A 56723-nucleotide genomic window follows, 5' to 3' on the forward strand; every position below is an offset into this window, starting at 1 on the left:
TCGGTGTCCTCGTTGCGGCGGGAGATTTCCAGAAGCTGGTTACGGGTCAAGACCAGCTCGGAGACCATGGTCATGAGGTGCTCGAGGGTGTCGACATTGACCCGGATCGACTGGTTGGCGACCTTGTCGCTCTCGGCGAGGTCGGGCTCGACAGCAGGAGCTGGCTTCTTCACGGCCTTCCTTTCCTTCTGAACTTCTTCAGCGGCGGCGGGCTTCAGCGCCGGTGCGGCTGACGTCACCTCGGTCTCGGTTTCGCGGAAGGCGCGCTCGAGCTCATCGAGCGAGACTTCGCCCGGGCGTAGCGGACGCTCCAGGGTCTGCTCGACCAGCCTGCCCTCGGCTACGGCAGGCTGCAAGGAAGGCGCGGCCACGACCAAAGCGGGCGCTTCCTCGGCCGCGGCCGACGCATCGAAGGGCTGCATGCTGAGTTGCACCAGCGGGTCGATCAGGTCCTCGTCCGACCCTTCGGGCTCGGCTTCGGTCGCTTCAAGGCCAGCCAGGATCTCCTTGATGCGGTCGATCGAGGACAGGATCAGCGTGACGGCCTCGGCCGTCACCGGCATGCCGTCGCGGAATTTGCCCATCAGGGTCTCGCCGGCATGGGCGAGCGCTTCCAGCCGCGGCAGGCCAAGAAAGCCGCAGGTGCCTTTGATCGTGTGGACCAGGCGGAAGATGTTATCAAGGATCTTTGCGTTGTTCGGGTCCTGCTCGAACCGAACCAACTGATTGTCGACCGTGTCCAGGCTCTCGTTGGTTTCCGTCAGGAATTCCCGCAAAAGATCGTCCATCAGAATGCGCCTTCCACCACCAAAAATGGTCCTCCTGCAATCGATAACCTTCCGGGTTTCACGAGGACGTTAATTTCGCGGTCCGTGCAAATACGGACCGGGAAATCTAGAGATTTTCAGAAGGGACAATCAGGGCGTGTATCGGCTGGCATGCAACGCGCACACGCCGGCGCGACGGCCGGCTTCCGATCGGCGGTCAGTTGCAAACAGAGACTTCGGGCGACGCGAACCGGGCTCGAGCGTGATCTGATCGGAAAACCGGTACTTTGCGCCAACGCGGCCCTGCGGGGCCGGATCACGCTTTATGCCGCGCTCAAGCCTGCCCAAACAAAAACGGCGGGGTTTCCCCCGCCGCCTTGATCGTTGATATCGCCGTTTCGCTTAGCGGAGGAGCTGGAGCACGCTCTGCTGGCTCTGGTTGGCGAGCGCCAGCGCGGACACCGCAATCGACTGGCGGGTCGACAGCGCCTGGCTGTTGGCCGCTTCCTCGTTGGTGTCGGCCAGCGTCAGGTTGGACGAGCCGGTCTGCAACACGTTGATCAGGTTCTTCGAGAAGTCCTGGCGGATCTGCACGATCGACAGGTTCGAACCGAAGGCCGAAGCCTGCGAGCGCAGCGTGCTGCTGGCGGCGTTCAGGGACTCCAGGATCTTGTTCGTCGACGAGTTGTCGATGAAGTCGGTGCCCTGGACCAGCGAGGAGAGGCCGAGGCCAGCCGGGTCGAAGTTGACGCCGGTGATGGTCAGGGTCGACTTGCCGGTTTCGTTGAAGGTCAGCTTCAGCGTGTCGCCATTGAGCAGGTTGATGCCGTTGAAGGACGAGTCCTGCGCGGTGGTCCTGATCTGCTCGATGGTCTGGTTGTACTGGGCGACCAGGCTGGCGCGGGTGGCCTGGGAGTCCGGATCGGCAACCGTGTTCACGACCGATACGCCGTTGAAGATGCCACCCGGATCGGTAGCCGTGCCACCGAGCGCACCGATGTTGTACGAAGCGGCCGCGTTGGTGGTGGTCAGGGTGATCTTGCCGGTGGTGTTGATCGAGGCCTGGAGGTTGTTCGCCGCCAGCGCCGCGTTCAGTTCGTTCAGGTCGGAGACCTCGCCGGCACCCGTGCCGAAGGTGATGCTGGTGGCAACACCGCCGCCGGTCGCGCCGATCGTCAGCGTCTTGCCCGAGAGGCCGGCGTTTGCCGGGGTGCTCGCGGGAGTGATGCCGGCGGTCAGGCCGAGCTTGGCCAGGCCCGTGCCGCTGATGTCGAGGGCCGCCGTGGTGCCCGCGTTGAGCGTCACCTTGCCGCCGCTGACAGCCGAGCCCGTGCCGCCGCTATAAGCGTCGATCTGGGCCAGGACGTCGTTCACATCGGCGGTCGCGAGGTCGAAGTAGGTGGTGTTGGGAGCACCGCCGGCAACGCCGCCGAGGGTGGAGTCGAAGAACGCGATGGTCTTGGTGTTGACTACGATCGTGTCGGTGATCGAGAAGTTGCTGGTCAGCGAGTCGGTGCCGACCGGGCCCTTCAGCGTGGTATTGCCCGTGATCTGCGCGGCGGTCGCCGGAGCAGAGGTACGGAACTGCGTGCCTGCGGTCAGGCCAAGCTTGGCCACAGCGCTGCCGCCGATGGTGACGTCAGCGAGGAGACCCGTCGTGATGGTGAATTGGCCGGAGCCGTTCACCGCCAGGCTGCCGCCGCTGGCGGCGTCGAACGTGGTCTTCAACGTGTTGAGCGTGGCGGTCGCGAGGTCGATGTACTTGTTGGTGGCGTCCGTCGGGCCCTGTTGCGGAACGGCATTGCCCGAATCGAAGAAGTGGATCGTCACGCCGTTGACGACGAGCGTGTCCGCGGTCGTGAACTGGTTCGCAGTGTCGAGCGCGTCAGAGGTCGGGCTGGCGGCACCAGCCAAGCTCGTCGAAAGCGTGACCGGAGCCGGGGTCGTGGCGGCGTTGCCGCGAGCATAGGTGTTCGGGGTGAGGCCAAGGTCGGCAGCAGCCGTACCGGTCTGACCGATGACGAGATCGGCGCTGGTGCTGCCGGTGATCTGGATCGCACCGCCGACGAGCGAGACTGAAGCGCCTGCGCCAGCCGCGCCCTGGATCTTGGTCATGACGGAGGTGAGGGTGTCGTCAACCGAGATATGGGTGCCGTCCGACAGACCGCCAGCGCCGGTGATGGTCCAGGTGGTCCCGTTGACGGTGAGGGTGTCGCCGACGCTCGGCGGCGTGGTCAGCGCGCTGAGCTGCGTGGTGCCGTTGATCGCACCCGGGATCGCCGTACCGTTATGGGTCGGGGCAGTGTAGGCGCCGAGGTGGTTGTTGTTGCGCACAGCGCCGGGCGTGCTCGTGGTCGCGGTGTAGCTCTGCGTGACGTTGTTATAGAGCACGGAGCCGTTGACCGAGCTGGTCTGCTGCGGGGTGCCGGCGAGCAGGTTGGCAGCGGTGGCGCTGGAAGCGGCGCTGGTCGCGGTCGACTTGACGTAGCCGACGGGGGTCTGGAGCGCCTGGTTGGCGATCGACTTCGCACTGTCGACCAGCTTCTGGAGCGAGGTGATGCCGGTGTTGGCCGCTTGCAGGACCTGCACGCCGTTGCCGATGCCGTCGAGGAGGTTGTTGATATCGCTGGCGCGGGAATCGAGCGAGGACGCGGTGAAGAAGTTGGTCGGGTTGTCGAGGGCCGAGTTCACCTTCTTGCCGGTGGCAAGGCGGTTCTGCGTGGTTGCGAGCAGGTCGGCGGTGGACTGGAGCGAGAGCAGGTTCTGGCGAACCGATGCGGAGAGCACGATACCGGACATAGTTTCATCCTTCTGGGTTGAAAGCCAATTCTTTGACCTTCGCATCGATACCCGCGAGACTTTAACAAGGTCTCAACGCGCAGGCTCACATTGCACGCAACGGGGTGAGCCCCGTATTCGTACGGTAAAAGGTACGGCGGTTTGCTTAACGATTGGATAAGGCCGCAATCCCTGCGAGCAACAGACAGCGGATTGCACCGGGATCAGGCGTGGACCGGAAATGTCAGGGACGCTGCCCCGCTCAAATCCCGCAAACGCGGTACTCCATCAGCGCCGGGGCCGGCAAAGGAATGCGTCCTTTTGCCGATTTATCCCGTACGTCCCGTATCGTACATATAAGATAAAGAGAGTAGGCTACACCGTTGCGCTCCCCTTTCAGCAGGGAGGCTTCCTTGACACCCGCTCCTCGTCCACCGAACGGATTTCTGGCGTCGCTCTCGGAAGACGATTTCGAGCTGATCCGCCCGTACCTCAAGACCGTCGACCTCACCAATGAACTGGTGCTGGTGGACGTCGATGAAACGCTCAAGCGGGCCTATCTGCCGCACCGGGGCCTGATCTCGATTTTCGTCAGGCTCGCCAGGGGCGAACATGTGCAGATCGCCATGGTCGGACGCGACAGCGTGTTCGGCGTATATTCCGCGCTCGGGGATGCGACGGCGCTCAATGGTGCCGTCGTGCTGGTGCCCGGCATCGCCTCGACCCTCGATATCGAACGGGTGCGGGCGGCGGCCGACCAGAGTGCCACGTTCCGCTCGACGCTGTTGCGCCACGGGCTCGCGGTCTACGCGCAGATCCAGCAGACCGCCGGCTGCAACGTCGCGCATACCGTGGAATCGCGCCTGGCGCGGTGCCTGTTGCAGATGCACGACCTGTCGGGCAGCGACAAGCTGATGCTGACGCAGGAATCGATGGCGCAGATGATCGGCGCCCGGCGCAACAGCGTCTCGCTGGTGGCTTCCACGTTGCAGCAGGCCAACTACATCCACTACAGCCGCGGACACATCGAGATCACCAGCCTGGAAGGTCTCAGCAAGACCGCCTGCGAGTGCTACGCGCAGGTGAAGGCGCAATATAACCGCCTGCTGCGCCCGGCGTGACAATGGCTTCGGCCGCTGGACGTGCCGGCCGGGAGCTTGCTGCGGGCGGCCGTACTTCTACGGTTACGGATTTTCATACACGAATAACGATACGCGGCGATATTCGGCGTGAGCACAGGAGAGCTTGATGTTCACGTTTGAAACAGCGGACCAGAAGGAAGTCCGGCGTTTCCGCATCGCGCAGTTCAACGGCAGGACCGCAACGGCCCGGCCGAACGGAACGGCGGTGACCGGTATCGTCCGGTCGATCGTGGAAAACAAATCCAGCCAGCCGACGAAATGGGTCATCACGCTGATCCCCAGCCAGCCCAAGGCGCCGCCGGTCCGGCTTCGTTCCGCGCCCCATATCGGCGCCTTCGCCGAGGATCTGTACTGAAATCGCCGCCGTTCGCGAGCGCGGCGCCCGCCGCTAGCTCGCGCTGGCTTGCAGCAACAGCGCCTTGCGAACCAGGTCCGCCGTGTTGCGCGCGCCCAGCTTGCGCATGGCCTCGGCGCGATGGCTTTCGAACGTGCGCGGGCTGATGTTCATCCGCAGCGCGCCCTGCTTGTTGGAGCAGCCCTCGCTGATGAGGGCGAGAACCTCGCGCTCGCGCCGGGTCAAGGGTTTCTGCTCGGACTCGGGCGCGACCATCACGGCCGGCACGCGGCCCCCGGTTCGGCCGGCTTGCCCCTCCGCTCTGGCCGCACGCTCGGACGCAGCAAGGGCGGGATGATTCTCCGAAAGCTGCTTCACCAGCGCGTAGACCCGTTCGGTCTGCTGTAGCGCGTTGTCGACGACCTGTTGCAGGTAGATGCGATTGGCCGCCGTCTGCGAACCGCTGTGCCGCTTGATCTCGTTCATATAGAGCATCAGCGCCGTCAATGGGCCGTTGAGCTGATGCGCGATGGCCGCAACAGCTTCCTCCGCCGCCCGGGCACGGACCACCGAAAGCTGAACGATTTCGGAGTCTTCATCTGGCGGCGCGCCGCTTTCGGTCCACTCCGGGAGCTGCGAATCACCTGCGAGATGTTCTTTCTGTGGCATGCAACTGATGTATCGCGTGCACGCCGTTTCGTGGTTAATTTTTTTGCCAGTAGGAATACGGGGGACAGCTTCTGCGGCCTGCCCGATGACCGGTCCCGTAGCGGCGTGATGCCGCGCGGACACGGCCGGACTTGCGTCAGCGCAGCAGCGCCTTCCGCCGGCGCACCCGGCCGATGGATCGTTCGATCGCCGACGGATCCATCGCTTCATCGCGCAACTGCGCTTCGATGGCATCAGCGATACCAGCCATTTCCCGCTCCTGATCGAAGAGATTGTTGCCGATACAGAGCATGTCGATGCCCGCCTTGAGCGATTGCAGGCTGGCCGCTTTGGTGCCGAGCGCCTTCTGCAATCCCTGCATCTGCATGTCGTCGGTGATCAGCAGGGTGTCGGGCAGACGCTCTCGCAACCGCCCGATCGCGACCGGCGACAGCGTCGCCGGCCTCCGCGCGTCCCACTGCCGCACAATGGCATGGCTGACCAGCACGGCATTGCCGAACATGTTTGGCGCCAGTGAATAAAACAGCGCCTCCTGCTCGGGACGAAGCGCATCGGAAATATCCATGAACTCCTGATGCGAATCCACCAGCGCGCCGCCGATGCCGGGAAAATGCTTCAGGCAAAGCCCGATACGCGCCTCGCGTGCGACCTCGTTTATCAGCAGCGCATTGGCCTCGACCTCGGCGATGTCGGCCGAATAGGAGCGCTTGATCCTGCCGATATTCGGATTGTCCGGATTGTAGTCGACATCGATGACAGGCGCGAAATCATAGTGGATGCCGAGCGCCCGCAACTCCGCGAAGCTCGCCGCGAGTATCCTGCGCTTTTCCCCGGCAGCGAGACGATTGAACTCCTTCGCGCTCGGAAGCGGCGCAAACCCCCTGCCCTCCTTGAGCCGCCGCACCAGCCCGCCCTCCTGGTCGATGAACACCATCGGCGATGAAGGCAAGGCTGCGATCTCCGCGCAGAGGCGGCGCACCTGCTCGGGGGATTCGATGTTGTTGTCGTATTGCTGCGTGCGGACGGAGTAATCGAACAGGATCACGCCGCCAAGGCCATAGCGGGCGGCGAACTGCTTCAGCCAGTCGGGGACGGTCTTTCCGAAGAAGCCGAGGATGAACAGCTCGCCAATGGAATTCATCGCAGCCCGGCGCGCCCGGAAATGCGTGACGGTCGAACGGCGAAGAGCGAGAGATCGCCGGGCAGTTTCGGGAGAACAAACGACATGAGGCCTGCATCCGTCTGATCTATTCGTGTGTAACAATACCGTGTCCTGAAGTCGACCATATTGGCGCTCGCTGTCGTGTCAAATGCGTTCGCGATATTCGCGACGGTCCAGCAAATTTGCGTTTGCTACGAACGCGATGCGCGTCGAACGGAACCGGAAAAACAGTGTCGAGTTCCGGCTGCACCTATCGCGATATGTGATCGGCTGCACATTGCCAAACGCGCGCGTGGGTTAGGCTTCTCGTCGCGAGAGATGTTGCGGAGAGACTTAGCCAGCGTCAGCCCCGCACGATCTCGTGGAGATGTGTTTGCCCGACAAGCAGGCGATCTCGACGCCGGTTGAGAAACTTCCGGTTACCAGACGCGGATCAGACGTCTGAAGCACCTTTCTGGCACGAGCAACCAAAGCTGAAAGCGTACAAGCAATGCGACGCTTGCAATATTTGCGATCGATCGGCCCGGTCCCGAACCGATCAGTACGGCCAGGATTTCGTTCCCACGCGATTGCGCGGGCTATCTGGGCAGCCGTGCTGGCCATTTCCTGCTGCTTCGCCGTACTGGCCGATGTCCACACGGTTCTTGCCGGCTCCGCTTCCGATCAGGAAATGGCCAATCGCTACGAGCAGGCGGCGCAGGCGGGCGATGACGACGCCCAGTTCTATCTTGGAGCGCTCCATTCGGCGGGCGTCGGCCGTCCGCGCAACGACGAGGCGGCATTTCACTGGTTCCAGCGCGCGACCGATCAAGGTCATCCGCACGCCATGTTGATCATCGCCGGCCTCCATGCGAGCGGGCGCGGCACAGCAAAGGACAATGCGAAGGCCTATAAGTGGGGCTACATCGTCAACTCCGCGAGCAAGGTCGACGAATACCGCAATGGCGCGCGGCAATTGTTGTCGCTGCTTGAGAAGCGGATGAACAGCGACGAGATCGGTCACGCAGTGCTGGCCGCAAGAGCCTGGCGCGGCGTTCCGGCTGCCGGCGCGGTCAAGCCTTCGAACATCGAAAGAGCTGCCGACAGCTCGTCGAGCCAACCCGAACCGGCGACGCCCGCAACTGCCCCCGCTCCCCCGGCCGTGCAGCCGGCGACCGTAGCTGCACCGGCGCCTGCGCCCGCGAACGTTCAGCCGGCGCCTTCCAACATCACCGTGTTGCCGGCGCCGCCCCAGACCGCGCCGGCGCCTCCAACAAAAAGTGCAAAGCGTGACGATATCCACGATCTGATCGATCAGGTTCCTTCAGGTCTGCGCAAGCGGTTCGGCTTCTGATCCGAAGGGCATGCCATGAAACTGAAATTACAGCATCTTGTCGCAACCGGTGTTCTGGCAGTCGCCCTGACCGGCTCCGGTTTCTACGCCTGGTCCCATTTCCTCCATCCGCCGCTGGTAACCACCGCCATTGCGAGTCTGGCGCCGGTCTCCGAAGCCGTTTACGGAACGGGCACGGTCGAGCCCGAGCGCTGGGCCAAGGTGGTGCCGCTACAGCGCCGCCGCCTGATCGAACTCTGCAATTGCGAGGGACAGGCAGTCAGGGCCGGTCAGGTTCTCGGCCGTCAGGACGACGCCGAAGAGCGCAGCGCGCTTCAGCAGCTTGAAATCAACCGGGGCCAACTCGAACGTGATCTGGCCCGCGCCGAAAAGGATCGCGGCAAGAGCGACGCGGCGCGCACCGAGTATGAGCAGCGCTGGACCAAGCACGAGGAAGCAAAGTCGCGCATCGCCGCGCAGAAGGTGCTGATCGACTCGCTGGTGCTGAAGGCTCCGCTCGACGGCATGGTGCTGCGGCGCGACGGCGAGGTCGGCGAGATCGCTGGCCCCACCGACGTCCTGTTCTGGGTGGGACCGCCCGCTCCGATGCAGGTCGTCGCCGAAATCAATGAAGAGGAGATCAACCGCATCGCGGCCGGACAAAAGGCGCTGCTCCGAAGCGAAGCGTTCCCCGACCGGGCGCTGCGGGCCACCGTCTCCCAGATCACGCCGAAGGGCGATCCGACCCGCAAGACTTTTCGCGTGTACCTGCGGCTGCCACCGGATACGCCGCTCCGGATCGGCATGTCGGTCGACGTCAACATCATCTTCCGCGAAAAGCAGGCGGCGATCGTCGTGCCGGCAGAGTCGCTGGCAGGCGATTTCGTTCAGGTGGCCGACGACGGCCGGGCCAGGCGCGTGCCCGTGACCGTCGGCATCCGCGGCAGCCGCAACGTCGAGGCGATCGGCGACCTGCCGAAGGGAACGCCAGTGCTTTCGCCCGCCCGCACCGAACTCGCCGACGGCGCCCGGATTCGCATCGACAGCAGCGCGACCAGGGCGACGGTCGAACCGGCGGAAGCGAACGAACCGGCGGATCAGCCCGGCGTAACGCCCGACAACGCCACGGTAGCGATGGCGACCGCAACTCCCTCCGATCCGGACGATGCGGTGGTTTCGGCGGCGATCACCGCGCACATCGATTCAGTGATCAATGACGCGCGCCGTCGCAACACCATCAAGAACGGCCGGTAATCGCTGTGAAACTCGTTCTCAACATCGCATGGACCCATGTCAGCACGCGGGTGCGACAGACGCTGGTGGGCATGGCCGGCGTGGCGATGGGCGTCGGATTCACCATCATGATGGCGGGCCTGATGCAGGGCTCGCAAATCGACTTCCTGCGCCAGCTCGTCGACACCATGCCGCATGTCACGGTCGAGGATGAGCGGCGCTCCGTGCCGACGCAACCTGCCGAGCAGGAATATGGCGCGGTGCAGATGTCCGATATCGCCAATGTCGGCCGGCGTGCCGGCATCCGATATCCGGAATCGGTGATGAACTCGCTGCGCGCCTGGATACCCGGAGACGTGGCTCCCTCCGTGAAGACCACCGCGATCATCGATCACGGCGGCGCGCGCATCGGCATCACCTTGACCGGTATCGATCCACGCTTCGAGGTTCGCGTCTCCAAGCTCGCCTCGCAAATGCGCCAGGGAAAGCTGGACGACCTTTCGCGCGCGTCGAACGGCATCATCGTCGGCGAGGCCCTGGCAGAGAAGCTCGGACTGAAGACCGGCAACACCGTGCGCCTGATCGGCGGACAGGGCACCCGGCTGAATTCGACCGTGGTCGGGCTGTTTCGCTCGGGCCTCAAGCGCGTCGACGAGAGCCAGATCTATTCGCTGACCGGGCCGGCGCAGATCATGATGGGGCAAAACGGGGTGATCAACCAGTTGCGGCTGCGGCTGGACGATCCCCTGTCGGCGCAGAAGGTCGCCGCGCAAGTGGAAGCGCAGACCGGCTACCAGTCGGTGTCGTGGCAGGAAGCCAATGCCGATTTGCTGTCAACCTTCACCGTGCGCGATTTCATCGTGCTCACGGTGATGGGCGCGATGCTGCTGACATCATCCTTTGCGACCTACAACATCATATCGACGATCACCCACGAGAAGCGCCAGGACATCGCGATCATGAAATCGCTCGGCATGCGCGAATATGCGGTGCGGCGGATTTTCATCGTCGAGGCCGTCATCATCGGTGTGGTCGGCATCCTCTTTGGATGGATCCTCGGTTACCTGCTCTGCTACGGCTGGTCGCAGATCACGATCTTCAATCCACTGACGGGCACCACCGTCCCGCTGCAGATCTACTACTCGCCCATGCACTATCTGGTCGCCGGCGGCATATCGTTGCTCTGCTGCGCAGGCGCCGCCTATTTTCCGGCGCGCAAGGCCACGCGCGTGCATCCGGTCGAAATTATCCGGGGATCGTCATGACCGATATCGCATTGCAGGCCATCGGGCTGGTTCGCCGCATCGAAGGTGTCGTCGCACACACGCTCGTCAACGGCATCGATCTCGCGGCGAACAAGGGCGAATTCCTCGCCATCACCGGGCCGTCCGGATCGGGCAAATCGTCGCTGCTTTATCTGCTGGGCCTGCTCGATGCGCCCAGCGAAGGCGAGGTCATCATCTGCGGGCAGTCGACCTCGAAGCTGTCGGAATCGGAGCGCGCCGACGTCCGCCTGACCAAATGTGGCTTCGTGTTTCAGTTCCATTTCCTGCTGGCCGAGTTCACCGCGCTCGACAACGTGCTGCTGCCGATGCGCGCCGCGGGCAGGATGACCGAAAGCGAGATGCGCGAGCGCGGCCTTTCCCTGCTGGACTCGCTCGGGCTCAGCGAGCACGCGAACAAGCATCCCAATCAGCTTTCCGGCGGCCAGCGCCAGCGGGTGGCGATCGCCCGCGCGCTTGCCAACCGGCCCGAGATCATCGTGGCGGATGAGCCGACCGGCGCACTCGACACCGCCTCGACCGAACAGGTGTTTTCGATCCTGCGCGACATCGCGGACGAGGGCCAAACCGTGATCGTGGTGACCCACGATCCCGCGCTGGCCGCCCGCGCCGACCGCCGCATCCACATCGTCGACGGCAAGATCGCCGAGACGACCGAGCGGGGCGTCGGCGAATTGATACTTGAAACGGGAAAGTAAAGGCTCACGGAGAGGGAAGATTCTCTGCCAGGCTCCCAAGGACCCCGAAAACTGCAATCCAGGACCACGCATTCCGCGAACAGCCGGCCTTTGCCCTTAACTGACAAGTTTCACGCTCAGGAACCTTTCGGTTGCCATCTCCACCTCCGTGAAGCGGTATGATGGAACGTTCATCTTTGTGCAGGATTGCCAGTCCATTGCAGAGGAAGAGGGATCAGGATTGTGGCTTTTCACGTCAGTCTTGTTGGTCGAACTGACCTCAGTGGCGAGATCTACCGTCAGATCCGGCAGGCCATTATGGACGGGCGCCTTCGGCCCGGAGAACGGCTGCCTCCCACGCGGGAACTGGCCGCCGAACTGACGGTTTCTCGATCGACGGTGACGGTCGCGTATGAAAGCCTTCACGCGGAAGGATTCGCGACATCCCACACGGGCGCCGGGACGTTCGTCAGCCATCAATTCGAGGCAAAGCGTCCGGCGTCGAAAGCCAGGCGATCGACAGCCCGCGCCATTCGGGTGCGTGGCGTTTGGGAGGCAATACCACTTCCGATCGGCTTTGACCGCGCGGCCCGTTTCGACTTCAGAACCGGACTCCCAGACGCTTCGTTATTTCCACATCGAACCTGGCGGCGGGTCGTCGCCCGTACGCTGCGCTCGTGCGAGGTAGCGTCAGGCGTCTACGAGAATCCAGCAGGCAATTGGAACCTGCGCGCGGCGATCGCTCGCCACATCGGCATCTCGCGCAGCGTTTCCGCATCGCCCGACGACGTCATCGTGACCAATGGCACGCAACAGGCATTCGACATCGTCGCTCGCGTACTTCTCGGGCCCTGCGATGTCGTTGCGATGGAGGATCCGGGATATCGGCCTCTCAAGGAGTTGCTCAAGGCGCTGGGCGCGCGTGTGATCGGGGTGCCGGTCGATAGCGAAGGTCTGGTCGTGGAGGCGCTGCCGGCCGGGGCCAGGGTGGTCTACGTGACGCCGTCGCATCAGTTTCCCCTCAGCGTGGTCATGAGCCTGTCGCGTCGACGGGCGCTGCTTGCCTGGGCCGAGCGCAACAATGCGGTTGTCGTCGAGGACGACTATGATAGCGAGTTCCGCTTTGGCGGGCGTCCGCTCGAGCCACTTCAGACCATCGATTCGACCGGTCGCGTCGTGTATGTCGGCACGTTCTCAAAGACGTTGCTCCCGACTCTCCGGTTGGCCTTCATGGTCGTTCCGACACCGCTGCGAGAGACGGCGCACAAGGCGAAGTTCGTCACCGATTGGCATACAGCAACAATGGCGCAGAGCGCGCTGGCGCAGTTCATCGACGAGGGGTCGTTTGCGCGCCACATTCGCAAGGTGGGTCGCATCTATAGCGAACGGCATGCGATGCTGACTGCGGAGATCAAGAGGAATTTTGGCGATTGCCTTGACCTCGTTCCATCGAGCACCGGGCTGCACATAACCGCCTGCGCGCGAGGACCGGCGGCTGATCATGTCGATGCGATCGTATCGCGAGCCCTAGATCTCGGCGTCGCCATCGCTACGATGTCGCGCAACCAGGTGGACAGAAAGCCTCCGGCCGGCATCCTGCTGGGATACGGGGCGATCGAGACGGCGCGGATCGCCGAAGGGCTGAGGCGGCTGCGCAGATGCTTCGATGAGCGCATGCGTCGACGCCCGAAAGCAGCGTGAGCGGTGCCGCCTGAGGTAATGGCAGGAGTCGAATTAAGTAATCGGGCGAGGGCGGGCGCTCAGGTCGATGCGATCACAGCGGGTCCACATGCGCCGCCTGAATTGGACTGATTGATTATCTGCAGATTGGACCTTCCGACATATTGCTTCACTTTCTAATGTTGGACCGCTGACGCGCGCGGCGTCAGATAGCTGCGCCGATATTGACCAGACGGCGAGCTACAGGAGCGCGATGCGATCGTGCGCGGGCACGCCACGACGATGGCCGCGCTCGTTCACAAGCACCTTGACCGCCGATCACGATTCGTCATCGCAACAACACGTGAGAGGTGAGCAAGCTCACACGCCAGCTACGCGGATGCCGATAATTCTATCCGCGCAACGTCCGCGTATCAGGAGGACTTATCATGTCCGTTATTGTCGATTCGCTCACGAGTTGGAAGGAAGCCGCAAACCGAACTGCGGCGTCCAGCCGTCGTCGACCTGGATGGGGATTACGGTTCCTGCACTGGTGTGTCCGGTGTTCGGAGCGATCGCGGCAGCGACAAGCCCTGGCGGAGCTCGATGACCACTTTCTCAAGGACATCGGCAAGACGCGGCCAGAGGCCATGGCCGAAGCAGCCAAGCCGTTCTGGAAATGACGTCGTTCATCGCGCACCTGCTGCCGGCGATGGCGCTGGGCCTGTGCGTCGCCATCCCGTTCGGCCCGATCGGCTTGATGTGCGTGCAGCGGACGCTGACATCCGGAATCTGGTTTGGGGTCGCGAGCGGCATGGGTGCGGCAACAGCCCACGGCATGTTCAGCGGCCTGGCCATCGTGAGCGGGACCGTATTGACACAGATAACGCTCGCTCTGCACACGCCGCTGCGCATCATTGGAGGGATCGCCCTGGTCTTGATGGGCCTCAGAACCATTCTCGTCTCCGCGGGCGCGGCGAACGGCGCGACATGCACAGACGCGACATGCGGTGATTTGCTTTCGGCCTATACTACGACCCTGTTGATCGCCGCCGCCAACCCGATGACGATACTGCCGTACCTCGGCGTCACGTCCGCGCTGGACATCGGCAACCCGCTGATCATGGATCGTGCGCTGGCGACGCCCATCGGGGTGATGTTCGGCAGTGCATCCTGGTATTTCTTCCTCGTCCTCAGCACGAACACCATGCTTCGAAGCTTGCAGAAAGCCGTACTGGATTGGTTCAACAGGCTCACCGGAATCCTCCTGATGGCCTTGGGAGCTTCGTTATGCACCCGCATCGTCTGACGGCGACGGCAGAGAAGGAACTGAAGCGATCGACAGGACACGGGCCATCGAGCGTGCGACTACGTGGATTTGTGCTGAAGACCACCGCGCGGCTTAAGAGCTGCGAATTAACCGTCAACACCTGAGGAGAGCACTATGCCCAACCATCAGCGTGCTGCTGCGAACAGGACAACGCTTGCCCGCCAGCCCGATTTGATCTCGGGCGAAACAAGGCTGCGCGCGGCCGATCAACCGATCGCCACCACGCAGGAGCTTCCTTCCGCCGTCCCGCTAATGGCACTTTCGACCAGCTTCTGGGCTTTCAAGACCCTGGCCACAGCGCACGAGGTGGGCCTGTTCAGTTACCTTGCAGGCGGCGCCGGCACCACGGTTGCTGAGCTGGCGGAAGCGCTCGGTTTGCATCCACGCCCGGCCGAGATGCTGTTGACCGGCTGCGCCGCACTCGGGCTTCTGGAGAAAACGGCCGGCCGTTATCGCAATACGCCGTTGAGCGAAGCCTATCTCGTGCGCGGAAAGCCGTATTACTTCGGTGGCTTCGTGCAGATGGCCGACAAGCGGCTCTACGCAGGCTGGGACAAACTTGCCGAAGCGCTGCGCACGAACCGGCCAACCACGTGGGACCCGGCAGTGCAACCCTCGATGTTCGACGGCGAGGATCCGACGATGCTGGCATTCTTCTGGGAGGCGATGCATTCGCTTTCCACGATGACCGCACGCACGCTCGGCGAAGCTGTGGATCTCAGTCATTTCCGCCGCCTTCTGGACATCGGCGGCGGCTCAGGCGCGTACGACATCGAACTTTGCAAACAGTATGGAGCGCTGCACGCAACCGTATTTGATCTGCCGCATGTGGCCGCGATCGCCGCGGGAAAAATTGCCGCGGCCGGCTTGACCGACCGCATCGAGACCGCCGGCGGCACCTTCTTCGAACAGCTTCCCGAGGATCACGACGTCCATCTGTTGTCGATGATCCTGCACGATTGGGATGAGGCGAAGAACCGCGCCCTGCTGCACCGGTCCTTCGAGGCTTTGCCGTGCGGCGGCGCAGTCGTCATCAGCGAGCTTCTTGTCAATGACGAAAAGACCGGGCCGGCGCCGGCCGCGCTGATGAGCCTGAACATGCTGATCGAGACGGAAGGACGAAACTACACGCCGGCCGAATATTCGGCGTGGCTCGAGGAAGCCGGCTTCCGGCACATCGAGACAGTCTGGTTCGACGCACCCGCCGCGAACGGCGCGGTGATCGGCCGCAAACCATAAGCCAGGGAGACGAATCATGTCGCGGATTTCCGTTCGCCTCGCGTTCGTGGCGGCCGCCTCGGTGATCGCGCTTCCAGCGTTCGCGGCCATGGCCGACGATTCACAGATCACGCGCGGCAAATATCTCGTCACGATCGGCGGCTGCAACGACTGTCACACGCCGGGATACTTCCGGGGGAATCCCGACATGTCACGCTTTCTCGGCGGCTCGGATGTGGGCTTCGAGATTCCGGGTCAAGGTGTCTTTGTGGGCTCAAATATCACACCCGACAAAAAGACCGGCATCGGTAGTTGGACCCCAGAGCAGATCGTGAGGGCGATACAGGTCGGTGAACGGCCGGACGGCCGCATCCTGGCGCCGGTCATGCCCTGGCACGCTTTTGCGTCACTCACAGCGGATGACGCCATGTCGATCGCGGCTTTTCTCCAAAGTCTGAAGCCGGTCAGCAACCAGATTCCCGGCCCGTTCAAACCCGGGGAAAAGGTTTCGACCTTCATCTACCGGATTTTGCCACCAGGCGGCACCGCAGCGGCCGCGGCCAAGTAGTCCGCGTCTGATCCAAACAAACTCCGCGCAACGCGACTGGGCTCGGACCGATCAAGCCGTCGCGTTGACGGAAGTGATCACGCAGCATGCCGGCGGTAGCGGCATCGCGTTCCTGTGGGAGCAGCAGTTGCTCAACACGCCGGTGCCGAGCACCGCTGGTTGATTCGTGCGGAGGGATGCCGAGAATTCTTGAGCAGCGCGTTGCGAAAAGCTGATTGCTTATCGAGCCTCGTCATCCCCTTCTCAATAAGGCCGTCCATGCCTGCTGACGGAGGGAGCGCTTCTCACCTGGCGATCCCCGCGCGGTAACGGTTACTGCGCGGGCAAAAGCGCCGAGGCGCCCTTGTCCTTGATCAAGACCACCAGGAATTTCGCCGGCTGGGTGGCGCTTGCGTTCCGGTCGACGGTATGAACATCACCGGGGCCTTCATAAAAGGTCTGTCCTTGCGTGAGTGTCATCTGTTGTCCGCCCTTCAACTGCATCACGACGGAGCCCTCCAGCACGTAAACGAACGCATGGGCATTGTGCCGGTGGATGGCGCTCGACCCGCCGGGCGCATGCTCGACCGTGATCATCAGGGCTTCCTTGCCGGGACTCTCCGGAAGATCCTTGGACATGAGCGGCGTGACTTTAGGATGCTCCTGAGCCGCCGCGGTGCCCATCATGAGGCACAGGAAAACCAACGCAACTAATCTGATCGTCATAGTCGCCTCTTTCGTTCGCTGCCTGCGACCGCTCGTGACGGACCGGGCGTACCTTCGGATCAGGCTGCTGCCTGCGAGCGGCGGAACCATTCATCGAAGCCGATGCGGCCGAGGCGCGCCTCGCCGAGCGGCACGAGCGAATGCTCGACAACCTGGCTGCCCCAGTATCCGGCCTCGGGGTCGCTCACGACCTCGCGGCGGTCGCCAACCGCCTTGAGATAGCGGGCGATGATGTCGTTGAACGCCGCCCGTTCCGGGCCGGCGATTTCCACGATGCCGTTTCGCGGCACCGCGAGTGCCACATCCGCAACCATCGCGGCAACGTCGTCCGATGCGATCGGCTGGAACAGGATCGGCGGGATCCTGACCTTGTTGCCATCCGCACTTGAATCGGCGATGCCGCGGAGGAATTCCATGAACTGGGTCGAGCGGACGATGGTGTATGGGATGCCGGAGCTCTCGATCAGTTTCTCCTGGGCAACCTTGGCGCGGAAATAGCCATTGTCGGTCCGGTCGATCGCGACGATTGACAGTGCGACATGATGCCGGACGTTCGCTGCGGCTTCCGCCGCGAGCAGGTTGCGGCCCGAGGTCTCGAAGAATTCCAGCACCGCCTTGTCGTCAAACGAGGGCGAATTTGCGAGGTCGATCACCACCTGCGCGCCCGCCATGGCCTGCTTGAGGCCTTCGCCGGTGATGGTGTTGATTCCGCTTTGAGGCGAAGCGGCCACGACCTCGTGACCTCCCTGGCGCAAAATGGCGACGGTCTTCGAGCCGATCAGGCCCGTGCCACCGATCACGACGATCTTCATGGTGATCCTCCGTTGTCGTTAGTCGCGCTTGGATTCCGGGTTGCTTGCAGCCATCGTCATCAGCACCCGATCATCGTCTTACGATCGCTGCTATGACGGGCGAGGAGCCTGTGGACGCAGCATCGCCCGCCGCTCAACGACAATACCACAGGGTGCCGCGTGCCATACTATTCCAAGGTACAGGTCGAACTACGCGCCGAAGCCGTGAAACCTTACAGGTCGTATGGTTCCACCACGGGCGTTTGCCGTCGTTGTTGCGAGCACAGGTGAGGCAACGCCTCGTCGCGATCGCCTGCATCCCCGAAGGGAGGCGCGATGGCGGTAATTTCTTGAGTCTCGTTCGAGGGCTTTCTCGATGCCGTCTTAATATGGCGGAGAGGGAGGGATTCGAACCCCCGATAGGCTTGCACCTATGCCGCATTTCGAGTGCGGTGCATTCAACCACTCTGCCACCTCTCCAGGCGCCAAAAGCGGGTGATTCACCCCGCCTCGCGGTCGGCCGTGTTCTAGGCGAGGATGGCGGGCCACACAAGGCGCGGGCGAATAATTTCGTGCCGGCGGGCGCGCAAAAATGGGAGCAAAAACAATGGAGCATCTGACGGTCCGGGCCAATGGCGCGGCGTTCCATGTGGCGACGATCGGACAAGGCGGGCCGCTGCTCCTGCTGCACGGCTGGCCGGAATTCTGGCTGACCTGGGAGCCGGTGATGGAACGGCTGGCCTCCCGCTTCACCCTTTATGCGCCCGACCTGCGCGGCTTTGGCGACAGCGACAAGCCGGCCGGCCCCTTCGGCCCGGACCAGCAGGCCGCCGACATGCTGGCGCTGATGGACGCGCTTGGCCTCGAGCAGGCCGGCATCGTCGGCCATGACGTCGGCGGCGCGCTGATGCAGCCGCTGGCCCGCAACGCGCCGGAGCGCATCGCCGGACTCTTTTTCTTCGACTTCGTCTATCCCGGCATCGGACCGCGGATGGCGGAGCCGGAGCGGCTCAATAATATCTGGTACCAGTCGTTCCATCAGATGGAGATGGCCCCTGCCCTTGTCGGCGCGACGCGCGAGAGTTGCCGCAGCTATGTCTCGCACTTCCTCAAGCAGTGGTCGCATCGCAAGGATGCGTTCGACGACGTCGTGGAAGCCTTCACCGACAACTTTCTCAAGCCGGGCAATCTTGCCGGCGGCTTTGCGCATTACCGCGCGGCGCATGCCGGCCGCGTGAAGATGATGAAGGGCGAGGCGCCATCGCTTCCGCCGATTTCGGTGCCGACCTGCATCCGCTGGGCCGAGCACGATCCGCTGTTTCCCTATGCATGGACTGATCGGCTGGGCGAGACGTTTACCAATCTCGATCTGGCGATGTTTGCTGGCGTCGGGCATTTCCCGCATCGCGAGGATCCGGATCGCGCGAGCGGCGAGATCGCGGATTTCTTCGAGCGCATCGGCTGGCGTTGACGAGCAATGGTGGGGCCGCCGGACGCGACAAAAACCGGCGGCCCCGTGCCGCTTCATTAAAATCCTGGCCGGGAAGTGCGGCTTCGCCGGTCAGCCGGAGCGACGCGGCGACCGTAGCGGGGCGCGCAGAATCGGCAACGCGAAGTGATTTTTAACCTAACCGGTCAAGGTTACCCGGGGACCTGAGCGCGATAGCGTTTACGCACGCAATCTTGATTGAGACATGGGGATTTCGGGACTGAGAGAACAAGATTGAATCCTTAGTTGGCAGTTCAGACCGATCTGGCTGCTGCGAAGGTGAGGATTCCATGACTGACGAGGCTCGTTCGCTCTCCCGAGATCGCAAGCCCGCAGGCGGCGAGCCGGACGCCAGGCGCCGCACGCTGCTCGGATTGCCGTTTCTCGCACCGCTGGCTTCCTTGCTACCGTTCGGCGCGGCCGCCTTTGTCCCGCTTCGCGCGGCTGCCGGCACACAAGTGTCCAATTCATACACGGAGCCGCTCGGCACGAGCCTGGAGGGCTGGCCGTATCCTGGTCCCGTGCAATTCCTGCCGCTGACCATGCACGGCCAACAGGTCCGGATGGCCTACATGGATTTCAGCCCGACGGCTCCCGCCAACGGCCGCAGCGTCATGCTTCTGCACGGCAAGAACTTTGACAGTTCGTACTGGACCGGCCCGATCGGCTGGCTGCGGGGAAGCGGGTTTCGCGTGGTCGTTCCCGACCAGATCGGCTTCAACAAATCGTCCAAGCCCGATCTGCACTATACGTTCGAGGCGCTCGCCGCCAACACGATGGCGCTCGCTGACGCGCTGTCGCTGAGCAACCTTTCGATCATCGGCCATTCGACGGGCGGCATGCTCGCGGTGCGGCTGGCCAGCATTTATCCGGAACGCATCCGGCAACTCGTGCTCGAGGATCCGATCGGCCTCGTCGACTACCGGGATTTCGTGCCGCCGCAGACCACCGAAACGCTGGAACAGGCGGAGCGCCGCTACACGGCCGAAACATATCGCGCCTTCGTCGCGCGTTATTTCCCGATTCTCCCGCCGGCGGAATACGAGCCGTTCGTGGAATGGCGAATGCGGGTCGCGCTGTCGGGCGAGTATCAACGTTTCGTCCGCGCGACCGCGCTGACCTATCAGATGATCTATCACGGACCGGTGCGCGAGCTGTTCAAAAGTCTCAAGCCGCCCGTCTTGCTGCTTGCCGGCGAGCACGACCGCACCACGCCGCTGTCCGCCTATGCTCCGCCGGAGGTTCGTGAGGCAATACCGACGCTGGTGGCGGCTGCCCGGGAGGTCGCGAAAGAGATCCCGCGCGGCCAGCTCGTGGAATTTCCGGGAGCCGGCCATGTTCCGCATCTGGAAGCAGCCGCGCTCTTTCAAACTGCCGTCCTGAATTTTCTCAGGAGTTGAGAATCCGCTAGTCCTTGCCTTTCTTCGCCTTCTTGCCGTTCTTGTCCTCGCCCTTGTCCTTGCCGTTGTTCTTCCGGTTGGTGAAGCGCGCATTGCCAAGCCCGGTGCCGATGGTCAGCACGCCCCACCGGTCGACGTCCTGCATGAACGGCACTTCCGACAGGCCCTGCACCACGCCGTCATTGTGCATGACGACCGCGGTGTCATGGTCGCCGATTTGCGGAATGCCCTCGATCAGGCTCGCCGGAAGGTTGAATTTGCTGCTCTCCCAATTGCCCGGCAGGTTTTGCGCGCCCTTTTCGATCGAGCCGTCTTCATTGATGACACCGGGGCAGGAGACGCCGATGAACGGCGCGAGCTTCAGTCCTTCCGCTTCTGCTTCCGTGATTAACGCCTTCAACATCTTGACCAGCCGTTTCACCGCACCTTCGCGCGTCGGCTCCTCATCGGCATGACGCCACAGTTCCGACTTCCACACCTCCGCCTTCGAAAGATCCTTGGCCTTCTTCCAGTTGGTTTCGACCACACCGCAGCGGATATTGGTGCCGCCGATATCGACGGCCAGAATGCTGTCATGCGCCTCGAAGATCCATGAGGGGGCCAGGTGGAGCGTGCCGATCAGCCCGGCATCGTCGGGGTGGAAGCGGATCGGCACCAGATCGACCTTGAATTCGTCGTCGCGGAGGATGATCTCGGTGCGGGCGATCGCAAGTTCGCCGAGCCGGCTTTCGCGAAAACCGCCGCCGACGATGATGCGCTCGGTCTTCGCCCAGGCCTTGGTCTTGAGGAAGCGCCGCGTCACATAGGCGAGCTCCTGCGCAAATTCCTCGATCGCGCTGTGCAGCACCGCGGAGGCCTCGACGTCGTCGCCGACCAGAACCGCATCCAGCACCTTCTTGCTGATCTTGTCCGAAGGTTCGTCGCCAAACGGGTCTTCGCCCGCCTTGCGCATCGGCTTTCGCCATTTCTCGAAAATCTCGCGAAACGCACCCTTGCTCGCGCGATCGCCCAAAAAGCCGTCTTCATCCTTTAATTCGATGTTGAAGCTGTCGATCTCGACCGACGGCAGGCGGGATGAGCCGTGCCCGGCAATCCCGGTGGTGGTAATGACGTCCTCAGCCATGATTTCCCTTGGGCCCCTGACGATGCTGCGGGACAACGGCAGCGGAACCCATTGGTTTCACCGGTCCGTTACGGCGGCCGCCGCACCGCTAGAACACCGAAATCGTGCCAAATCCCTCATATTTGGCGGTTTTTCGACCCCGTTTGCCTTGACTTAAGCCCTTAAGCCGCTATAAAGCCCGCCATCCGGCGCGGGATTTCCTGCGCTGTTTGTTTTTGCGCGAAATCTGAGGGGATTAGTCCCCGATCGCGCGAGACACGTACCCATAACGACTGAACAAAAAGCCGACCCGGACGCCGCCTTGATGGTCGCCGTCCGAGGCCGGGATCGAACACGAAGGAATTCAACGATGTTCGCAGTCATCAAGACCGGCGGCCGGCAATACCGCGTCGTCCCGAATGATGTGCTCGAGATAGGCAAGATCGCCGGCGATGTCGGTACGATCGTGCAGCTTGGTGAAGTGCTGGTTGTCGGCGGTGATACGCCGGTGCTGGGCACCCCGACGGTGGCAGGCGCTTCCGTTGCGGCCGAAGTGCTGGACCACAAGCGCGGACCGAAGGTGATCGCCTTCAAGAAGCGCCGTCGCAAGAATTCGCGCCGCAAGCGCGGATACCGCGACGAGATCACGGTGCTGCGTGTCACCGAGATTTTGACCGACAACGCGAAGCCGACCATCGGCCCGCGTCCGAAGAAGGAAAAGGTGGCCCCCGCGCCGACCGATGACGGCGACGACGAGGCGCCGAAGACGGCCAGGACGAAGGCCCCCGCCAAGAAGACAGTTGCCAAGGCGGCGGCAAAGAAGGCTCCGGCCAAGAAGGCCGCGGCAAAGGGCAAAAGCGACAAGAAGTGATCGGCTTCGATCACAAATTGACGCGTGACAAAAAGTGAAATGATTCCGTCAAGGAATTGAACTAGAGATACGGTAATCGGAGACGGGCCATGGCTCACAAAAAGGCAGGCGGTTCATCGCGTAACGGACGTGATTCCAAGGGCAAACGCCTTGGCATCAAGGCGTTCGGTGGCGAGCACGTGATCCCCGGTAACATTATCGCGCGTCAGCGCGGCACCACCTGGCATCCCGGCCTTAATGTCGGCATGGGCACTGACCATACTCTGTTCGCCAAGGTCGAGGGTCGCGTCGAATTCCGTGCCAAAGCCAACGGCCGCACCTTTGTATCGGTACTTCCGATCACCGAGGCGGCCGAATAGACGGTGGATTACATCAAATCCGCCGGGTCCTGTTTAACCGGCGGAGACTCCAAAAGGGCTCCAAAGGGGAGGCGGGAAACCGGCCTCCCCTTTTCATTCGTGTTCTGTTTTGACGCGTTGCATCACAGGAGCCGGACGATGCTACAGGATATCCCGACACCGACATTGCGCGAGGCGAGTCCTTGCGTCCTCGAGACCGAACGGCTGAGTTTGCGCAAGCCGACGCTCGCGGACGTAAAAGCAATTGCGCGGCTCGCCAACGATCGCCGCATTGCGGAAAACACCCGCCGCCTGCCGTATCCCTATCTACAGGATCATGCCGTCGAATTCGTCCGCGCCACGGCCGCCGCCGCGCGCGAGACCGTGTTCCTGATCGAGAACAATCATACCCCGCTCGGCATGGTCGGCATCAGCTGGCTGGACCCGGATGCGCCGGAGCTCGGCTATTGGCTCGGTGTCGATCATTGGGGCCAGGGCTTTGGCACCGAGGCTGCGCGCGCTGTGATTGACTATTACTTTGAGGAGTATTCGCAGGATCTGCTGTTCTCCGGCGCGCGGGTCGCCAACCCCTCCTCGCGCAACATTCTGGAAAAGTGCGGCTTCCAGTGGAGCGGTGTCGAGCTGCACCGCTTCGAGGCGCTGGGTTGCTCGACCCCGGTCGACTGTTTTCGCCTGTCGCGCGGGGTCTGGTCGTCGCTGAAGAACTGGAGCAGTTCGACACGGCGGGATGGGTAACCGATTCGACTGGCAAAGCGCCAAGCCCGCTGCTGGACCGCTAGCCTGACCGGCTATCCAGCACGCCGCCGCCCGCCCGGATTGATTCCGGGCGGCCGGCGAATCCTAACGATTCTCGTTCAGCACTTCCATGCGCATGACCGTGACGCCGCCTTCGGACAGCTCAGGCAGCCGGGCCAGCCACGCCTTCACATAGGGCATCGCGTTGTGCGCCTCGAAGTCTTCCTTATTGGCGAAGACCTCGTAGAAGATGAAGTGGCCGGGCGTTGAACGGTCCTCCTGAAGAAAATAGACGAGGTTCTTCGGGTCGCCGCGCACGAGCGCGACAAGCGGCAGCGTGGCCGCGCGCAATTCGCTTTCCTTGCCTGACTTGGCACGAACCTGCGCGACGATCGAATAGGCGCCGTCGGGGATTCGAGAGTAATCCCTGCCCGGTTTTTCCTGCGCCAATGCAGGCGTCGCCGTCAAAGCAGCGGCAACGAGCCCTGACATGCCGAGCAGGGCAAGACGGTGTTCGGGCAATTGAGGAGCGGATTTCATCGCTTGCGCCTCGTCACCTGGCGCTCGCCATCTGCCGACGCGCGCTCAACGCCTCGTCGAAGGTTTTCTTCACCGGTCCAAGCGCTTGCACGAATTCGAGCTGTTCGCCCTCCGGGCCCTTGCAGTAGATCAGCGACCAGCCGTTGGATTTTCCCGCGGTGATCCGGTTGGTGTTCGCCGAGATCGGCGCCGCCAGTCGATCCTGTTCCGTGGTGACGGTGACCGTGCGGTTGGCCCGAACCTGGGTCATGCCGCGGCGCGCCGACTCGGCTTCGAGATCCCTGATGAACTCATTGAAGTCGACATCGTCGCGAATGTGGAAGCAGATGTGCATCGAGCGCGGAAAGGCCGGGCTCATGTGATCGTGCGGTTCGGCGAAACTGTCTCCGGTGCCGGGCGGCTGACTGGCGTCGCGATATTGCAGCAATTCGATCACGACATTGTCGAACTGCACGAACCGGACATCGAGCCGCTGCGCGCCGCTCCTGAGGTCGGGCACGCCGATGGTGCGCGGATTGACACGCCGCTTGCGGGCCTCGATCTCCTGATCGGTGAGCAGCGTGTTGTGGATGGTTTCGCCCTGGAAGTCGCCGTCGCGCATCACTTCGGTGCCGCCGAGCACTTCCGTATAGAATTCGAACGCACGATCCATGTTCTGCACCGTTACGCCGAAATGCTGGACGCCCTGTAGGCGCGCGCCGAGAGAGCTTTTGTTTCGGGACACCGCCGGGGCGTTGCCGGTGGTCTGCGCGGACGCGGGGGCTGCGCCCGCCACCGCCATGCCGGCAACCAGAGCGGCGCCAGCGGCGTGCAGCACGTCCCTGCGGTCCAGGTTCACGGAATCCTTCGGTTCGTCTCGATTCATTTTTTCTCACTCCTGTTCAGCGATTGAAACCCCGCCCGCATGTTGCAGGCTAATCGCTTCGACAGGCGACTGATGTAAAACGGTGTTAATTCTTATGCAGCCGCACGAGACTGTTGAACGCGTGGCGAACGCGTTGCGTGAGTTACAGTTACGGAGACGGAACGTCGCAGGATGAAGAAGGGCGCTGCCAGCCTGATCGGCAGCGCGAGCACTGCTGGAAGCGTCGATGCCCGTTGGGAGCCCGGCACGATCCAATCGGGCGATACTGAAAACGTCCAATCGAACGCAGCATCACACCTGCGGGCCGACGTCCTGGGCCTCGCGCCCGAGCTGTTGCTCGCGCAGGAAGATATAGAATCCGGCGGCGATAATGATGGCGGCACCCACGATGGTGGAGATTTGCGGCACGTCGCCGAACACGACATAGCCGAACGCCACCGCCCACACGATCATCGAATACTGATAAGGCACGACGACGGAAGCCGGCGCCAGTTTCAGCGATCGGTTGACGCACATCAGCGCACTGACCGAGATCGCGCCGGCCAGTGCGAACAGGCCGAGGCTGCCCAGGCTCGGCGCCACCCAGCCGAACGGCGAGAGCAGCGCACCGAGCGCGAACGTTCCGACGAATTGCGTCGACGCCAGCACGATGTCGGGCGTCGCCCGCACCGAACGGGTGATCAGCATCAGAAACGCGAACGAGGTGGACCCGGCGAGCGCGATCAGCGCCGGCCAGCTCACGGTCTGCGACGATGGCCTGAGCGCGATCAACACGCCGCAAAAGCCGATCAGCACCGCGGTCCACCGCCGCCAGCCGATCTTTTCGCGCAGCAGAAGCCCCGACAGCGCGGTGACGATGATCGGACAAGCAAGGTAATAGGTGATGACGTCGGCAAGCGGCAGATAGACGGTGGCGAGGAAGAAGGCGGCGACCTCGAGGGTCGACAACGCGACGCGCAGCAATTGCAGCCAGGGGCGCTCCAACGGGAAGAACGCCCCGCGCTGCTGCCAGATCATCGGCAGCAGCAGCGCCAGCGCGGCGCAGGCGCGCAGAAACAGCAATTGCCCGACCGAATAGGTCCCGACCAGGAACTTTCCGAGCGCGTCGCCAAACGAGAACATGAAGACGCCGAGCAGCATCAAGCCGATGCCGGCAAGCCGCGCGGAGCGTTCGTCGTGGGCGGAAGGTTTTGCGAGGAGGGTCATCAGGACTGCTTGTTATTCTCTGTCATGGCCGGGCATAGCCGTCTGAAGGACGGCGTCGCTTCCGCTCGCCTATGTCCGGCCATCCACGTCTTTCTGCGCGGCAAGGACGTTTTAATGACGTGGATGCCCGGGACAAGCCCGGGCATGACGATTTGAACCAATTGTCGCAGGCGTGGCGCTCTGCGATATCAGCTCATCGACAACCCTCCTATGCACACAGGAAACGCCATGACCGAGTTCGATCCTGCCACGCACCGCATGGTGCCGGAGCAGCGCTGGTTCGAGGATTTCGTGCTCGGCGAGCGCTTCGTGCTGCCAGGCCGCACCCAGACATCGGCGATCTTCGCGGCGTTCCAGACCGCCAGCGGCGACACCCACCCGATCCACTATGACGTCGAATATTGCCGCGCCCGCGGCATGCCGCACCTGCTGGCACATGGCTTTCAGACGCTGGTGCATACCGCGCCGGGCGCCGGGCTGTTTCCTTTCATTACGGAGGAATCGCTGGTCGGCTTCCTCGAACAGTCGAGCAAATTCCTGAAGCCGGTCTATGCCGACGACACGATCTATCCCGCGCTCGAAGTAACCGAGCTGACGCCGGGTCGCACCACCGGCGTCGTGACGCTGCGCAGCACGGTGCACAACCAACGCCGCGAATTGGTGCTGGAGGGAATGCAAAAATTCCTGATCCGAAAGCGGCCGGGATAAGGCTCACGTCCGATCACGCACCCTTGCGTCGAAAATCGGCTGATACGGGCTCCGGCCCGGCAATGCGACCCTTGCCGAGACGCTCTTCCAGCGGCGAGCCCGGCAACGGCGCATTTGGATCGCCGTTCCTTGCAAGAAGCTGCACCGCAACGCGGTCGCTCGGAAGACGCTTTGTCATCTGCTCGGAAATCCGTCGTGTGACCTGCGGCGCTCCGACACTTGTCCCGCGAAGGGCCACCGTGGAGCCGCTGCGCGTGCCCGCCGCCAGGACACCGTGCAAGGCGACGGAATCGTCTGCGATCGCCGAAGCGTCGGGCCCTGTAAGCGGCGTCTGGATCGGGCCCGATCCCGAGTATTCGCTTGCGGTGCGGTCGCTCAGCCTGATGCCGCCGATGACCGTCACATGCTTGCCCGTCGCCAGCGCATTCTGGGTTCCTCGCCGGCGAATCACACTCGAGAGATCGTCTTGCTGTTTCGGGCGGCCCGCCAGATCAAACCGCACATAGTTCGGATCGTCGAACCGCGACTGCCGTCCCCAGAGCGGATGACCAAACGGGGTGTCACCGCGCTGAACCCAGGCCTCGACGTCGATGGCACTGCCGTGGTTTTCGATGATGATTTTCCAGGTACCGGACGGCGCGGTCCGCGGATGTGACGTCATCTCCGATGTCGGCGCCATCGCCAGCTTGATCCAGGGACGCCGGCCGGCCCGATGATAATATCTGGCGCGGAAACGCAGATCGTTGTGCGAGGGCCAGCGCCACTCCTCGCCCCGCTTGATCGGGGGACTGTACTCGCCGGTCGGCGTCTCGATACGAATGGCAAGGTTGGGGCGCGTGCCGTCCTGAAGCAATTTCGGCAACCAGATTTCCACGAAGCTCGACGCCTTGTCGTCGGGCTGAACCCGCCAATTCAATTGCTGAACCGGCGTATGGGTTTTTGTCCAGGCAGCCATTCTGAAAGAAGCGTGGCAACGCGACAGATAGTTATTCCCCGCGGGCAGCACGATGCTCAGGGGCGCGACGAGTTGCCTTGCCGCGATCCATTGATCAAGCGCGGCTTCCAGCGGTCCGCTGCCATCATGGGGGCCCGCAATCGAGCCGTAACTCAAATTGATCACGATCGGCAACGGCGCGGTGTCATCCTCCGCCGCGATCAAATCGGCCCGGTTGAGGATGTAGGCGATCGCGGCGTGCACCACCGGCGTCAGCAAAGCGCCTGACGTTTCCTGCGTGACCCATTTCGGCAATTGGACGCCGATGAGATAGGGGGAATCGTCGCCCACATCGTTCATGTCGAGCCCGCAGGCGACATCCATCACATGGGTGCCGTGACTGGCGCGGCGCGCCACCAGATTCTGGCTGGTCCTTCGATAGACCTCATCTTCATCGACAATGCCACAATGATTGCAGTCTTCCAGATGATCATTGATCTGGCACTGCGTCAGCTCGAGCCCCCAGCCAAACCCGGCAGTCGAACTTCCCGTTGATTCATCCTGGTTCCAGAAATACTTGAATCGCGTTTTGGTGTTGGCCGAGCGGAAGCGCTCGTGCGCGAAAGCCAATCCGTCATCGATAATCGCGACAATCGCCTTCTGCGACGGCACGCTGAGCAAAGGCTCAGTGGAGACCTCGGCCGGACTGGGCTCAAACTGCGTGAGGGCAGGCGTGCCCAGCTCAATGCGTCTGATCAACGGCGAGAGCGTGCGCAGCCTTGCCACGATTTGATCGCGCGCGCCGATATCCACGAAAGCCTTGAGCGCATCCTGCGTCATGATCGCCATGCAGAAGGTCATGTCCTCCCGGTCGAATTCACGCGAAGGCGTTCGATAGATCGACGGCACGCGGACGAGATCGGCAATCCTCGCATCCGTGACCGCGCCGGCAAAGGACGCGGCCGATCCGTTCAGTTCGAGCAGCACCCGGAACCAGTTGCCCTCCAGATACCTGAAGTCGGTGGCGGCGGCCCATTCCACGTAAGGCGCGATCAGCCTGTCATCGTCGTCCATGGCATGCTTCCTGCGAAGGAATCAGGGGAACAGGGGAGCGGTGCTCCATTCCTTGACCGATTCGGTCCAGAGCCAATTGAGGATGTTCGACACGGCGGGGGCCGTTGAAGGAAGGGGATCGAGGTAGGCCAGATTGTGGTTCTCGACGCCTGTCGCCGGATCGTAGAACTCATGGAAGTCGAAATCCCGATTGCCGGGATATCGCCGGCCGTCAAAACGCCATGCATCGAACTGCGACGCAGTGGTGGCGCCTTTGGCGCGGGCGATGAAATGGCGGGCGAGCGCAAGGCCAAGCACCTGCCCGGCCGCGGTGTCGATCGGGAAGTGTACACCGGCCACGGTGCGGTTGACCGCAATCCGCGCCGCCGCCCGCATCAATTGCTCGCCAATCTCCGGGGATGTGCTGCCCAGAACGTCGCCGAGAAGCTCCCAAAGAATGCGGGCGACCATGTGATTTTCGGTCGAGTGTCCGCTGGGGAACGTGCCGTGACCCGGCGTCAGGATCATCGGCTGTACCTGGGGAGACAGCTCGTTGGGCCTGCGGCAAGCCAGTGCATGCTTGACGCGCATCTCGACGAAATTTGCAAGGCGCAACGCGGCGTCGAGCAGTTCGATGGTCTTCTTGGTGCGATCGGGGTGAAGGTAGACCACCGAGCTCCAGAACGCGTATTGCGGGCCAAGCTGGGAGATGATTTCCGCGGCGCGGTCTTCGCGCAGGTCCGAATATTGATCCAGGAATTGCAGCTGCTCCAGGAACACCTGATCGTCAGGCCTGACGAAGGTGGTGATGCGGCTGGGCGCCGCCGCCGGCACCGGATTGTTTTGCGACGTCGTGATATTCAGACTCCAAACCGTCACCGCGTCGGGCACGCTGGTCTGGGCAATTGTTTCCGGGTGTTTCGAGAAATGGAGATTCGACAACAGCTCGAAATCAATGATCGCGCCGCGAACCCAGGGCTCCCAGTCCTTCAGGTTGCCCGGATTGTCGATCAGCCGCTGGTTGAGCGGCAATGTCGGTCCTTGCCAGGTCCCGACGATACCGTCGCGCTGCATGATCAGGGCGCCGGAAACGATGGGCGAACCGTATCCGCCATAGGCAGCGCCGCCTGCCCCGCCCGCCCCTCCGGCACCGCCCGCGCCGCCAGCACCACCTGCGCCTCCGGCCCCACCAGCACCTCCGGCACCGCCTGCGCCGCCCGCACCACCTGCTCCGCCTTCGGGACCCATCGTGCTCATTTGCCTGCCCTTTCCTCGACGCTACAGTGGCACCCCCGCACCTTCCAACGCGCTCGACCAAATCTTGCCCGTCTCGTAACCACCGCTCGGGTGATGCTTGCGGTAGCGGGTGACGGTGAGGCTCGGCTCAAGTCGAAGCAGTTCACTGACCGTCCGGCGCGCGTCATCGTGCAGGCCGAGCTGCCATTGCGAGATCGCAAGCGCGCGGAAGGTCGAGGTATGCGTGCGGTTCGCGCGAAGCGAAGCGGTCGCCAGATCGATCGCGCGCTGGTACTGACCGGCCGACAGCGCGGCGGTGGCGGCGAGCGAGTCGTAGAAATAACGGTGGGGATCGAGCGGCGAAAGCTTTAACGACCGCTCGGTGTGTGCGACGGCGATCGCTCCTTCGCCCTTGAACGCGTGAAGCGTGCCCTTGAGCAACCAAGCGAGGCCATCGTTCGGATTTATCCGCAAGGCGAGGTCATACTGCTCTTCGGCGGTGTCGAGCTGCTTCAGCAGATTGGTGTGAACGAAGCCCGACATAACCAGCGCCAGCGCGCATTGCGGGTCGGCACTCAGGGCCCGGCGGCAAAAATCCAGAGCAAACTGCGCATCGACCAGCGGATCGTTCATCCAGCCCTGCTGAACGCGCAGCACGTGCCATTTGGCAAGCCAGGCCCAGGGAACCGCCTGCCGCGGCAAGCGCTCGGTGAGCGCGATCAGCATCTCCCGTGACCGGTCGAAATCCTTCCGCGAGAGACGGTGCATCAGCGCGATCGCGCCCATCAGCAGCGTATAGCTTTCCAGCGTCGGCAACGGATGAGTCTGCGCACGCTGGAGTTCGCGCGACATGATCGCCATGCTGACGGCGGTCACGATGTCGTCGACGATCCCGTCGGTACCGCTGACGATGGCCTCGGCGTTGCCCTCGATCGTATCGGACCAGACCACCGTGCCGGGCTCGGCTGTCGCAAGCTCGACATTGAGCCGCAGCTTGCTGCCGACCGTGCGGTAGGCGCCGGACAACACATAATTCGCCGTCAGATAGCGGCTGACCTCGGCAACGGACACCTCGCGCCCGCGGAACACCGTGGTCGACAATCGCGAGATGACGTTGAGCTCGGAAGAGCGCGACAACGCGGCTATGACCTCGTCAGCCAGCACCTCGCCGACGACATGGTGATCGGGCCGTTCGGCGCGCTCGACAAACGGAATGACGGCGATCGTCGGACGCAGTTGCGGCATCGCCATGGTGCCGGGCTCGATCACTGGGCGTGGTCCCGGTGGGCCGACGCGATAGGCGCGGACCGGCCCCTGCACGTGCTTGAGATAGCACCCGCCAAGATCCTCGATATCGGCATCAAGCACAGGTGTGAGTTGATCGCGAACATCCGCGGACACGACGATTTCACCGGGACCTGCCAGGCCGGTGAGGCGCGCGGCGAGATTGACCCCCGAACCGTAGACGTCGTGCTCGTCGACGATCAGATGACCGGAATGCATGCCCATCCGCAGCATGATGTGCTGGCTGGGCATGACGCCGTCATTGATCGTTTGTCCGACCCGCTGAAGGGCAAAGGCGGCTTTCACGGCCGGCGGCACGACGGGAAATTCAAGCAGCAGACCGTCGCCAAGGCTCTTGACCAGACGGCCGCGGTGCGAAGGCAGCACTTCCTTTTCAACGACGCCGATGAACTTGCGCCATCGCTGCACGACCCCGGTCTCGTTCTCCTCCATGAGACGAACGGACTCGACCACGTCGGCGAACAGCAATGTCCGCGTAACCCATTCGGGACCATCCAACGCGCTGGGGCGATCGTCTTGAACCATCTGCCGCATCATCGTTCGGAAGCGCCTCTCATTGTTGGGCACGACCTCGCCATTGGCAAGGCCGAACGGTTTCGATTGTGAAGTTCGCAAGTCACGCCTCGGTCCGAGGCTCGCATCGATCCTGGCGCCGGCTTCTTCAGCCTCGGCGACAAGCATCCTGCCCGGTCTTCGGCTCTTCGCGTGTGAATTGCCTCATATTTTGAAGACTTTGTTCGAAGACGCCGGATCGACTACTACAGCTTGCAGCGCGCAAGCACAGCAGCCATCTCGCGAGCGAGATGCAGAGACCTAGAACGGCGGCACACGACGTCATCGAAGGCCGACCGCCTACTCGATCACCTCGTCCGCGAGGGCAAGCTGCGTGGCGGGGAGATCGAGCCCGCCGGCCTTTGCGGTCTTGAGATTGAAGATCCGCAGAAACTTGCTGGGCTGATAGAACGGGATGTCGCCTGCTCTGGTGCCGCTAGAGATCGCACGAGGGCCTGCTGAAAGGTTGCGAGCCTTTACCAGTTCCGGCGGCGTCGGTCGCGAGAAGGCCCGAAATTAAGGCTCTTCCTCGCTTTTCGGAGCCGCAAGGGTTGCCGCCGCGCCGCCGCTGCCTTACCTAGAGCCTCGGTAGAACCTAGGCCTTGGCCTGTTGGTTGACGCGTTTTATCCGCGCGAACCGGTCTTCATTCGCTCGAAAACGCTATGGTACGCCATGAAATTCCTTGACGAGGCTAAGGTCTATATCCGCTCCGGCGACGGCGGGAACGGCTGCGTAGCGTTCCGCCGCGAGAAGTTTATCGAGTTCGGCGGGCCCTCGGGCGGCAATGGCGGGCGCGGCGGCGACGTCATCATCGAGGCGGTGGATGGGCTGAACACGCTGATCGATTACCGCTATCAGCAGCATTTCAAGGCGCAGAAAGGCACCAACGGCATGGGCAAGGACCGCCATGGCGCCAACGGCAAGCCGGTCGTGCTGAAGGTGCCCGTGGGCACGCAGGTGTTCGACGAGGACCGCGAGACGCTGATCCACGATTTCACCAAACTCGGCGAAAAATTCGTGCTGGCCGAGGGCGGCAATGGCGGATTCGGCAATGCGCATTTCAAGTCGTCCACCAACCGCGCGCCGCGCAACGCCAATCCCGGCCAGGTCGGCGAGGAGCGCTGGATCTGGCTGCGGCTGAAGCTGATCGCGGATGCGGGGCTGGTCGGGCTGCCGAATGCCGGCAAGTCCACCTTTCTGTCGGTCGTCAGCGCTGCAAAACCGAAGATCGCGGACTATCCCTTCACGACGCTGCACCCGCAGCTCGGCGTGGTGAATGCGAACGGGCGCGAATTCGTGCTGGCGGACATTCCCGGGCTGATCGAGGGCGCGCATGAGGGCGCTGGCCTCGGCGATCGTTTTCTGGGCCATGTCGAGCGCTGCCGCGTGCTGCTGCATCTGGTGGACGCGACTACCGAGCATGCCGGCAAGGCCTACAAGACCGTGCGGGGCGAGTTGGAGGCCTATGAGGGGCAGCTTGCCGAGAAAATCGAGATCGTCGCGCTCAATAAGATTGACGCGGTGACGCCGGACGAACTGAAGAAGCAGAAGGACCGTCTCAAGCGCGCGGCGAAGAAGACGCCGCTGCTGCTTTCCGGCGCGACCGGCGAGGGCGTGAAGGAAGCGCTCCAGGCGCTGGTCGAGGTGATCGGCGAGGCGCCGGTGTCGTCCAAGGCGAAAGGCGGCGCAGAGCCGTGGGCGGCGACGCCGCAAAGCTAACGCATTTGCAATACGTCTTTTGATGTTGCAGCATCCTGGCGATTTTAATCGCTGAAGTGCCGGGGAAATGTCACGCGCGAAAAAGAACGTCTTGTGGATCATGTGCGACCAGCTTCGCCATGACTATCTCGGCTGTACCGGCCACCCCACGCTGAAGACACCCAACATCGATGCGATGGCCAAGCGCGGCGTGCGCTTCTCCAACGCCTATGTGCAGTCGCCGATCTGCGGCCCCTCGCGAATGAGTTTTTACACCGGCCGCTACATGCGCTCGCACGGCTCGCACTGGAACGGCTGGCCGCTGCGCGTCGGCGAGCCGACGCTCGGCGATCATCTCAAGAAGATCGGCGTGCGCAACGTGCTGGTCGGCAAGACGCATATGGCGCCTGATATCGAAGGGCTGAAGGCGCTCGGCATCGCGCCAGATTCCATCATCGGCGTGCATGTAAGCGAATGCGGTTTTGAGCCTTATGAGCGGGATGACGGGCTGCATCCGACGGGGCGGCCGCGCCCACGCTATGACAGCTATCTGCGCGAACAGGGTTTTGACGCGCCGAATCCATGGGAGCATTGGGCGAATTCCGGCGCGGATGCGAGCGGCGAATTGCAGAACGGCTGGCTGCTGGTGCATGCCGACAAGGCCGCCCGGATTCCGGAAGAGCTTTCCGAGACGCCTTACATGACACGCCGCGCGATGGATTTCATCGCGGAGGCGGAAATGGACGGGCGGCCGTGGTGCCTGCACCTGTCCTTCATCAAGCCGCACTGGCCCTACATTGCGCCGGAGCCCTACGCCAGCATGTACGGCCCTAAGGATGTGATGCCGGCGATCCGTTCCGAGAAGGAGCGGCAGGAGGCGCATCCGGTGTTCGCGGCCTACATGGACATGCGCTACTCCCGCAACATGGCGCGCGACGAAGCGCGGGAGAAGGTCATCCCGGCCTATATGGGGCTGATCAAGCAGATCGACGACCAGATGGGCGTGCTGATGCGTTTCCTCGAGGAACGCGGGTTGCTGGAGAACACCATGATCGTGTTCACCAGCGACCACGGCGACTATCTCGGCGATCACTGGATGGGCGAGAAGGATCTGTTCCACGACCAGTCGGCACGGATTCCGCTGATCGTGATCGACCCCTCGCGCGAGGCTGACGCGACACGCGGCACCGTCAGCGATGCGCTGGTCGAGGCGATCGATCTGGCACCGACCTTCATCGATTATTTCGGCGCGACGCCGGCGAACCATATCCTGGAGGGCCGCTCGTTGATGCCGCTGCTCCACGGCGGGCAGCCGGCCGATTGGCGGAAAGTGATCTTTTCCGAATACGACTATTCGATGCAGGACGTGCGGCTGAAGCTGAACCAGCCGATCGAGCAGTGCCGCCTGTTCATGGTTTATGACGGCCGCTGGAAATATATCCACGCCTCCGGCTTCCGGCCGATGCTGTATGACCTCGAGAGCGATCCGCAGGAATTTGCCGATCGCGGCGAAGACCCTGCATGCGCTGATGTGATCGTGCGGCTGCAAGCGGCGCTGTTCGACTGGGCGCTGCATCCGAAGATGCACATCACGACGCCGAACGAGAAGATTGCTGCCTACGCCGACAAGCAGATGCAGGTGAAAGGCGGCATCCTGATCGGTATCTGGGATGAGGCGGAACTCGCTGCCATCCGCGCTCGGATCGCCGCGCAATCAGCGCCGTGAAACTTCGATTGCCGTGATGCAATGGTGGTGAACGGCTGTTCAAGAAAGTTTCCTGTTGTTCCCTGCAACAGGGCCGCGCGGCATTCGTTCTCTCCACGTAGCAACGAGAGGAGAGGAACAATGAGGAAGCTCTCATACGTTCTGGCCGCGTTGGCGACCGTTGCCATCGGTGCGCCTACGGCGGCAAGCGCGGGCGGTTTCGGCGTCTATGTGGGCGGCGACCGCGACTACTACGGCGATCGCTACTATAGCGGCCCGCGAGCGCGCTTCTATGCGCACGACCGCGGCCTGCATCGCGGATGGTATCATCGCGACCGTGACCGCGACGTCGTGATCCGTCGTCATTACTGGGACGACTAATAGTAGGTGAGAAAATGGCCCCTCCGCGGGGCCATTTTCATATCGACCGGCCAGGCATTCGCTCCGGCATATTCGCTACAGGGCTTCGAGCAGCGCCCTGGCTTCCGTCAAATCCCGGGTGGCGAAACCTTCAGTGAACCGCCTATAGACCTCGTCGAGCATCGTGCGCGCCTGTGGAGCTCGACCCGTATCCCGCCACAGGCGCGCCAGGCTGACAGCGCTTCGAAGCTCCCACGACAGCGCCGTCTGGCGTCGGGCGATGTCGAGCGCTTGGCGGAACAGCGCCTCGGCCTCCGCCCGATTGGCGCCGTCGGTTTCCAGCAACTGTTCGCCCCTTGCCCGAAGAATCTCCGCCGTGCACCAGTTGACGCTGCCCGCGGTCGCGTCAGCCAGAGGCTGCGGGCAAAGTAGCTTCCAGCTAAACGTGCTCACGCTCTCCGCCTGGAAGGCGTTGAGCGAGGTATCGCCGACCAGGCCATCGCGCGCCTCCGGGTTCTGGTCCGTATTCTCGAGAAAATGCAGCGCGCGTTCATACGATTTCCCGGTGGTCTGCAAGACATGGAAGTTGATGCCGGAGCGAACTTCAAGGAGCATCGCCACATATTTGCGTGCCGCCTTCAGATCTCCGATCCAGAACGAGATGGGGCACGCCGCCCACATCAGAAAAAAGCTCAACGAAAAGGACTTTGCCGGCGGCGCCGACGCGGCCTGCTCCGCACCGTCGCCCAACATTTCATCGACGATATCGCGGACCACAGCCACGGCCTTGTTCGGCTGCCCGCTCAGCCAGAGAGCCCGCGCGTAGGTCATGCTGGCGCCGATCTTGTGGTCGTGCGTGAGCACAAAAGCGGGATCCTGCGCGGCGCGCCGTGACGCAACACGTTCCAGCACCTGCCCGGCATGCGTGATGGCCGCGGCCTGCTCCCCTAGAAAGTGCCGGGTCATCGCGGCCATTCTGCCATGCATGAACGCGGCGGCCGGATGATCCGGAACCCGGGCGATGATCTCGCCAATGCGCTCGACCCAGGGCATCAGGCTTTCATAGTCTCCGTAAACGGCCAAGGTCCCCCAACGCATCCAGACGAGTTGCACCTGGGCGTCGATGTCCCCTGCCCGCTCGGCGATGGAGAGCGCGTTTTCGGCTTCCAGATCGTCGCACACCCGGCCTTCGTGGAAGGCCGAATATTCGCGCGCCGTGTGCAGCCTTATGCGGAGGGCGTCGTCGATCTCCTCGCGTCCCTTTGCCAGCTGGATCGCCTGCTCGAGATAGAAGCGCAATTCGTGAAGCAGCATCAGCTTGAACCACAACGGCGTGGACGCAACGGCAAGTCTGATTCCGAGAATCGCGTCCCCGTCAGGGGCGAACGCCCAATTCAACGCGGCGCGGATGTCGGGAATGTCGCCGCTGTGCTGGCGCAACCAGTCGGCCGTGGGCGCCTTGATCCAGTTGCCGCCGTATCCAAGCGCACATTCATGCCAGTAGCGCGCGTGGCGCCGCCTCGCGGCCACCGCCTCCCCGCTCTCGGTCAACGCCTTGAGCGCATAGATTCGCAGCGATTCGAGTAATCGATATCTGGCGTTGCCGTCATATACTTCGACGGAGACGAGCGACTTCTCGACCAGGCCATAGAGGATGTCGACGAAGTCCGCCGTCAATCCTTCATTGGCAACCGCAGCAGCGGCTTCAATCGAGAAAGCGTCGGGAAATACCGCGAACCGCAGCCACGCAAGCCGTTCCTCGGGACCCAGGCTTTCAAAACTCCAATCGATCATCGCTTCCAGGGTCTGGTGCCTTGGAAGAGCCGTTCTCCGTCCCCGGGTCAGGATGCTGAGGCGATCGTCGAGACGATCGACGAGCCCCCGCAAGCCCAGCAATGTGATACTGGCAGCGGCAAGCTCGATGGCGAGCGGCAGACCGTCAAGCCTTGCGCAGAGTTCCGCCACCATCGGCGCGTTGTCGTCAGTTATTGCGCATGAAGGATCGGCGGCGACCGCACGTTCCGCGAACAATGCGACGGCCGGAAAGCGAAGCGCTTCGGCCGCGGTCAGTTGAGCCGGCATCGGCACCGCAAGCGGACCGAGGCGATGCACCCACTCACCGGCCGCACGCAATGGCTCCCGGCTCGTCGCCAGAATGCGAACCTCGGGCGCGCCCTGGAGAATGGTCTCCGCGATCTCGTTGATCGCGGCAATCACGTGCTCGCAATTGTCGAACACCAGCAGCATGTGCCGGCCACGAAGATGGGCGACGATGTCCGGCAGCGGCGCCTTGTCGGGCGAAGGCAGGCGCAGCAGCGATGCAAGCTGAGCGGCGATGAGCGGGCCGGTCAACGATCCGAGTTCGACGAGCTGGACGCCGTCCCGGAAGACATCCAAGACCTTCCTGACCACCGCCAGCGCCACGGTGGTTTTGCCGATGCCGCCGGCCCCGATGATCGTCACGAAGCGATTGCGCAGTAATTGAGCCTCGAACTCACCGATCTCCGCTTCGCGCCCGACCACTTGAACCAGGGGAATCGGCACAGGGGATCGCTCGGCCGGCCGCTCAAGCCTGGGCGCGCTTGCGACTGTTTCATTGTCGGACGTTCGCTCGACCCGCGCGACGAACACATAGCCGCGCCCCGGGACGTTGACGATGAAGCGCGCGCCGGACAGACCATCGCCGAGCGCCTTGCGCAGCGCTGCGACATGAAACCGCAAATTGGCTTCTTCGAGAATCCTGTTCGGCCAGACGATCGCGAACAATTCGTTCTTGCTGACGATTTGACCCGCCCGATCCAGCAAGGCGGTCAGGATATCGAGCGCGCGCCCACCCAAATGGATTGGCGAACCAGCCTTGGTGAGTGACCGCGTGACCGGCGACAGCCGAAAGTCCCCGAACACGAACGCGTCGCCGGGGCGCAACCTCTCCGGACTCGTCACGGCGGAATTCTCCATTGACCTCAGTCCTGGTGATCGTTGGGCGCTCGTGGGTCTTCTTCTTTAAGCCGGCAGGCCTTTTCCAACCTTTGCGGTCTTCTCTAAAAATGTCTCGCCGGAGGCCCTTGCAATTTGCCCCGGGTCACAGGCCATACCGGCCTCGCCGAGAACTGCGCGGGCAAGCCCGGCATTTCGGCGACCTCAACGCTGGATTTCAATCAGCAGGGGTCTCAACACCGAACTGTTTTCGGCGTCAGTCGAATTACGTGCTGATTATGCAGCCATGCGCACGGGAGAGTCGAACATTGCCGCGTCGCTCTTTAGTCTAGGGAACGAGGTCAATGACCGGGTGCCTGCCTAATTTGTGATCTTGTAGCCCGTCGCCTTCACGATCGGCTGCCAGAAGGCGGTATCGGTCGCGAGCGCCTTGGTCAGATTCTCCGGCGTCGAGCCCACCGGAATGAGGGTGACGGCGTTCAGCTTCTCCTTGATGTCGGGCTTTGCCAGGATCTCGGCCGCCGCCGCGCTCAGCTTCTTCGCAAAATCCGGCGAGGAGCCCGCCGGCAGCCACATGCCGTACCAGCCATCGGCGACGAGGTTGATGCCCTCCTCCTTCAAGGTCGGCACCTCGGGCAGGAACGGCGAACGCGTTGGGCCGCTCACCGCCACAATGCGGATGCCGCCGGCACGATGCTGCGTGATGGTATCGGATAGCGTGGTGACGGTGATCGGCAGATGGCCGGCGAGGAGATCGTTGATGATCGGCGCCGAGCCGCGATACGGCACGCGCGTCATCGAAGCGCCGAGCGCCTTCTCGAGCTGCCATCCGGTGAAATGCGGGATGGTGCCGCTGCTCGGCACGCCGTAGGTCGCCTTCGACGGGTTGGCCCTGACCCAGGCGACGAGTTGCTTGAAGTCGGTGACGCCGATCGACGGGCTGACGGCCACCACGAATTCGAAGCGAGCCAGTTGCGAGACCGGCACAAAATCCCTGGCCGAGTCGAAACTCGGCTCGTTCTCGACCATCGGCAGCAGATACATGGTCGGGCCGGTCGTCACCAGAATGGTTGTCGTGTCGGGCGCAGCGCCCTTCACCGAGCGGATGCCGATCAGCCCGTCGCCGCCGGTGCGGTTCTCGACGATAAAGCTGCGGTCGAGCGCCGCGGGAAGAAATTGCGCCAATTGCCGGCATAGCATGTCGCCGCTGCCGCCCGCCGCGAACGGAAAGATGATTTTTGTCAGCGGGCCGGATTGGGCCCACGCTGCGCTCGCCTTCGCGGCGGCCGATAGTGCGAGACCTCCGGCAACAAACTCCCGACGATTCATAAAGCTATCCTCCCGGCCATCTGCCTCATTACATCAGACCGATGGCCCCTGCGGAATAGCCATATTGTCCCAGAACGGTGCTTGCGAAGGAGGGCTGCGTGCTGCAAAACAGCGGCTCTTTGCCGGATTCCACACCCACCATGAAACGCCCTGCCCTCAAGAATTTTCGCCGCATCGTCGTCAAGGTCGGCTCGTCCCTGCTGATCGACTCGGCCAAGGGCGAGGTGAAGGCGTCGTGGCTGTCGGCGCTGGTAGCCGATATCGCCAAGCTGCATGGCGAGGGCCGCGAGGTCCTGATCGTCTCATCCGGCTCGATCGCGCTCGGCCGCAGCCGCTTGAGGCTGCCGCGCGGCCCGCTCAAGCTCGAAGAGAGTCAGGGCGCCGCTGCGGTCGGGCAGATCGAGCTGGCGCGGATCTGGTCGGAGGTGCTCGGAAAGCACGGCATCGGCTCCGGGCAGATTCTTGTCACGTTGCAGGACACCGAAGAACGCCGGCGCTATCTCAATGCGCGCTCGACCATCGCAAAATTGCTGGAATGGCGCGCGGTGCCTGTCATCAACGAGAACGATACGGTCGCCACCAACGAAATCCGCTACGGCGATAACGACCGCCTCGCCGCGCGCGTCGCCACCATGGCCAGCGCCGACCTGTTGATCCTCCTGTCCGACATCGATGGCCTGTATGATGCGCCCCCGAATGCAAATCCAAATGCAAAGCTGATTCCGATCGTGGAGTCGGTGACATCAGAGATCGAGGCGATGGCGGGCGCGGCCGAATCCGAGCTGTCGCGCGGCGGCATGTATACCAAGATCGAAGCGGCAAAGATCGCGACCACGTCAGGCACGCATATGCTGATCGCTTCGGGCAAGATCGAGCACCCCTTGCAGGCGATCGCCGATGGCGGCCGCTGCACCTGGTTCCTGACGCCGGCCAATCCGGTGACGGCGCGCAAGCGCTGGATCGCGGGCTCGCTGGAGCCGAAGGGCACGCTGACCATCGACGCCGGCGCGGTCAGCGCGTTGCGCGCCGGCAAAAGCCTGCTGCCGGCCGGCGTGATCCGCGTCGACGGTCAGTTCGCCCGCGGCGATGCGGTGGTCGTGCGCGGCCCTGATACGCACGAGATCGGCCGCGGCCTCGTCGCCTACGACGCCGAAGATGCCGAGAAGATCAAGGGCAAGTCCTCGCCCGACGTGATGGTGATTTTGGGCATCAGCGGACGCTCGGAGATGATCCACCGGGACGATCTGGTGGTGGGCGGGCCGCGCCACGGCGAACCGGGCTGAACCTCCGCGACCCTGCGCCGCGGTTGGTGGTCGCGAGCAGCATCGCCACATCAGCATCCTGATTGTTTCGCTGGAAGCGCAATGTCGGGCCATCCGGCACGCGAGACGGAGGCAATCAGACGACCGTCGTTTCCGCGAAACTGCAACCGCGAGTCGCCTCATGAATCCTTCGAAGCCATCCGCCGCTCCGACGGTAGACCTCGTCGCACCCGCCGACATCGAGCGGGCGGTCGCCGTGATCACCCTCGCCTTCAGTGCCGATCCGATGACCCGCTGGACCTATCCCGAGCCGGCGCAGTACCTCGCCATGTTCCCGGGCCTCGTTCGCGCGTTTGGCGGTGGCGCTTTTGGAGAAGGGACCGCGCATCACATTGCGGACTACGCCGGGGTGTCGGTCTGGCTCCCGCCCGGCAAAGAGCTCGACCAGGCCGCGCTGGAAGCGAGCCTGCCGCAGGGCCGGGAAGACGAGTTTGCCGCCGTCTTCGAAGGAATGGCTTCCTACCATCCGCAGGAGCCGCACTGGTACCTGCCGCTGATCGGCGTCGACCCGGCCCGTCACCGCAACGGTTATGGCGGAGCTCTCCTCCAGCACACCCTTGGCCAATGCGACCAGGATCATGTCGCCGCTTACCTCGAATCCTCCAATCCCGCCAATATCCCGCTGTATCAGCGGCATGGCTTCGAGCTGCTGGGCACGATCCAGGCGGGATCGTCGCCGCCGTTGTTTCCGATGCTGCGCCCCGCCCGGTGAAACAGGCCCGACGGCCCTGCCCGCGCCCATCTGCCATGCCGGTTCCGGACCTCGCAAAACCGGGATTTCCGTGCTAGGACATGGTCTTAACTGAAAGCTAAATTCCATGAACACCGCCCTGAAAGCCATCGACGTCTCCGCCGACCTGCCCGCCTTGATGACCGAACTGGTCAAAGGCGCGCGCGCCGCTGCGCGCGTGCTCGCGCTGGCACCGCCGGAGCAAAAGAATGCGGCGCTGGCGGCGATCGAGCGGGCGATCCGGGCCAACGCGCAAAAGATCCTGGCGGCTAATGCCGAGGACGTTGCGGAAGCGCGCGCGGGCGGCACGACCTCGGCCTTCCTTGATCGGCTGACGCTGACGCAAGCACGGGTCGATGCGATGGCCGACGGCGTTGCGACCGTGCGCGAAATTGCCGACCCCGTCGGCGCGGTGACCGAAAGCTGGCAGCGGCCGAATGGCATGACGATCGAGCGCGTGCGCGTGCCGCTCGGCGTGATCGGTGTGATCTTCGAGAGCCGCCCGAATGTTGCGGCCGATGCCGGCGTGCTGTGCCTGAAGTCCGGCAATGCGGTGATCCTGCGCGGCGGCTCCGACAGTTTCCGTTCCTGCCGCGCCATCCACGAGTGCCTGGTGCAAGGGCTGCGCGAAGCCGGTCTCCCCGAAGCTGCGATCATGCTGGTGCCGACGCGCGACCGTGCGGCGGTCGGCTTGATGCTCTCGGGCATGAACGGCGGCATCGACGTCATCGTGCCGCGCGGGGGCAAAAGCCTGGTGGCGCGCGTCGAGGCCGAAGCGCGCGTGCCGGTGTTCGCGCATCTCGAAGGCGTCAATCATGTCTATATCGATGCCTCCGCCAACCCTGACATGGCGAAGTCGATCGTGCTGAATGCGAAGATGCGGCGCACCGGTGTCTGTGGCGCGGCCGAGGCGCTGCTGGTCGATCGGGCGGCCGCGGCGACTCAACTCAAGCCGCTGGTCTCCATGCTGATCGACGCCGGCTGCGAAGTGCGTGGCGATGCCGCCGTGCAGAACGCCGACGCCCGCGTGAAGCCCGCCTCCGACGAGGATTGGGGCACCGAATATCTCGATGCCATCATCGCCGCGCGCGTGGTCGACGGCGTCGACGGGGCGATCAGCTACATCCAGAATCACGGCTCGCGCCACACCGATGCGATCGTGACCGAGGATGCCAGGGCGGCGGAAAAATTCCTCAACCAGGTGGATTCGGCGATCGTGCTGCACAACGCCTCGACCCAGTTCGCCGATGGCGGCGAGTTCGGCTTCGGCGCGGAGATCGGCATCGCCACCGGCAAATTCCATGCGCGCGGGCCGGTCGGCGCCGAGCAGCTCACCAGCTTCAAATACCGCGTGCACGGCACCGGGCAGACGCGGCCTTGAATCATTTTCCTCGCATGCGGGACGTTCGTTGAGAGAAGATTCCACGGCGTCGCACGCGATCCCGTTCTACACGCAGGGCATGCGCATCGGGCTGCTCGGCGGCTCGTTCAATCCGCCGCATGAAGCCCACCGCGCCATCAGCCTGTTCGCGCTCAAGCGGCTCAAGCTAGATCGCGTCTGGTGGCTGCTGACACCGGGCAATCCGCTCAAGGACCACAACGGACTGCACGCGCTCGCCGAGCGCGCGCAGGCGGCACGCGAAGTCGCCGGCGACCCGCGCATCGACGTGAGCTGTCTCGAAGCTGTCATCGGTACCCGCTATACTGTAGACACGATTACGCATTTGCGCCGCCGCATCTCGGGCGTGCGCTTTGTCTGGATCATGGGCGCTGACAATCTTGCGCAGTTCCATCGCTGGAAAGACTGGCGGCGCATCGCATCCGAGGTGCCGCTCGCTGTGATCGACCGCCCGCCACAAAGTTTTCGCGCGCTCGCCGCACCCGCGGCGCAGGCATTGGCGCGCTACCGTTTGCCCGAGAATGAGGCGGCGAGCCTGCCGGATCAGCGCTTGCCTGCCTGGGTGTTCCTCACGGGCATGAAACTGAGTCTATCCTCGACCGGACTTAGGAACCCGGACGGGAGCTGGCGGATAAATAAGCAACACCCGTGAGTGTCGTGCAGGGTTACTGGAATATTGAAACCATTAACCCCACATGCGTAGTATGGTCCGTGGGCGGCCCAAGGATTCGGTCGTCCGCGATACAGTGAAAGGAATGGTCCCTGGCCACATCTGTATTGTCCAAGTCTGTTTTACCGAAGGGTTCAAAGACCACTGGTTCAAAGACCGCGCGTAAAACATCGACCCCCACTACGGCCTTGCAGGCGCAACCCGACGCCGACAAGACGCTGAACATGATCCTCTCCCGCCTCGACGATATGAAGGCGGAAGAAACGGTCACCATCGACCTTCGCGGCAAATCGGCATACTCCGACTACATGGTTGTCACGACGGGCCGGGTAAACCGGCACGTCGGCGCGATCGCGGAGAACGTGACCAAGGCGCTGAAGGAAACCGGCATCAAGAGCATTCACGTCGAGGGCTTGCCCAATTGCGACTGGGTGCTGATCGATTCCGGCGATGTGATCCTGCACGTGTTCAGGCCCGAGGTACGCGAGTTCTACAATCTCGAGCGATTGTGGGCTCAAGGCCCGGCGGTGAAGGCGGTCTAGTCAGTTCGAGCCGATGCGAATCGGCTGGCGCGCATATACGGTGCGCGCATGCGCCTCGTCGTCATCGCCATCGGCCGCCTGAAGCAGGGCCCGGAACGGGAGCTTGCGGAACGTTACCGCGAGCGCTTCGACGACACCGGCCGCAAGCTCGGCTTTCGCGGCCTGGAGATTCATGAAATTCCGGAAAGCCGCGCGCGCGAGGCGGCAACCCGCATGGCGGAAGAAGCGGCTGAGATCTCGGCGCTGATCCCGGAAAAACACGTGCTGATTGCGCTGGACGAGCGCGGCAAAAGCATCGACAGCGCGGCCTTCGCCCAGCATCTGGGCCGCTTCCGCGATGAGGCCAGGGATGTAATTTTCGTAATCGGCGGCGCGGACGGACTTTCGCCCGAATTGCGGCGCAAGGCAAAGCTCACGATCGCGTTCGGAGCGGCGACCTGGCCGCACCAGATGGTTCGCGTGATGCTCCTGGAACAGATTTATCGGGCCGCGACCATTTTGGCCGGCCACCCCTATCACCGGGCATAGGGCAAAGAAGGCACTTTTCGACGAGATGCAATCAGCGCGGGACACTTCTTCCTCCTTGGGCACCGCCTGTCGCGGTCAGCGCATCTCCATCTCACTTTCGCTCGCCTTGTTGTCCGCGGCCGTGATGAACCTCTCACCTGCCGTTTCACAGACGGCGCCGCCGGCGCCAGCCGTTTCGCCCGAGGCGATAAAACAGCGCGAGCAGGAACTGGAAGCGGCGCGCGCGCAACAGAAGCGCGCCACCGAGCTACAGCAAAAGCTGCAAGCCGACATCGCAGCGATCGGCCAGGACCGCAGCAAGCTCAACCAGCAACTGATCGACATCGCAGGCCAGGTACGCGGCGTCGAGACGCGCATCAGCGATGCCGAGCTGCGGCTTGGCCCGCTCGATACTCGCGAGGCGCAGATCCGAAGCTCGCTGGATTCACGCCGGTCGGAGATCGTCGAAGTGCTGGCCGCCTTGCAGCGCGCCGGCCGGCGCACGCCGCCGGCCCTGCTGGTGCGCCCCGAGGACGCGCTGCAATCGCTGCGCACCGCCATGCTGCTCGGCGCCGTGGTGCCTGAGCTGCGCGGTCGCGCGGAAAGCCTCACCAACGATCTCGGCGAACTGGTCGCGTTGCGGAAAACCATCGCGGCCGAGCGCGACAAGATGGCGGCCGATCGCGACCGGCTGAAAGACGATCAGACCCGCCTCGCCGCGCTGGTCAACGAGCGGCAGCGCCAGCAGAGCGCGATCGAAAAGGACATGGAAGCCGAATCGGCCCGCGCCGTGGCGTTGGCCAAACAGGTCGACAGCCTTCAGGGACTGATCGCCAAGATGGAGCTGGACCTGAAGAGCGCGGCGAAAGCGGCCGCGGCCGCCAGCCTCCAAGGGGCGCCCGCCGCCCCCGGCGGCAAACCGAATACCGGGGCTCTCAGGGATCCCGCCCGTACCAGCCCGGCGGTGGCCTTTGCCTCCGCCAAGGGACTATTCGCCTACCCGGTTAACGGCATCAAGATTCGCGATTTTGGCGGTTCCGACGGCGCCGGTGGCGTGGAAAAAGGCATTTCTTTGGCGGCCAAGGCCGGGGCCCAGGTCACAACACCTTGTGACGGCTGGGTTGTTTACGCCGGCCCTTTCCGCAGCTACGGTCAACTCTTGATCCTCAATGCCGGGGGCGGGTATCATGTCCTGATCGCCGGGATGGAGCGCATTTCGGTCAGCATCGGCCAGTTTGTACTTACGGGTGAGCCGGTCGCGATCATGGGAAAAACCTCGCAGGTCGCATCGATCCTCGCGACTACCGCGAGTCAGCCCGTGCTCTATGTCGAGTTCCGCAAGGACGGCACTCCAATCGATCCAGGCCCATGGTGGGCCGCAAATGAAGGCGAAAAGGTTCGCGGATGATGCGCAAGACTTCAGTAATTCTTCTCAGCGCCGCCACCGGTGCAGCACTGACGCTGTTCGTTACCCAACCCCGGTCCGTGCTGATGGGCTCGAGCGCGCGCGCCGCGACCTCCGACACCTATCGCCAGCTCAATCTGTTCGGCGACGTCTTCGAGCGGGTGCGCAGCGACTATGTCGAGAAGCCCGATGATTCGAAGCTGGTCGAATCCGCCATCAGCGGCATGCTGGCCGGCCTCGATCCGCATTCGAGCTACATGGATGCGAAGAGCTTCCGCGACATGCAGGTGCAGACCCGCGGCGAGTTCGGCGGTCTCGGCATCGAAGTCACGATGGAAGACGGCCTGATCAAGGTCGTCTCTCCGATCGACGATACCCCGGCCTCGAAGGCCGGCATCATGGCGAACGACATCATCACCACGCTCGACGACGAGCAGGTGCAGGGCCTCACCCTGAACCAGGCGGTGGAAAAGATGCGCGGCCCGGTCAACACCAAGATCCGGCTGAAGATCATCCGCAAGGGCCAGGACAATCCGATCGAAGTCACGCTGGTACGCGACAATATCCGCGTCCGCTCGGTGCGCGCGCGCGTCGAGCAGGACGACATCGCCTATATCCGCATCACCACCTTCAACGAGCAGACCACCGAAGGCCTCAAGCGCGAGGTCAACAACCTGTCCAACCAGCTCGGCGACAAGCTCAAGGGCTTCATCATCGACCTGCGCAACAATCCGGGTGGATTGCTGGAAGAAGCCGTGACCGTCTCCGACGCCTTCCTTGAGCGCGGCGAGATCGTCTCCACCCGCGGCCGCAACGCGGAAGAGACCCAGCGCCGCGCAGCGCATACCGGCGACCTGACCAAGGGCAAGCCGGTCATCGTGCTGATCAACGGCGGCTCGGCTTCGGCCTCCGAAATCGTCGCCGGCGCGCTCCAGGACCACAAGCGCGCGACGCTGGTCGGCACCCGTTCGTTCGGCAAGGGTTCGGTGCAGACCATCATCCCGCTCGGCTCGGGCAACGGCGCGCTGCGTCTCACCACCGCGCGCTACTACACGCCGTCGGGCAAGTCGATCCAGGCCAAGGGCATCGTGCCCGACATCGAGGTGTTGCAGGACGTGCCGGATGAGCTGAAGGCGCGCACCGACACCAAGGGCGAAGCCTCGCTGCGCGGCCATCTGAAGAACGACGGCGACGAGAAGACCGGCTCGCAATCCTACGTGCCGCCGGATGCCAAGGACGACAAGGCGCTGAAGACCGCCGCCGACCTGCTGCATGGCATCAAGGCGACCGCCAGCACCAGCCCGCCCGCCACCGCCGACAAGCCCGCGGCCAAGGCGGCGAACTGAGCAGGTTTCACTGATGCTATTTGTGAAAGGGCGGCCTTCGGGCCGCCCTTTTCGTTTGAGGTGACGATCCCCGGCAAATGCCCGCATGCTCGCGCAAAGGTGAACGTGACGATCCCAGCCGTTTCTGATGATGAAGGGCTTCCACATCACGGAGGTCCTTCATGCCAGCCTACGCCATCCTCGCCCTCGCCATTGTCGGAGAGGTCGTCGCGACATCAGCGATGAAGGCCTCGGAGGGATTCACCAGGCTGGGCCCTTCGGTGCTGGTTGTGGCTGGCTACGCTGCCGCATTCTTCCTGCTCGCCAGCATCCTCGATCGGATACCCGTTGGCATTGCCTACGCCATATGGGCGGGCGGCGGCATCGTGCTGGTCGCGGTCATTGCCTGGGCTGTCTATGGACAGCGCCCCGACTTTGCGGGCGTGGTGGGTATGGGCCTCATCGTGGCCGGCGTTCTCGTTCTCAATCTGCTGTCCAGGACGGCCGTGCACTAGCTGGCCATGCTCCGGGTCGCGGGAGCGATCGTCCCAGCCGGTGGGACTTTCGTCGCCGGCTTACAGGGATTAGCCTGTCGGGAATCAGGGTCACGAACCCTGCTGGATGCTCGTAGCGAAGCGGAGGTCCGAGGATGAAGACGATCCTGGTGCCCACCCAGAACATTGCAGCGATGAAACCGGCGCTCGAGGTGGCGGTGCTGCTCGCGCGGCGTACCGGCGCCTACATCGAGGGTTTCCCGCTGCGGGTTGCCATCCCTCCGTATGTCGTGGCGGAATTGAGCGCCGGCTTTACCCTGGACGCCTACGATTCGCAGCGCGAGGAAGAAACGTCGGAACTGCGGCGTCTGTTCGAGACCTTCATGCAAGGTCACGGCATCCCGGCGGCCGGCACAACCGAGGAGTCGCCTTCCTTCGGGTGGTTTGCCGCTGCGCCGGACGATGACAGTTTCATTGGAAGCCGCGGCCGCGCGTTCGACGTCACTGTCATGAGCAGGCCGGGTGCAGATTCGACCAGCCTGCACCAGCGTGCCGTCGAATTCGGATTGTTCGAGAGCGGCCGGCCCGTTCTGCTGGCGCCACCTGCGGGCGCGAAGCAGATCGCAACCAACATCATGATCCATTGGAACGGCAGCACCGAGCAGGCGCGCGCGAACGCCTTTGCGATGCCGCTGTTGCATCTTGCCGACCGTGTCTCGGTATTGACCGTCGCCGGCGGACAAGATGTGCCAGGGCCGTCCGCCGATGACATCATCAGGCAGTTGCGGCACAACGGGATCGCCGCCAGACCCGTCCGCGTCAAGTTGGGGGACCGCGACACCGGCGAGGCGGTGCTGGACGCAGCCAGGGCGGAAGGTTGCGACCTCTTGGTCAAGGGAGCCTTTACCCGCAACAGGCTGCGGCAAATGATCTTCGGCGGCGCTACCAGCTACATCATGGAGCACGCCGACCTGCCGGTCCTGATGGCGCACTGAGAAAGGAACGCCTTACACCTCTCCGGGCGGGGTGCAGCCTGGCTTGTCGCCGCCGGTTGATCCCGATCGCCGGAATTGTCCCGGCGGCATACCGAACTCGCGCTTGAATGCGCGATTGAACGCGGCTTCCGACTCGTACCCGACCTCGGACGCCACCTGTAGCACCGCCTCGCGGGTCGTCTGCAACATTCTCGCAGCGAGCTGCAATCGCCAGCGCGCCAGATAGGTCAATGGCGGCTCGCCGAGAAACCGCGAAAACCTCTCGGCCAGCACCGAGCGCGAGACGCCCGTCTCGGCGGCAAGTTCGTCCATGCTCCAATGATGCCGGGGTTTTCGATGCAACAGCGCCAGTGCACCGCCGACGACCGGATCCCGCGCGCCCGCAAGCCAGCCGGTCTGCTCCGGCGGTAGCGCGTCCATGTAGCGGCGAATGCTCTCGATGAAGAGCGCCTCCGCCATCTTCGAGAGCAGGACCGACTGCCCCGGCCGCGCCGATCCAGCCTGCGAGACGAGATGGCGAACCGAGTTCTCCAGCCACGCGCCGGCCGCGTCCCCGCGCAGGTTGATCTTGATCATCAGCGGCAGGCCGGCCAGAAACAGCCGATCCGCATGGCGCTCGCAGCCGAAATAGCCGCAGACAAACCTCGTCGTCTCACCGCCGCCGCCCAGCCGCATCGTGGTCAGGCTGCCCGCCAAGTATTGGTCGAGCGAGGCTCCGCTGTCGAGGAAGGTCGATGGCGAGCCGTTCGACACCGTATGCGCATCGCCATGCGGGATGATCAGGATGTCTCCGGCGACAACGGGTATCTCCGCCTCGCCCGGGAAGCACACCACCGCCTTGCCATCGGTGACCAGGTGATAGCTGACCAACCGCTCGGTTCCGGGGGCGAGGACGTGGGCAACGTTACGCAGGTGCGGCACCGCGAACCCCCAAGGGGCGGTGCACTCCGCGTGATAGAAAATCGCGCCAGTCATGCGCACTGACGTCAGCGCATCAGATAGAGCATCCATTTTGCGTGCTCCGCCGGCCGTGACCTCCCGAATACGCGGCAAAGAAGCACGGATTTCCGGCAAAGTTTGGAATTTGGGCTTGCTCTAGCCTGAACCTGAGGCCGGCCGTCGCCGGCAGCCGGCAATCGGCCGCAGCGGACCGGCGGCAAATCGCTCGGGAGGTTTTCATGGGCAAGGCATTCGACGTGATCGTCGTGGGTGCGCGCTGCGCCGGTTCGGCAACCGCGATGCTGCTGTCGCGAAGAGGCTACCGGGTGCTGGCGGTCGACCGCGCATCGTTCCCGAGCGACACCGTTTCAACCCATATCCTGCATCCCCTCGCCGTCGGCGCGCTCGCGCGATGGGGGCTGCTTGATCGGCTGGCGGCGACCGGATGCCCCGCCATCGACACCTACGTTTTCGACTTTGGCGCTTTCACAATTTCCGGCGCCCCGGGCACGGAGGAAAATCCCGTCGCCTACTGTCCCCGCCGGACGATCCTCGACAAGCTGCTCGTCGACGCCGCGGCAGAATCCGGCACGGAAATCCGTGAAGGTTTCGGCGTCGAGGAGATTGTCATCGAAGGCGAACGTGTGGTCGGGATCAAGGGGCGGTCGAAGCACGGCAGCCCCGTCACGGAATATGCGGACGTTGTCGTCGGAGCCGACGGCCGGCATTCAATGGTGAGCGAAGCCGTTCGCGCCGAGCCATACCGCGAGAGGCCGTGCCTGCTGGCGGGCTATTACAGCTATTGGCGTGGACTGCCCATGGACGGCCGGTTCGAGTCCTATGTCCGCGACAGGCGTGCGTTTGCCGTCGCCCCGACCCACGACGATCTGACACTCGTGATCGCCGGATGGCCTTACGCCGAGTTTGCGGAGAACAGAAAGGATGTCGAGGGCAACTATTTGAAGACGATCGAGCTGGCGCCGGAATTTGCCAAGCGCCTGCGCAGCGCAACCCGCGTAGCGCCTTTCGCCGGCACGGCCGTGCCGAACTATTTTCGCAAGCCATTCGGCCACGGCTGGGCGCTCGTCGGGGACGCCGGCTACAACAAGGACTTCGTTACCGCGCAGGGCATTCTCGATGCCTTCCGCGATGCCGAGCTCTGCGCCGGGGCGCTCGATGAGTCGCTCTCGGGGGCGCGGTCATTCGACGACGCGATGGCTGATTACCAGCGGCTTCGCGACGAGCGCGGCGCAGCGATGTACGACTTCACCTGCGAACTCGCAACGCTGGAGCCTCCGCCACCCGAGCTGCTGCGTCTGCTTCTGGCGGTGCAGGGCAATCAGGCAGCCATGGACGGATTTGCGCGTCTGAACGCCGGCACGATCCTGCCTGCCGAGTTCTTTGCACCCGATAACACCGAAGCGATCCTCGCCGCGGCAGCCGCGATGGCCCACGGCGCGGCAGGCTCGCCCCGGAATGACTTGCAGAACCGGCCTGCCTAGGGGCCGGCGAGCCGAGATTGTGGAACGTGTTTCGGCCGCCGAACTGCCGCGTTTTTGCCTCCCCGTGGTATCGTCGGCCCGGTGATTCGGGGAGGTTTATGGCTGAGGCGACCGACGATCTGAGCACGCCGCTTGGACAGGACACGGTACGGTCCAAGCGCCGGTTTCGGCTGCCGTTCACCGGTCTACAGGCGCTCGCCGTGGTGCTCGGCCTGTTCCTCGCGACGTTCGCCGGGTTTGCCGTCTTCAACGACAATCCGCTCGGTGGCGAGCCGATGGGGCGGATCGTCCTGCGCCAGTCCGCGCCCGGTGCGGAAAAATCCGCGGCCCATTCCGCCCCCGTAGCGGACGAGCCGAAATCGGCCGCCAAACAGGCGGCGCCATCCGATCAAAAGACCATCACCGTCATCGACGGCTCCAGCGGCAAGCGGCAGGATTTTGTCGTTGGTCCCGACAGCGCCGAAAAGGCCGGGATGGACGCCGCGCCGGTCCCGATGGCGGGCGTGGACCAGCGCCTGCTGGAAAAATCGCGCTATGGCATGATCCCGGTCGTCGCCGATGGCCTGAAGCCCTTTACGGTCTATGCCGCCGAGGCCGACCGCGCCAAGGCCGCGAAAATGCCCGTGGTCTCGATCGTGGTCGGCGGCCTCGGCGTCGGCGCCGCCAAGACCACCGATGCCATCATGAAGCTGCCCCCGGCCGTGACGCTGGCGTTCACCCCCTATGGCTCCGACCCGACCAAGCTCGCGGAACGGGCGCGCGCGCAGCGCCACGAGATCCTGCTGCAAATCCCGATGGAGCCGTTCGATTATCCGGACAATGACCCGGGGCCGCAAACCCTGCTGACCTCGCTGGCGGCCGAGCAAAATCTCGACCGGCTGCATTGGCATCTCAGCCGCATCCAGGGCTACGCCGGCATCGCCAATTTCATGGGCGCGCGCCTTGTCGTCTCCGACAATGTGATGCAGCCGATCATCAAGGAAGCCGCCAGGCGCGGGCTCGGCTATCTCGACGACGGCTCCGCGCCGCGCAGCGTCGCGCCGGCGCTGGCAGCCAGCCAGGCGATGCCCTTTGCCAAGGCCGACCTCGCCATCGACGCCGTTCCGACCGCGCTCGAGATCGACCGCGCCCTGAACAAGCTCGAAAGCCTGGCGCGGGAACGCGGGCTGGCAATCGGGATCGCCTCGGCACTGCCGGTCTCGATCGACCGGATTGCGGCCTGGAGCCGCGCGCTGGAAAGCCGGGGCATCCTGCTTGTGCCATTGACAACCGCGATGCTGAAATCAAAATCGGGCTAGGAAACGGTCGGTTGGCACAGCTCCGAGGCCCGGTGCGCGTCCGTCTGGTTGCAAGGAGCCGTGACTGAATGACGCGCTACGAAGACCTGCCCTATCGCACCTGCGTTGGCGTGATGCTGCTCAACGCAGACGGGCTCGTCTTCATCGGACGCCGGGCCGGCGGCATCGAGCATGTCGATGAATCCCATGTCTGGCAGATGCCGCAGGGCGGCGTCGATCCCGGCGAGGACACCTTTGCCGCGGCAAAACGCGAGCTCTATGAAGAGACGAGCGTGCGCTCGGTCGAAAAGCTCGGCGAAGTGCCGGACTGGCTGATCTACGACATCCCGCGCACCGTTGCGGGGCGCGCCTGGAAGGGCCGCTACCGCGGCCAGCGGCAAAAATGGTTCGCGCTGCGCTTCACCGGCAAGGACAGCGAGATCAATGTCGCCAATCCCGGCGGCGGCCACAAGGCCGAATTCATCGGCTGGCGCTGGGAGCCGATGAAAAACCTTCCCGAACTGATCGTGCCGTTCAAGCGGCCGGTCTATGAGCGCGTGGTGAAGGAATTTGCCAGGCTTGCGGGCTAATGCCCTTCTCCAGCCACCCCGAAGCGGGCGGCGCTGCTCCCCGATCCAAAAATGTCGAAAACAACCCCATGCACAGTAGAGGAATACCTGCCACGCAGCGCGGGCCTCAGGCGGCGGCCGGCGCGATTGATCCGCAGCGCGGGGCTTCATGACTGACGGCAAGCCCTACCGTCCCAATGTCGGGATCGCGCTGTTCAACGCGTCAGGCCGCGTCCTGATCGGCCGCCGCTTCAAGGACGACGGTCCCGAAATCATCCTGCCCGGCCTCGAATGGCAGATGCCGCAGGGCGGCATCGATGCCGACGAGGATCCACGTCAGGCGGTCATGCGCGAGCTGTGGGAAGAGACCGGAATCGTCAGCGCCGGCTATCTCGGCGAGACCGACTGGATGACCTACGAGTTTCCGCCCTATGACGGACCGCCGTCGCACCGGCTGGCAAAATTCCGCGGCCAGCGGCAAAAATGGTTCGCGTTGCGTTTTACCGGGAATGAGAACGAGATCGACCCGCTGACGCCGCGCAACGGCCAGCCGGCCGAATTCGACCAGTGGCGCTGGGAGCGGCTCGACCGCGTGGCCGATCTCGTCGTGCCGTTCCGGCGCGAGGTGTACCTGGTGGTAGCGAGGACGTTCGCTACCATTGCAAGCTGATCTGTCGCGAAGCCAGCACCTCATCGCCGGCAGTCAGCGAAGCTTACGCCGGTCACTTCACCTTCACCGCCTTGGGATCGAAGGACCATGGCGTCTTGTCCAGCCGTTCTGCCACGCTCATGTCGGTCTTCTTCTCCAGCGGTGGAACGGCCGGATAAATCTTCAACTCGGCCGCCTGCTTTCCAAGGCCAAGATATCGTTCTTTCTCCGCGGTCGAGAATGCCAGCCGAATATCGGAGAGGCTTTTCGCTGACCATTGCGGATCAAATCCGGTTGTCTTCTCCACGATATCAATCGACAAGGCCTGCGCCGCAGCGGGTTCCCGAAACCAGGCATTTGCCTTGTCATGGTTTGACGCCGCGAACAGCGTCGCCTCCTTCTGCGCTTTCAGGAATTTCTCGACGGCGTCCGGGTTCTTGCCCCTGTAGTCGTCACGCATGGCGACAACCATCGTCAGTTCGACGCTGGAGGCAACCACGCGCGCGAGACCCTGATTCACGAAGTTCTCGACCCAGGGATCCCACACAAAAAGCGCGTCGATCTTGCCGGACTTGAGCGCATCGGCCAAATCGGCGAAGCCCATGTTGACCACCTGCACGTCGGTTCCGGGCTTCAGCTTTGCACCGTCCAGCATGGCAAGCGCTGCAAGGTAGATCGCGCTTCCGGTAGGCCCGTACAACGATTTTCCCTTGAGGTCCGCGACCGACTTTATGTCGCTCTTGGTCGAGGCGATGATCGAGCCGCGAAAGGTGGATTGCCGGGCAATGACGGTCGTGGGTCCTCCGGCGGCGGCGAGCGAGACCGAGGGCATATCGCCGATGAACCCAACGTCGATGGCCCCGGAAACCAACGCTTCGTTCACCGCCGGCCCGAAACTGAACATGGTCATTTCCGCCTTCAGACCGTTCTTCTCGAGGATATCGGTCTTGGCGAGCGTATGAGCGATCTGCGCCTGGACGGTGGTGGTCGGCTGCCAGCCTATCCTGATCGTTTTCAGTTCTTCCGCGGAGGCGACGCACCCCAGGCTCAGGAGAGCCATCGCCGTGGCTATCGAGGATCGCAGTCGGCAAAAGGCGTGGGAAGTCATGTCGGCTCCTTTTCAGGCGGGTTGAGCAACGTCTCCTGTCTCCGCGCGCCAGTCGGGACGCAGAGAGGTCCAAAGCTTGTCAACGAGATCGCGGAAGGCGGCGTCTACGCGCATCGCGGCGACACGCGGGCGGGCAAGTTCAACCGGATAGATCTCGCGCACGCGGCCCGGCCGGCTGCTCATGACGACGATCCGGTCGCCGAGGAAAACAGCCTCGTCGATCGAATGCGTGACAAAAACGATCGTCTTGCCGGTCTCGGCGGAAATGCGTGCGATCTCTTCCTGCAACAGAACCCGCGTCTGCGCGTCCAGCGCGCCGAACGGCTCGTCCATCAGGAGTATGTCGGGACTGGGAGCAATCGCACGCGCGATCGCCGCGCGCTGTTTCATGCCGCCGCTTATTTCATGCGGATAACGGTCTTCGAAGCCGGACAAACGGACGACCGACAGCAGGTCTCTGGCGACGCCGCGCCGCTCCCGCTGGGGCATGCCCTGGGCTTTCAGGCCGAATTCGACGTTCTGCTGAACCGTCATCCACGGAAACAGCGCATACTCCTGAAACACGACGGTTCGCCGCCGGTCCGGCCCGGCAACGGCTGCACCGTCATGAAGGATCGAACCGGAACTCGGCTTGAGGAACCCGGCGATCAGATTGAGCAGGGTGGATTTGCCACAACCGCTGGGCCCGAGCAGAACGAGAAACTCGCCGCGAAGTATTTCGAGATTGACGGCGGATAGCGCGGTGATGCCCTCGTCCGCACCGCGGCTGTCGAATCTCTTCGCAACATCCCGAACGGAAATCTGTACGTCCTTCCGCTCGCTCATGACCGTGGCCCGCCGGCTTTCCAGGGTATCAAGCGGCGCTCCAGCCAGACCATGCCGGCGTTCATGGCAAAACCGATCATTCCAATCGTGATCATGCCTGTCAGCACGACCTGGGTCTGCAACAGCATCCGGCTTTGCTGAATGAGGTATCCGAGACCGGATTGAGCTGCGATCAATTCGGCGGCGACGACGCACATCCAGCCCACTCCGAGCGCAATCCGAAGGCCCGGAAAAATCACCGGCAGCGAGGCCGGAACGACGACATCGGTAATAAGCAGGCGCGGTCCCGCCCCGAGACAAAGCGCGGCGTTGACTTGCGTGCGGTCCAGTCCCCGCACGGCGGCGAACGTGTTTATGAAGACTGGAAATACGGCGCCGATGAAGACCAGAAAATAGCTGGGCGCGTTACCGATCCCGAACCACAGAATGGCCAACGGCGTCCACGCGATCGG

Annotated in this window: 53 protein-coding genes, 1 tRNA gene and 1 pseudogene (1 of these 55 running past the window's edge); 35 read left to right on the forward strand and 20 right to left on the reverse strand. The window is 63.4% G+C overall.

The genetic code is table 11. The annotated features are described in order from the left end of the window. Positions 1–788: Hpt domain-containing protein (locus tag JQ628_RS28070; RefSeq protein WP_212227834.1), on the reverse strand; the 788-nt coding region annotated here is incomplete at its 3' end. Between the two features lie 381 nt (positions 789–1169). Then, a complete protein-coding gene (locus tag JQ628_RS28075; RefSeq protein WP_212227836.1) occupies positions 1170–3566 on the reverse strand; it encodes a flagellin in 2397 nt (798 codons plus the stop codon). 392 nt (positions 3567–3958) lie between these two features. Between JQ628_RS28075 and JQ628_RS28080 the strand changes: the two genes are divergently transcribed. Together JQ628_RS28080 and JQ628_RS28085 are read left to right on the forward strand one after the other, a co-directional pair. Continuing rightward, positions 3959–4666: a Crp/Fnr family transcriptional regulator gene (locus JQ628_RS28080; RefSeq protein ID WP_212227838.1), complete on the forward strand. Its 708-nt coding sequence runs from the start codon at positions 3959–3961 to the stop codon at positions 4664–4666. A 127-nt stretch (positions 4667–4793) separates the two neighbouring features. Next, positions 4794–5042: a hypothetical protein gene (locus tag JQ628_RS28085; protein WP_212227840.1), complete on the forward strand. Its 249-nt coding sequence runs from the start codon at positions 4794–4796 to the stop codon at positions 5040–5042. A gap of 33 nt (positions 5043–5075) precedes the next feature. On the opposite strand, the gene JQ628_RS28090 is transcribed toward JQ628_RS28085, so the two are convergent. Together JQ628_RS28090 and JQ628_RS28095 are read right to left on the reverse strand one after the other, a co-directional pair. Continuing rightward, a complete protein-coding gene (locus tag JQ628_RS28090; protein ID WP_212228209.1) occupies positions 5076–5690 on the reverse strand; it encodes a response regulator transcription factor in 615 nt (204 codons plus the stop codon). Between the two features lie 136 nt (positions 5691–5826). Then, on the reverse strand, positions 5827–6831 hold the full coding sequence (locus JQ628_RS28095) for a glycoside hydrolase family 3 protein (RefSeq protein ID WP_212227849.1): 1005 nt from the start codon (positions 6829–6831) through the stop codon (positions 5827–5829). Between the two features lie 613 nt (positions 6832–7444). Here JQ628_RS28095 and JQ628_RS28100 point away from each other — a divergent pair. From JQ628_RS28100 to JQ628_RS28145, 10 genes and pseudogenes are all read left to right on the forward strand, one after another. Next, complete coding sequence (locus JQ628_RS28100; protein WP_212227851.1) at positions 7445–8185, forward strand: tetratricopeptide repeat protein; 741 nt, start codon at positions 7445–7447, stop codon at positions 8183–8185. Between the two features lie 15 nt (positions 8186–8200). Then, a complete protein-coding gene (locus JQ628_RS28105; protein ID WP_212227853.1) occupies positions 8201–9418 on the forward strand; it encodes an efflux RND transporter periplasmic adaptor subunit in 1218 nt (405 codons plus the stop codon). Positions 9419–9423: 5 nt separating this feature from the next. Continuing rightward, positions 9424–10662, forward strand: coding sequence for an ABC transporter permease (locus tag JQ628_RS28110; protein ID WP_212227855.1), 1239 nt, complete (start codon positions 9424–9426; stop codon positions 10660–10662). Continuing rightward, complete coding sequence (locus JQ628_RS28115) at positions 10659–11378, forward strand: ABC transporter ATP-binding protein (protein ID WP_212227857.1); 720 nt, start codon at positions 10659–10661, stop codon at positions 11376–11378. The genes JQ628_RS28110 and JQ628_RS28115 overlap by 4 nt, the downstream gene beginning before the upstream one ends. Before the next feature lie 222 nt (positions 11379–11600). After that, positions 11601–13058, forward strand: coding sequence for a PLP-dependent aminotransferase family protein (locus JQ628_RS28120; protein WP_212227859.1), 1458 nt, complete (start codon positions 11601–11603; stop codon positions 13056–13058). 407 nt (positions 13059–13465) lie between these two features. Then, positions 13466–13699, forward strand: a complete 234-nt coding sequence (locus JQ628_RS28125) for a DUF1127 domain-containing protein (protein WP_212227861.1) — start codon at positions 13466–13468, stop codon at positions 13697–13699. Continuing rightward, positions 13696–14325, forward strand: a complete 630-nt coding sequence (locus JQ628_RS28130) for a LysE family translocator (protein ID WP_212227869.1) — start codon at positions 13696–13698, stop codon at positions 14323–14325. The genes JQ628_RS28125 and JQ628_RS28130 overlap by 4 nt, the downstream gene beginning before the upstream one ends. 135 nt (positions 14326–14460) lie before the next feature. After that, positions 14461–15585, forward strand: a complete 1125-nt coding sequence (locus JQ628_RS28135) for an acetylserotonin O-methyltransferase (RefSeq protein WP_249128533.1) — start codon at positions 14461–14463, stop codon at positions 15583–15585. Between the two features lie 16 nt (positions 15586–15601). After that, positions 15602–16132 carry a c-type cytochrome gene (locus tag JQ628_RS28140; protein WP_212227885.1) on the forward strand — a complete coding sequence of 177 codons (531 nt, stop codon included), beginning with the start codon at positions 15602–15604 and terminating at the stop codon, positions 16130–16132. A gap of 28 nt (positions 16133–16160) precedes the next feature. Next, positions 16161–16295 (forward strand): annotated as a pseudogene (locus tag JQ628_RS28145) (hydrolase); the annotation flags it as partial. Between the two features lie 149 nt (positions 16296–16444). On the opposite strand, the gene JQ628_RS28150 reads toward JQ628_RS28145, so the two are convergent. The 3 genes from JQ628_RS28150 to JQ628_RS28160 form a co-directional block, all read right to left on the reverse strand. Beyond that, a complete protein-coding gene (locus JQ628_RS28150; protein WP_212227887.1) occupies positions 16445–16837 on the reverse strand; it encodes a cupin domain-containing protein in 393 nt (130 codons plus the stop codon). 59 nt (positions 16838–16896) lie between these two features. After that, positions 16897–17649: an SDR family oxidoreductase gene (locus tag JQ628_RS28155; protein ID WP_212227889.1), complete on the reverse strand. Its 753-nt coding sequence runs from the start codon at positions 17647–17649 to the stop codon at positions 16897–16899. 369 nt (positions 17650–18018) lie between these two features. Continuing rightward, positions 18019–18108: transfer RNA gene (locus JQ628_RS28160), tRNA-Ser, on the reverse strand. A 127-nt stretch (positions 18109–18235) separates the two neighbouring features. On the opposite strand from JQ628_RS28160, the gene JQ628_RS28165 reads away from it, so the two are divergent. Further along, positions 18236–19099: an alpha/beta fold hydrolase gene (locus JQ628_RS28165; protein WP_212227891.1), complete on the forward strand. Its 864-nt coding sequence runs from the start codon at positions 18236–18238 to the stop codon at positions 19097–19099. A gap of 308 nt (positions 19100–19407) precedes the next feature. Beyond that, on the forward strand, positions 19408–20517 hold the full coding sequence (locus JQ628_RS28170; protein WP_212227893.1) for an alpha/beta fold hydrolase: 1110 nt from the start codon (positions 19408–19410) through the stop codon (positions 20515–20517). Positions 20518–20524: 7 nt separating this feature from the next. Here JQ628_RS28170 and JQ628_RS28175 read toward each other — a convergent pair whose 3' ends face one another. Then, positions 20525–21640 (reverse strand): ROK family protein, encoded by a 1116-nt coding sequence (locus tag JQ628_RS28175; protein WP_212227895.1) that lies wholly within the window; start codon positions 21638–21640, stop codon positions 20525–20527. A 349-nt stretch (positions 21641–21989) separates the two neighbouring features. On the opposite strand from JQ628_RS28175, the gene rplU reads away from it, so the two are divergent. The 3 genes from rplU (at position 21990) to JQ628_RS28190 (ending at position 23584) form a co-directional block, all read left to right on the forward strand. After that, positions 21990–22490, forward strand: coding sequence for a 50S ribosomal protein L21 (gene rplU / locus JQ628_RS28180; protein WP_212227897.1), 501 nt, complete (start codon positions 21990–21992; stop codon positions 22488–22490). An 89-nt stretch (positions 22491–22579) separates the two neighbouring features. Next, a complete protein-coding gene (gene rpmA / locus JQ628_RS28185; protein WP_212227926.1) occupies positions 22580–22849 on the forward strand; it encodes a 50S ribosomal protein L27 in 270 nt (89 codons plus the stop codon). Positions 22850–22987: 138 nt separating this feature from the next. Beyond that, on the forward strand, positions 22988–23584 hold the full coding sequence (locus JQ628_RS28190) for a GNAT family N-acetyltransferase (RefSeq protein ID WP_212227928.1): 597 nt from the start codon (positions 22988–22990) through the stop codon (positions 23582–23584). A 105-nt stretch (positions 23585–23689) separates the two neighbouring features. Here JQ628_RS28190 and JQ628_RS28195 read toward each other — a convergent pair whose 3' ends face one another. The 3 genes from JQ628_RS28195 to JQ628_RS28205 all read right to left on the reverse strand — a co-directional run bounded on the left by JQ628_RS28195 (position 23690) and on the right by JQ628_RS28205 (position 26195). Beyond that, positions 23690–24034 (reverse strand): putative quinol monooxygenase, encoded by a 345-nt coding sequence (locus JQ628_RS28195; RefSeq protein ID WP_249128535.1) that lies wholly within the window; start codon positions 24032–24034, stop codon positions 23690–23692. 103 nt (positions 24035–24137) lie between these two features. Continuing rightward, entirely contained in the window at positions 24138–24989 is an 852-nt protein-coding gene (locus tag JQ628_RS28200; protein WP_212227935.1) for a VOC family protein, read from the reverse strand. Between the two features lie 291 nt (positions 24990–25280). Next, positions 25281–26195 carry a DMT family transporter gene (locus JQ628_RS28205; protein ID WP_212227937.1) on the reverse strand — a complete coding sequence of 305 codons (915 nt, stop codon included), beginning with the start codon at positions 26193–26195 and terminating at the stop codon, positions 25281–25283. Between the two features lie 228 nt (positions 26196–26423). On the opposite strand from JQ628_RS28205, the gene JQ628_RS28210 reads away from it, so the two are divergent. Continuing rightward, positions 26424–26903, forward strand: coding sequence for a MaoC family dehydratase (locus tag JQ628_RS28210; protein ID WP_212227939.1), 480 nt, complete (start codon positions 26424–26426; stop codon positions 26901–26903). 13 nt (positions 26904–26916) lie between these two features. On the opposite strand, the gene JQ628_RS28215 is transcribed toward JQ628_RS28210, so the two are convergent. Genes JQ628_RS28215 through JQ628_RS28225 form a run of 3 tightly spaced genes read right to left on the reverse strand, consistent with a single transcriptional unit; the run spans position 26917 to position 31956 of the window. Next, on the reverse strand, positions 26917–28911 hold the full coding sequence (locus JQ628_RS28215) for a S8 family serine peptidase (protein ID WP_212227949.1): 1995 nt from the start codon (positions 28909–28911) through the stop codon (positions 26917–26919). A 21-nt stretch (positions 28912–28932) separates the two neighbouring features. Beyond that, positions 28933–30147 (reverse strand): phosphatase PAP2 family protein, encoded by a 1215-nt coding sequence (locus JQ628_RS28220; protein ID WP_212227957.1) that lies wholly within the window; start codon positions 30145–30147, stop codon positions 28933–28935. A gap of 21 nt (positions 30148–30168) precedes the next feature. Then, a complete protein-coding gene (locus tag JQ628_RS28225) occupies positions 30169–31956 on the reverse strand; it encodes an adenylate/guanylate cyclase domain-containing protein (protein WP_212227959.1) in 1788 nt (595 codons plus the stop codon). A gap of 700 nt (positions 31957–32656) precedes the next feature. On the opposite strand from JQ628_RS28225, the gene obgE reads away from it, so the two are divergent. The 3 genes from obgE to JQ628_RS28240 all read left to right on the forward strand — a co-directional run bounded on the left by obgE (position 32657) and on the right by JQ628_RS28240 (position 35768). Next, positions 32657–33703, forward strand: a complete 1047-nt coding sequence (gene obgE, locus JQ628_RS28230; protein WP_212227961.1) for a GTPase ObgE — start codon at positions 32657–32659, stop codon at positions 33701–33703. A 67-nt stretch (positions 33704–33770) separates the two neighbouring features. After that, positions 33771–35408: an alkaline phosphatase family protein gene (locus JQ628_RS28235; protein WP_212227963.1), complete on the forward strand. Its 1638-nt coding sequence runs from the start codon at positions 33771–33773 to the stop codon at positions 35406–35408. Positions 35409–35528: 120 nt separating this feature from the next. After that, the gene (locus tag JQ628_RS28240; protein WP_212227965.1) at positions 35529–35768 is read left to right on the forward strand and encodes a hypothetical protein; all 240 of its coding nucleotides are present in this window, start codon (positions 35529–35531) and stop codon (positions 35766–35768) included. A 75-nt stretch (positions 35769–35843) separates the two neighbouring features. On the opposite strand, the gene JQ628_RS28245 is transcribed toward JQ628_RS28240, so the two are convergent. Together JQ628_RS28245 and JQ628_RS28250 are read right to left on the reverse strand one after the other, a co-directional pair. Beyond that, a complete protein-coding gene (locus tag JQ628_RS28245; RefSeq protein WP_212227972.1) occupies positions 35844–38705 on the reverse strand; it encodes an ATP-binding protein in 2862 nt (953 codons plus the stop codon). Between the two features lie 339 nt (positions 38706–39044). Next, a complete protein-coding gene (locus JQ628_RS28250; protein ID WP_212227980.1) occupies positions 39045–40013 on the reverse strand; it encodes a Bug family tripartite tricarboxylate transporter substrate binding protein in 969 nt (322 codons plus the stop codon). 140 nt (positions 40014–40153) lie between these two features. On the opposite strand from JQ628_RS28250, the gene proB reads away from it, so the two are divergent. The 10 genes from proB to JQ628_RS28300 all read left to right on the forward strand — a co-directional run bounded on the left by proB (position 40154) and on the right by JQ628_RS28300 (position 49402). Continuing rightward, positions 40154–41296 carry a glutamate 5-kinase gene (gene proB / locus JQ628_RS28255; RefSeq protein ID WP_212227982.1) on the forward strand — a complete coding sequence of 381 codons (1143 nt, stop codon included), beginning with the start codon at positions 40154–40156 and terminating at the stop codon, positions 41294–41296. Between the two features lie 160 nt (positions 41297–41456). Next, on the forward strand, positions 41457–42047 hold the full coding sequence (locus tag JQ628_RS28260) for a GNAT family N-acetyltransferase (protein ID WP_212227984.1): 591 nt from the start codon (positions 41457–41459) through the stop codon (positions 42045–42047). Between the two features lie 106 nt (positions 42048–42153). After that, a complete protein-coding gene (locus JQ628_RS28265) occupies positions 42154–43446 on the forward strand; it encodes a glutamate-5-semialdehyde dehydrogenase (protein ID WP_212227986.1) in 1293 nt (430 codons plus the stop codon). 28 nt (positions 43447–43474) lie between these two features. Then, complete coding sequence (locus JQ628_RS28270; protein WP_283815838.1) at positions 43475–44116, forward strand: nicotinate-nucleotide adenylyltransferase; 642 nt, start codon at positions 43475–43477, stop codon at positions 44114–44116. A gap of 206 nt (positions 44117–44322) precedes the next feature. Beyond that, positions 44323–44676 (forward strand): ribosome silencing factor, encoded by a 354-nt coding sequence (rsfS, locus tag JQ628_RS28275; protein WP_212227991.1) that lies wholly within the window; start codon positions 44323–44325, stop codon positions 44674–44676. 48 nt (positions 44677–44724) lie between these two features. Next, positions 44725–45204: a 23S rRNA (pseudouridine(1915)-N(3))-methyltransferase RlmH gene (rlmH, locus tag JQ628_RS28280; protein ID WP_212227993.1), complete on the forward strand. Its 480-nt coding sequence runs from the start codon at positions 44725–44727 to the stop codon at positions 45202–45204. A gap of 124 nt (positions 45205–45328) precedes the next feature. Beyond that, entirely contained in the window at positions 45329–46591 is a 1263-nt protein-coding gene (locus JQ628_RS28285) for a murein hydrolase activator EnvC family protein (protein WP_249128538.1), read from the forward strand. Then, complete coding sequence (locus tag JQ628_RS28290; RefSeq protein WP_212227997.1) at positions 46588–47934, forward strand: S41 family peptidase; 1347 nt, start codon at positions 46588–46590, stop codon at positions 47932–47934. Before JQ628_RS28285 ends, JQ628_RS28290 begins: the two co-directional genes overlap by 4 nt. A 161-nt stretch (positions 47935–48095) precedes the next feature. Then, on the forward strand, positions 48096–48428 hold the full coding sequence (locus JQ628_RS28295; protein ID WP_212227999.1) for an SMR family transporter: 333 nt from the start codon (positions 48096–48098) through the stop codon (positions 48426–48428). A 134-nt stretch (positions 48429–48562) separates the two neighbouring features. Further along, on the forward strand, positions 48563–49402 hold the full coding sequence (locus JQ628_RS28300) for a universal stress protein (RefSeq protein WP_212228001.1): 840 nt from the start codon (positions 48563–48565) through the stop codon (positions 49400–49402). Positions 49403–49414: 12 nt separating this feature from the next. On the opposite strand, the gene JQ628_RS28305 is transcribed toward JQ628_RS28300, so the two are convergent. Then, positions 49415–50413 (reverse strand): AraC family transcriptional regulator, encoded by a 999-nt coding sequence (locus JQ628_RS28305; RefSeq protein ID WP_212228003.1) that lies wholly within the window; start codon positions 50411–50413, stop codon positions 49415–49417. Positions 50414–50580: 167 nt separating this feature from the next. Here JQ628_RS28305 and JQ628_RS28310 point away from each other — a divergent pair, with 167 nt between their 5' ends. The 4 genes from JQ628_RS28310 (at position 50581) to JQ628_RS28325 (ending at position 54359) form a co-directional block, all read left to right on the forward strand. Further along, entirely contained in the window at positions 50581–51843 is a 1263-nt protein-coding gene (locus JQ628_RS28310; protein ID WP_212228005.1) for an NAD(P)/FAD-dependent oxidoreductase, read from the forward strand. Positions 51844–51941: 98 nt separating this feature from the next. Continuing rightward, entirely contained in the window at positions 51942–53141 is a 1200-nt protein-coding gene (locus JQ628_RS28315) for a divergent polysaccharide deacetylase family protein (protein WP_212228007.1), read from the forward strand. A 68-nt stretch (positions 53142–53209) separates the two neighbouring features. Further along, complete coding sequence (locus tag JQ628_RS28320) at positions 53210–53710, forward strand: RNA pyrophosphohydrolase (RefSeq protein WP_212228009.1); 501 nt, start codon at positions 53210–53212, stop codon at positions 53708–53710. A 148-nt stretch (positions 53711–53858) separates the two neighbouring features. Next, positions 53859–54359, forward strand: coding sequence for an RNA pyrophosphohydrolase (locus JQ628_RS28325; RefSeq protein WP_212228011.1), 501 nt, complete (start codon positions 53859–53861; stop codon positions 54357–54359). A 52-nt stretch (positions 54360–54411) separates the two neighbouring features. Here the strand turns inward: JQ628_RS28325 and JQ628_RS28330 are convergent, their stop codons facing one another. The 3 genes in view from JQ628_RS28330 to JQ628_RS28340 are tightly spaced (at most 60 nt apart) and all read right to left on the reverse strand, a layout consistent with a single transcriptional unit that may run on beyond the window. After that, positions 54412–55398, reverse strand: coding sequence for an ABC transporter substrate-binding protein (locus JQ628_RS28330; RefSeq protein WP_212228013.1), 987 nt, complete (start codon positions 55396–55398; stop codon positions 54412–54414). A 60-nt stretch (positions 55399–55458) separates the two neighbouring features. Then, on the reverse strand, positions 55459–56271 hold the full coding sequence (locus tag JQ628_RS28335) for an ABC transporter ATP-binding protein (RefSeq protein ID WP_212228015.1): 813 nt from the start codon (positions 56269–56271) through the stop codon (positions 55459–55461). Next, positions 56268–56723 carry the 3' portion of an ABC transporter permease gene (locus tag JQ628_RS28340; RefSeq protein ID WP_212228024.1) on the reverse strand. It continues 342 nt past the right edge of the window, so only the last 456 of its 798 coding nucleotides appear in the window; its start codon lies off the right edge, out of view; it ends in the stop codon at positions 56268–56270. The genes JQ628_RS28335 and JQ628_RS28340 overlap by 4 nt, the downstream gene beginning before the upstream one ends.

Origin of the sequence: Bradyrhizobium lablabi (assembly GCF_018129385.1) — a bacterium.
Classification (GTDB): Bacteria; Pseudomonadota; Alphaproteobacteria; order Rhizobiales; family Xanthobacteraceae; genus Bradyrhizobium; species Bradyrhizobium lablabi_C.

Excerpts from the sequence above, each read along its gene's own strand:
- JQ628_RS28325 (WP_212228011.1), top strand. The coding sequence starts at position 53,859 with ATGACTGACGGCAAGCCCTACCGTCCCAATGTCGGGATCGCGCTGTTC.
- JQ628_RS28315 (WP_212228007.1), top strand. The coding sequence starts at position 51,942 with ATGGCTGAGGCGACCGACGATCTGAGCACGCCGCTTGGACAGGACACG.
- JQ628_RS28155 (WP_212227889.1), bottom strand. The coding sequence starts at position 17,649 with ATGAAGATCGTCGTGATCGGTGGCACGGGCCTGATCGGCTCGAAGACC.
- JQ628_RS28090 (WP_212228209.1), bottom strand. The coding sequence starts at position 5,690 with ATGCCACAGAAAGAACATCTCGCAGGTGATTCGCAGCTCCCGGAGTGG.
- JQ628_RS28170 (WP_212227893.1), top strand. The coding sequence starts at position 19,408 with ATGACTGACGAGGCTCGTTCGCTCTCCCGAGATCGCAAGCCCGCAGGC.
- JQ628_RS28330 (WP_212228013.1), bottom strand. The coding sequence starts at position 55,398 with ATGGCTCTCCTGAGCCTGGGGTGCGTCGCCTCCGCGGAAGAACTGAAA.
- rpmA (WP_212227926.1), top strand. The coding sequence starts at position 22,580 with ATGGCTCACAAAAAGGCAGGCGGTTCATCGCGTAACGGACGTGATTCC.
- JQ628_RS28215 (WP_212227949.1), bottom strand. The coding sequence starts at position 28,911 with ATGGACGACGATGACAGGCTGATCGCGCCTTACGTGGAATGGGCCGCC.
- proB (WP_212227982.1), top strand. The coding sequence starts at position 40,154 with ATGAAACGCCCTGCCCTCAAGAATTTTCGCCGCATCGTCGTCAAGGTC.
- JQ628_RS28115 (WP_212227857.1), top strand. The coding sequence starts at position 10,659 with ATGACCGATATCGCATTGCAGGCCATCGGGCTGGTTCGCCGCATCGAA.
- JQ628_RS28290 (WP_212227997.1), top strand. The coding sequence starts at position 46,588 with ATGATGCGCAAGACTTCAGTAATTCTTCTCAGCGCCGCCACCGGTGCA.
- JQ628_RS28210 (WP_212227939.1), top strand. The coding sequence starts at position 26,424 with ATGACCGAGTTCGATCCTGCCACGCACCGCATGGTGCCGGAGCAGCGC.
- JQ628_RS28200 (WP_212227935.1), bottom strand. The coding sequence starts at position 24,989 with ATGAATCGAGACGAACCGAAGGATTCCGTGAACCTGGACCGCAGGGAC.
- JQ628_RS28235 (WP_212227963.1), top strand. The coding sequence starts at position 33,771 with ATGTCACGCGCGAAAAAGAACGTCTTGTGGATCATGTGCGACCAGCTT.
- JQ628_RS28205 (WP_212227937.1), bottom strand. The coding sequence starts at position 26,195 with ATGACCCTCCTCGCAAAACCTTCCGCCCACGACGAACGCTCCGCGCGG.
- JQ628_RS28225 (WP_212227959.1), bottom strand. The coding sequence starts at position 31,956 with ATGGTTCAAGACGATCGCCCCAGCGCGTTGGATGGTCCCGAATGGGTT.
- JQ628_RS28165 (WP_212227891.1), top strand. The coding sequence starts at position 18,236 with ATGGAGCATCTGACGGTCCGGGCCAATGGCGCGGCGTTCCATGTGGCG.
- JQ628_RS28175 (WP_212227895.1), bottom strand. The coding sequence starts at position 21,640 with ATGGCTGAGGACGTCATTACCACCACCGGGATTGCCGGGCACGGCTCA.
- JQ628_RS28260 (WP_212227984.1), top strand. The coding sequence starts at position 41,457 with ATGAATCCTTCGAAGCCATCCGCCGCTCCGACGGTAGACCTCGTCGCA.
- JQ628_RS28285 (WP_249128538.1), top strand. The coding sequence starts at position 45,329 with ATGAACCTCTCACCTGCCGTTTCACAGACGGCGCCGCCGGCGCCAGCC.
- JQ628_RS28150 (WP_212227887.1), bottom strand. The coding sequence starts at position 16,837 with ATGACGATCAGATTAGTTGCGTTGGTTTTCCTGTGCCTCATGATGGGC.
- JQ628_RS28125 (WP_212227861.1), top strand. The coding sequence starts at position 13,466 with ATGTCCGTTATTGTCGATTCGCTCACGAGTTGGAAGGAAGCCGCAAAC.
- JQ628_RS28310 (WP_212228005.1), top strand. The coding sequence starts at position 50,581 with ATGGGCAAGGCATTCGACGTGATCGTCGTGGGTGCGCGCTGCGCCGGT.
- JQ628_RS28265 (WP_212227986.1), top strand. The coding sequence starts at position 42,154 with ATGAACACCGCCCTGAAAGCCATCGACGTCTCCGCCGACCTGCCCGCC.
- JQ628_RS28295 (WP_212227999.1), top strand. The coding sequence starts at position 48,096 with ATGCCAGCCTACGCCATCCTCGCCCTCGCCATTGTCGGAGAGGTCGTC.
- JQ628_RS28190 (WP_212227928.1), top strand. The coding sequence starts at position 22,988 with ATGCTACAGGATATCCCGACACCGACATTGCGCGAGGCGAGTCCTTGC.
- JQ628_RS28245 (WP_212227972.1), bottom strand. The coding sequence starts at position 38,705 with ATGGAGAATTCCGCCGTGACGAGTCCGGAGAGGTTGCGCCCCGGCGAC.
- JQ628_RS28335 (WP_212228015.1), bottom strand. The coding sequence starts at position 56,271 with ATGAGCGAGCGGAAGGACGTACAGATTTCCGTTCGGGATGTTGCGAAG.
- JQ628_RS28135 (WP_249128533.1), top strand. The coding sequence starts at position 14,461 with ATGCCCAACCATCAGCGTGCTGCTGCGAACAGGACAACGCTTGCCCGC.
- JQ628_RS28075 (WP_212227836.1), bottom strand. The coding sequence starts at position 3,566 with ATGTCCGGTATCGTGCTCTCCGCATCGGTTCGCCAGAACCTGCTCTCG.
- JQ628_RS28250 (WP_212227980.1), bottom strand. The coding sequence starts at position 40,013 with ATGAATCGTCGGGAGTTTGTTGCCGGAGGTCTCGCACTATCGGCCGCC.
- JQ628_RS28300 (WP_212228001.1), top strand. The coding sequence starts at position 48,563 with ATGAAGACGATCCTGGTGCCCACCCAGAACATTGCAGCGATGAAACCG.
- rlmH (WP_212227993.1), top strand. The coding sequence starts at position 44,725 with ATGCGCCTCGTCGTCATCGCCATCGGCCGCCTGAAGCAGGGCCCGGAA.
- obgE (WP_212227961.1), top strand. The coding sequence starts at position 32,657 with ATGAAATTCCTTGACGAGGCTAAGGTCTATATCCGCTCCGGCGACGGC.
- rplU (WP_212227897.1), top strand. The coding sequence starts at position 21,990 with ATGTTCGCAGTCATCAAGACCGGCGGCCGGCAATACCGCGTCGTCCCG.
- JQ628_RS28305 (WP_212228003.1), bottom strand. The coding sequence starts at position 50,413 with ATGGATGCTCTATCTGATGCGCTGACGTCAGTGCGCATGACTGGCGCG.
- JQ628_RS28085 (WP_212227840.1), top strand. The coding sequence starts at position 4,794 with ATGTTCACGTTTGAAACAGCGGACCAGAAGGAAGTCCGGCGTTTCCGC.
- JQ628_RS28320 (WP_212228009.1), top strand. The coding sequence starts at position 53,210 with ATGACGCGCTACGAAGACCTGCCCTATCGCACCTGCGTTGGCGTGATG.
- JQ628_RS28140 (WP_212227885.1), top strand. The coding sequence starts at position 15,602 with ATGTCGCGGATTTCCGTTCGCCTCGCGTTCGTGGCGGCCGCCTCGGTG.
- JQ628_RS28220 (WP_212227957.1), bottom strand. The coding sequence starts at position 30,147 with ATGAGCACGATGGGTCCCGAAGGCGGAGCAGGTGGTGCGGGCGGCGCA.
- JQ628_RS28130 (WP_212227869.1), top strand. The coding sequence starts at position 13,696 with ATGACGTCGTTCATCGCGCACCTGCTGCCGGCGATGGCGCTGGGCCTG.
- JQ628_RS28240 (WP_212227965.1), top strand. The coding sequence starts at position 35,529 with ATGAGGAAGCTCTCATACGTTCTGGCCGCGTTGGCGACCGTTGCCATC.
- JQ628_RS28095 (WP_212227849.1), bottom strand. The coding sequence starts at position 6,831 with ATGAATTCCATTGGCGAGCTGTTCATCCTCGGCTTCTTCGGAAAGACC.
- JQ628_RS28105 (WP_212227853.1), top strand. The coding sequence starts at position 8,201 with ATGAAACTGAAATTACAGCATCTTGTCGCAACCGGTGTTCTGGCAGTC.